General features: G+C 33.1%; 47 protein-coding genes and 1 tRNA gene. 16 read left to right on the forward strand and 32 right to left on the reverse strand.

Annotated features, from left to right (window positions below; genetic code table 11):
* From A9G34_RS09550 to guaA, 4 genes are all read right to left on the reverse strand, one after another.
* On the reverse strand, window positions 1-468 hold a 468-nt coding region (locus tag A9G34_RS09550), incomplete at its 3' end, for a toxin VasX (RefSeq protein ID WP_218055721.1).
* A 29-nt stretch (window positions 469-497) separates the two neighbouring features.
* A complete protein-coding gene (locus A9G34_RS09555; RefSeq protein ID WP_065569568.1) occupies window positions 498-947 on the reverse strand; it encodes a hypothetical protein in 450 nt (149 codons plus the stop codon).
* 13 nt (window positions 948-960) lie between these two features.
* Window positions 961-1,254 carry a contractile injection system protein, VgrG/Pvc8 family gene (locus A9G34_RS10905; protein WP_034946324.1) on the reverse strand — a complete coding sequence of 98 codons (294 nt, stop codon included), beginning with the start codon at window positions 1,252-1,254 and terminating at the stop codon, window positions 961-963.
* Between the two features lie 450 nt (window positions 1,255-1,704).
* Window positions 1,705-3,288 (reverse strand): glutamine-hydrolyzing GMP synthase, encoded by a 1,584-nt coding sequence (gene guaA, locus A9G34_RS09565; RefSeq protein ID WP_065569569.1) that lies wholly within the window; start codon window positions 3,286-3,288, stop codon window positions 1,705-1,707.
* A gap of 295 nt (window positions 3,289-3,583) precedes the next feature.
* On the opposite strand from guaA, the gene A9G34_RS10820 reads away from it, so the two are divergent.
* Together A9G34_RS10820 and A9G34_RS10910 are read left to right on the forward strand one after the other, a co-directional pair.
* Complete coding sequence (locus A9G34_RS10820) at window positions 3,584-3,757, forward strand: hypothetical protein (protein ID WP_176701492.1); 174 nt, start codon at window positions 3,584-3,586, stop codon at window positions 3,755-3,757.
* Between the two features lie 347 nt (window positions 3,758-4,104).
* A complete protein-coding gene (locus A9G34_RS10910) occupies window positions 4,105-4,383 on the forward strand; it encodes a hypothetical protein (RefSeq protein WP_065569570.1) in 279 nt (92 codons plus the stop codon).
* 33 nt (window positions 4,384-4,416) lie between these two features.
* On the opposite strand, the gene A9G34_RS09575 is transcribed toward A9G34_RS10910, so the two are convergent.
* From A9G34_RS09575 to A9G34_RS09590, 4 genes are all read right to left on the reverse strand, one after another.
* Window positions 4,417-7,689 (reverse strand): autotransporter outer membrane beta-barrel domain-containing protein, encoded by a 3,273-nt coding sequence (locus A9G34_RS09575; RefSeq protein ID WP_065569571.1) that lies wholly within the window; start codon window positions 7,687-7,689, stop codon window positions 4,417-4,419.
* Window positions 7,690-7,803: 114 nt separating this feature from the next.
* Window positions 7,804-8,280 carry a toxin-activating lysine-acyltransferase gene (locus A9G34_RS09580; protein ID WP_065569572.1) on the reverse strand — a complete coding sequence of 159 codons (477 nt, stop codon included), beginning with the start codon at window positions 8,278-8,280 and terminating at the stop codon, window positions 7,804-7,806.
* A 403-nt stretch (window positions 8,281-8,683) separates the two neighbouring features.
* Window positions 8,684-10,834: a phosphate acetyltransferase gene (gene pta, locus A9G34_RS09585; RefSeq protein WP_065569573.1), complete on the reverse strand. Its 2,151-nt coding sequence runs from the start codon at window positions 10,832-10,834 to the stop codon at window positions 8,684-8,686.
* 66 nt (window positions 10,835-10,900) lie between these two features.
* Window positions 10,901-12,106 (reverse strand): acetate kinase, encoded by a 1,206-nt coding sequence (locus A9G34_RS09590; RefSeq protein ID WP_034946338.1) that lies wholly within the window; start codon window positions 12,104-12,106, stop codon window positions 10,901-10,903.
* Between the two features lie 194 nt (window positions 12,107-12,300).
* Here A9G34_RS09590 and yfbV point away from each other — a divergent pair, with 194 nt between their 5' ends.
* The 3 genes from yfbV (at window position 12,301) to cysK (ending at window position 14,637) form a co-directional block, all read left to right on the forward strand.
* The gene (gene yfbV, locus A9G34_RS09595) at window positions 12,301-12,756 is read left to right on the forward strand and encodes a terminus macrodomain insulation protein YfbV (protein WP_065569574.1); all 456 of its coding nucleotides are present in this window, start codon (window positions 12,301-12,303) and stop codon (window positions 12,754-12,756) included.
* An 11-nt stretch (window positions 12,757-12,767) separates the two neighbouring features.
* Entirely contained in the window at window positions 12,768-13,274 is a 507-nt protein-coding gene (gene priC / locus A9G34_RS09600) for a primosomal replication protein PriC (RefSeq protein WP_065569575.1), read from the forward strand.
* Between the two features lie 397 nt (window positions 13,275-13,671).
* Complete coding sequence (gene cysK, locus A9G34_RS09605; RefSeq protein ID WP_065569576.1) at window positions 13,672-14,637, forward strand: cysteine synthase A; 966 nt, start codon at window positions 13,672-13,674, stop codon at window positions 14,635-14,637.
* A gap of 72 nt (window positions 14,638-14,709) precedes the next feature.
* Here the strand turns inward: cysK and ruvB are convergent, their stop codons facing one another.
* The 4 genes from ruvB to dnaX form a co-directional block, all read right to left on the reverse strand.
* Window positions 14,710-15,714, reverse strand: a complete 1,005-nt coding sequence (gene ruvB, locus A9G34_RS09610; RefSeq protein WP_034946348.1) for a Holliday junction branch migration DNA helicase RuvB — start codon at window positions 15,712-15,714, stop codon at window positions 14,710-14,712.
* Between the two features lie 14 nt (window positions 15,715-15,728).
* Window positions 15,729-16,337, reverse strand: coding sequence for a Holliday junction branch migration protein RuvA (ruvA, locus tag A9G34_RS09615; protein ID WP_034946350.1), 609 nt, complete (start codon window positions 16,335-16,337; stop codon window positions 15,729-15,731).
* A 419-nt stretch (window positions 16,338-16,756) separates the two neighbouring features.
* A complete protein-coding gene (locus A9G34_RS09620; RefSeq protein WP_034946353.1) occupies window positions 16,757-17,095 on the reverse strand; it encodes a YbaB/EbfC family nucleoid-associated protein in 339 nt (112 codons plus the stop codon).
* Window positions 17,096-17,131: 36 nt separating this feature from the next.
* Window positions 17,132-19,237 (reverse strand): DNA polymerase III subunit gamma/tau, encoded by a 2,106-nt coding sequence (gene dnaX / locus A9G34_RS09625; RefSeq protein WP_065569594.1) that lies wholly within the window; start codon window positions 19,235-19,237, stop codon window positions 17,132-17,134.
* 444 nt (window positions 19,238-19,681) lie between these two features.
* On the opposite strand from dnaX, the gene A9G34_RS09630 reads away from it, so the two are divergent.
* Window positions 19,682-21,721 (forward strand): acyltransferase family protein, encoded by a 2,040-nt coding sequence (locus tag A9G34_RS09630; protein ID WP_065569577.1) that lies wholly within the window; start codon window positions 19,682-19,684, stop codon window positions 21,719-21,721.
* A gap of 306 nt (window positions 21,722-22,027) precedes the next feature.
* Here A9G34_RS09630 and recQ read toward each other — a convergent pair whose 3' ends face one another.
* Complete coding sequence (gene recQ, locus A9G34_RS09635; RefSeq protein WP_065569578.1) at window positions 22,028-23,857, reverse strand: DNA helicase RecQ; 1,830 nt, start codon at window positions 23,855-23,857, stop codon at window positions 22,028-22,030.
* A gap of 232 nt (window positions 23,858-24,089) precedes the next feature.
* Here recQ and A9G34_RS09640 point away from each other — a divergent pair.
* A tRNA-Val gene (locus tag A9G34_RS09640) sits at window positions 24,090-24,166 on the forward strand.
* 380 nt (window positions 24,167-24,546) lie between these two features.
* On the opposite strand, the gene A9G34_RS09645 is transcribed toward A9G34_RS09640, so the two are convergent.
* Window positions 24,547-25,227: a hypothetical protein gene (locus tag A9G34_RS09645; RefSeq protein ID WP_034946358.1), complete on the reverse strand. Its 681-nt coding sequence runs from the start codon at window positions 25,225-25,227 to the stop codon at window positions 24,547-24,549.
* A gap of 548 nt (window positions 25,228-25,775) precedes the next feature.
* Window positions 25,776-27,746, reverse strand: a complete 1,971-nt coding sequence (locus A9G34_RS09650; protein WP_065569579.1) for a TonB-dependent receptor domain-containing protein — start codon at window positions 27,744-27,746, stop codon at window positions 25,776-25,778.
* A 167-nt stretch (window positions 27,747-27,913) separates the two neighbouring features.
* On the opposite strand from A9G34_RS09650, the gene A9G34_RS09655 reads away from it, so the two are divergent.
* From A9G34_RS09655 to A9G34_RS09665, 3 genes are all read left to right on the forward strand, one after another.
* On the forward strand, window positions 27,914-28,840 hold the full coding sequence (locus A9G34_RS09655) for a siderophore ABC transporter substrate-binding protein (RefSeq protein WP_065569580.1): 927 nt from the start codon (window positions 27,914-27,916) through the stop codon (window positions 28,838-28,840).
* 328 nt (window positions 28,841-29,168) lie between these two features.
* The gene (gene rimO, locus A9G34_RS09660; protein WP_034911760.1) at window positions 29,169-30,485 is read left to right on the forward strand and encodes a 30S ribosomal protein S12 methylthiotransferase RimO; all 1,317 of its coding nucleotides are present in this window, start codon (window positions 29,169-29,171) and stop codon (window positions 30,483-30,485) included.
* Between the two features lie 8 nt (window positions 30,486-30,493).
* Window positions 30,494-31,882, forward strand: a complete 1,389-nt coding sequence (locus tag A9G34_RS09665) for an MATE family efflux transporter (protein WP_065569581.1) — start codon at window positions 30,494-30,496, stop codon at window positions 31,880-31,882.
* Window positions 31,883-31,952: 70 nt separating this feature from the next.
* Here the strand turns inward: A9G34_RS09665 and tkt are convergent, their stop codons facing one another.
* From tkt to A9G34_RS09690, 5 genes are all read right to left on the reverse strand, one after another.
* A complete protein-coding gene (gene tkt, locus A9G34_RS09670) occupies window positions 31,953-33,959 on the reverse strand; it encodes a transketolase (RefSeq protein ID WP_065569582.1) in 2,007 nt (668 codons plus the stop codon).
* A 140-nt stretch (window positions 33,960-34,099) separates the two neighbouring features.
* Window positions 34,100-35,050: a transaldolase gene (gene tal / locus A9G34_RS09675; RefSeq protein ID WP_065569583.1), complete on the reverse strand. Its 951-nt coding sequence runs from the start codon at window positions 35,048-35,050 to the stop codon at window positions 34,100-34,102.
* A gap of 365 nt (window positions 35,051-35,415) precedes the next feature.
* Window positions 35,416-35,652, reverse strand: coding sequence for a FeoC-like transcriptional regulator (locus tag A9G34_RS11180; protein ID WP_065569584.1), 237 nt, complete (start codon window positions 35,650-35,652; stop codon window positions 35,416-35,418).
* 71 nt (window positions 35,653-35,723) lie between these two features.
* On the reverse strand, window positions 35,724-38,048 hold the full coding sequence (gene feoB, locus A9G34_RS09685; protein ID WP_065569585.1) for a Fe(2+) transporter permease subunit FeoB: 2,325 nt from the start codon (window positions 38,046-38,048) through the stop codon (window positions 35,724-35,726).
* The gene (locus A9G34_RS09690) at window positions 38,045-38,287 is read right to left on the reverse strand and encodes a FeoA family protein (RefSeq protein WP_065569586.1); all 243 of its coding nucleotides are present in this window, start codon (window positions 38,285-38,287) and stop codon (window positions 38,045-38,047) included. The genes feoB and A9G34_RS09690 overlap by 4 nt, the downstream gene beginning before the upstream one ends.
* 399 nt (window positions 38,288-38,686) lie before the next feature.
* Here A9G34_RS09690 and A9G34_RS09695 point away from each other — a divergent pair, with 399 nt between their 5' ends.
* From A9G34_RS09695 to A9G34_RS09705, 3 genes are all read left to right on the forward strand, one after another.
* A complete protein-coding gene (locus A9G34_RS09695; RefSeq protein WP_065569587.1) occupies window positions 38,687-39,043 on the forward strand; it encodes an ArsC family reductase in 357 nt (118 codons plus the stop codon).
* Between the two features lie 13 nt (window positions 39,044-39,056).
* Window positions 39,057-40,190 (forward strand): succinyl-diaminopimelate desuccinylase, encoded by a 1,134-nt coding sequence (gene dapE / locus A9G34_RS09700; RefSeq protein ID WP_034946389.1) that lies wholly within the window; start codon window positions 39,057-39,059, stop codon window positions 40,188-40,190.
* A gap of 140 nt (window positions 40,191-40,330) precedes the next feature.
* Window positions 40,331-40,516, forward strand: coding sequence for a YpfN family protein (locus tag A9G34_RS09705; RefSeq protein ID WP_065569588.1), 186 nt, complete (start codon window positions 40,331-40,333; stop codon window positions 40,514-40,516).
* Between the two features lie 8 nt (window positions 40,517-40,524).
* Here A9G34_RS09705 and cysZ read toward each other — a convergent pair whose 3' ends face one another.
* From cysZ to A9G34_RS09740, 7 genes are all read right to left on the reverse strand, one after another.
* On the reverse strand, window positions 40,525-41,319 hold the full coding sequence (cysZ, locus tag A9G34_RS09710) for a sulfate transporter CysZ (RefSeq protein WP_034946993.1): 795 nt from the start codon (window positions 41,317-41,319) through the stop codon (window positions 40,525-40,527).
* A gap of 126 nt (window positions 41,320-41,445) precedes the next feature.
* A complete protein-coding gene (locus A9G34_RS09715; protein WP_065569589.1) occupies window positions 41,446-43,371 on the reverse strand; it encodes a tRNA-binding protein in 1,926 nt (641 codons plus the stop codon).
* A gap of 3 nt (window positions 43,372-43,374) precedes the next feature.
* Complete coding sequence (locus tag A9G34_RS09720; RefSeq protein WP_065569590.1) at window positions 43,375-43,830, reverse strand: DUF441 domain-containing protein; 456 nt, start codon at window positions 43,828-43,830, stop codon at window positions 43,375-43,377.
* Window positions 43,830-44,540: a phosphoribosylaminoimidazolesuccinocarboxamide synthase gene (gene purC / locus A9G34_RS09725; protein WP_065569591.1), complete on the reverse strand. Its 711-nt coding sequence runs from the start codon at window positions 44,538-44,540 to the stop codon at window positions 43,830-43,832. Before purC ends, A9G34_RS09720 begins: the two co-directional genes overlap by 1 nt.
* 310 nt (window positions 44,541-44,850) lie before the next feature.
* Entirely contained in the window at window positions 44,851-45,501 is a 651-nt protein-coding gene (gene bamC / locus A9G34_RS09730; protein ID WP_034946403.1) for an outer membrane protein assembly factor BamC, read from the reverse strand.
* Window positions 45,502-45,537: 36 nt separating this feature from the next.
* Window positions 45,538-46,416, reverse strand: coding sequence for a 4-hydroxy-tetrahydrodipicolinate synthase (gene dapA / locus A9G34_RS09735; protein WP_034946407.1), 879 nt, complete (start codon window positions 46,414-46,416; stop codon window positions 45,538-45,540).
* A gap of 95 nt (window positions 46,417-46,511) precedes the next feature.
* A complete protein-coding gene (locus tag A9G34_RS09740) occupies window positions 46,512-47,270 on the reverse strand; it encodes a Nif3-like dinuclear metal center hexameric protein (RefSeq protein ID WP_034946410.1) in 759 nt (252 codons plus the stop codon).
* Window positions 47,271-48,072: 802 nt separating this feature from the next.
* On the opposite strand from A9G34_RS09740, the gene rnt reads away from it, so the two are divergent.
* On the forward strand, window positions 48,073-48,714 hold the full coding sequence (rnt, locus tag A9G34_RS09745; RefSeq protein WP_034946413.1) for a ribonuclease T: 642 nt from the start codon (window positions 48,073-48,075) through the stop codon (window positions 48,712-48,714).
* A 93-nt stretch (window positions 48,715-48,807) separates the two neighbouring features.
* On the opposite strand, the gene A9G34_RS09750 is transcribed toward rnt, so the two are convergent.
* Complete coding sequence (locus tag A9G34_RS09750) at window positions 48,808-49,134, reverse strand: Grx4 family monothiol glutaredoxin (RefSeq protein WP_034946999.1); 327 nt, start codon at window positions 49,132-49,134, stop codon at window positions 48,808-48,810.
* A gap of 439 nt (window positions 49,135-49,573) precedes the next feature.
* Between A9G34_RS09750 and yccS the strand changes: the two genes are divergently transcribed.
* On the forward strand, window positions 49,574-51,733 hold the full coding sequence (yccS, locus tag A9G34_RS09755; RefSeq protein WP_065569592.1) for a YccS family putative transporter: 2,160 nt from the start codon (window positions 49,574-49,576) through the stop codon (window positions 51,731-51,733).
* Window positions 51,734-51,779: 46 nt separating this feature from the next.
* Here yccS and A9G34_RS09760 read toward each other — a convergent pair whose 3' ends face one another.
* From A9G34_RS09760 to yejK, 3 genes are all read right to left on the reverse strand, one after another.
* Window positions 51,780-52,358 (reverse strand): hypothetical protein, encoded by a 579-nt coding sequence (locus A9G34_RS09760; RefSeq protein ID WP_065569593.1) that lies wholly within the window; start codon window positions 52,356-52,358, stop codon window positions 51,780-51,782.
* 852 nt (window positions 52,359-53,210) lie between these two features.
* On the reverse strand, window positions 53,211-54,053 hold the full coding sequence (nfo, locus tag A9G34_RS09765) for a deoxyribonuclease IV (protein ID WP_034946421.1): 843 nt from the start codon (window positions 54,051-54,053) through the stop codon (window positions 53,211-53,213).
* A gap of 42 nt (window positions 54,054-54,095) precedes the next feature.
* Window positions 54,096-55,100, reverse strand: a complete 1,005-nt coding sequence (yejK, locus tag A9G34_RS09770; protein ID WP_034946424.1) for a nucleoid-associated protein YejK — start codon at window positions 55,098-55,100, stop codon at window positions 54,096-54,098.
* A gap of 184 nt (window positions 55,101-55,284) precedes the next feature.
* On the opposite strand from yejK, the gene A9G34_RS09775 reads away from it, so the two are divergent.
* Window positions 55,285-56,664, forward strand: a complete 1,380-nt coding sequence (locus A9G34_RS09775; RefSeq protein ID WP_034946427.1) for an MATE family efflux transporter — start codon at window positions 55,285-55,287, stop codon at window positions 56,662-56,664.
* Between the two features lie 460 nt (window positions 56,665-57,124).
* On the opposite strand, the gene A9G34_RS09780 is transcribed toward A9G34_RS09775, so the two are convergent.
* Window positions 57,125-57,478, reverse strand: a 354-nt coding sequence (locus A9G34_RS09780; protein WP_081295310.1) for an autotransporter outer membrane beta-barrel domain-containing protein, incomplete at its 5' end; no start/stop codon positions are given.

A 57,478-nucleotide genomic window follows, 5' to 3' on the forward strand; every position in this document is an offset into this window, starting at 1 on the left:
CACCCAAGCTTGCGTAAAGTTTTTATCATCAAGATTGATGAACGATGCCGGAATAGAATGGCAAGCTTTGTTACACGCTTTTGATAAAGGTCTTGGCTCGGTATTGGGCAGGTCATGGTAGTTTCTTAAACGTAGTGCCCCATCAATGCATTCATACGCATGGAGTATTCGGCTATGGATGTCGTCGCCTTTTTGTTGCATCACATACACATAACCTTTACGCAAAATACGCAGTACATAGCTATAATATTCTAATGCCTCTTCTGGCATGCGGTTTTTAAAATCTAAGTTTTTAGCGTAATCGGCTAACTCTTGATAAGTGGCGTTGACTTTTTTTGTTAAACTCGACGTTGTTTTTATCACAGCCTGACGCAGTAAAAAAACCGGTAGCCCAGTTCGTTCACAGACAGGGCAAGCGCCCGATGCTTGGATTACATTTTCTAACGCAAGGTTTGCTGCTTTCTTCATCTTACATCCTTTATTGCTTGTCTTATTTGTTATTCGTTAATCGAAAGTGATGAGATTTCAAGGTGAATCTGGGCGTTAATAACGTGTTTTGAGAATGTGCTCGGCTCTTTTTGCGCTTTGGCTATTTGTTCAAGCACGTTAGGATGCTGAGTAAATGCAGTTTGGTACCTTAAGCCATTTAATACCCAAAATTGAATATCGTTAGCGTCAGTTAAGCCTAATTGATAAGCTTGTTCAACCAGTTGTGTTGCTTGCATAATCACCTTGTTATCAAGGGGGAGCCGTTTTTGTTCTGTATAATCTAAATCCGAACGTAAAACTTGCGTGAGTTTTTTTTCGCCAAATGGGGGGTCTTCACCAAATAGATCTATTAACTCTTCTTTTGATAATGGTTCAACTGGGTTAAGGACGACGATGTTATCAACCAATAAGTAACGGTATTTAAATAAGTTGTTGGTATTATTTAATTCAAAAATCATTATTTACCCTTTTCTACACAACCATGAACATCCAGATCGCTAGGCTGATGCCAACATCAGCCAATAGTCGTTGAATAAAGGCTAAATCACTTTCTTGCCATTGTGTGATTAACTCACGGTTAGGGTTGCAACTGGTAAAGGTGATAATATAACGCCAAGGTTGGTTTAACTGTTCATCAATGGCAACAGCATCAACTGAAATTGATTCGGTTATATTCAGTTCATTCAATTTAAGGGAGTAACGATTATGAGGTACTGCTGAAGAAAGAGCATCTAACCCAGTTGAAATTAAACCCGAAAAAGACATTTATATTCCTTACTAATGCAATATCCAAATTCTAAATATTATTTATTTTTGATGCGTAAACAATCAATGTTAGTGAATGTAAATCCATTAACAGTTAATGTTTAAAAAGTCGTTAAAATAACTTTTTTTGAGTAATTAATCAACCATTTTGTTGTAGAAATTCGACTTTATTATTATTGGGTATGATGGATTTCGTAATCGTAAATTAATTGACTTTTTGGTGCGTTTTGCCAAGTTCTGTTTTTATCACTATGAAAAGAAAATCAAATATTGAATGATTTTCAACGGAATTAATAATCAAGCAAATTTATTTGATACACAAACAACAATAAAATTATCATTTGTTAAAGGAGTTATAACGTTAATCATTGCAGGAAGATCTAAAACCAGCGATACTGTGATACCACCGGCTTTAATAAATGTTAATAATTTATTTCGTTGTTAGTGCTTTTATTCCCACTCAATGGTTGCTGGCGGTTTTCCGCTTATATCATACACAACACGGGATATGCCGTTAACTTCATTAATAATGCGATTAGAAACTCGACCAAGAAATTCATATGGTAAGTGAGCCCAATGAGCAGTCATAAAGTCAACCGTTTCAACAGCTCGCAGTGAAACAACCCAATCATATTTTCGACCATCCCCCATGACTCCAACTGAGCGTACAGGCAAGAATACGGTAAAGGCTTGGCTGACTTTGTGATATAGCTCGGCTTTGTAAAGCTCTTCAATGAAGATAGCATCGGCTCTACGTAGTAAGTCGCAATACTCTTTTTTTACTTCACCAAGTATTCGAACACCTAAGCCGGGACCAGGGAATGGATGGCGATAAAGCATGTCGTAAGGTAAGCCAAGTTCTAAACCGACTTTGCGTACTTCGTCTTTAAACAGTTCACGCAGTGGCTCAACCAAGCCCATTTTCATATTTTCGGGTAATCCGCCTACATTATGGTGTGATTTAATCACATGTGCCTTACCTGTGTCAGCTGCTGCCGATTCAATGACATCAGGATAGATAGTACCTTGAGCTAACCATTTTACATCTTTTAATTTTGCCGCCTCTTCATCAAATACAGCAACAAATTCACGCCCAATAATTTTACGTTTTGCTTCAGGATCTGCTTCACCTTTTAGTGCAGCTAAAAAGCGCTCTTCAGCATTTACAGCTATGATATTTAAGCCAAATTTATTACCAAACATATCCATAACTTGTTGAGCTTCGTTCAAGCGTAACAAACCATGATCAACAAATACACAAGTTAATTGATCTCCGATAGCTTGGTGTAATAACAATGCTGTAACAGAAGAATCAACCCCTCCTGATAAGCCAAGTAATACTTTGTCATTGCCAACCTGTTCTTTAATTCGAGCAATAGCATCGGTAATAATTGAAGATGGTGTCCAGAGCTTTTCACAGTGACAAATATCAATCACAAAACGTTGCAATAACTCGAAACCTTTTACAGTATGAGTTACTTCTGGATGAAATTGAACGCCATAAAATTGTTTTTCGTCATTAGCCATAATAGCAAATGGGCAAGTTTCAGTACGCCCAATCAGTGTGAAACTATCAGGCAATGCTGTTACTTTATCACCGTGGCTCATCCAAACATCAAGTTGATTAACGCCTTGTTCACTTGCGCTATCAAAAATACCATCAGTTAATTTTGATGATCCAACAAGATCCACTTTAGCATAACCAAATTCACGTTGGTTAGATCCAGTCACTTGACCGCCCTTACCAACTTGAATTGCCATAGTTTGCATGCCATAACAGATCCCTAATACAGGCACACCTGCGTTGAAGACATATTCGGGTGCTCGTGGGCTGTTTAGTTCAGTCGTGCTTTCAGGACTACCTGATAAAATGATACCTTTAGGATTAAATTGTTTGATTTTTTCTTCTGATACATCCCACGGCCAAAGTTCACAATACACGCCGATTTCGCGAATTCTACGAGCAATTAATTGAGTAACTTGTGAACCAAAATCAAGAATTAAAATACGTTGCTGGTGGATGTCTTTTTTCATCAATTTTATTCCTAAACTATGAACTATTACAAAATTGGGATGCTATTGTATCATTTACCGATTAAATTGAGATCATTAATTAAAAACATTGATAAATATTTATATTATTAATAATTTTGAAATCATCTTATTACAAAATTCAATATCATGGTCATCAAATTAACCTTGTAATAAGTCAATAAATCAAAGAATTGAATTCTCTTTACTTAATTAATAAGTAAACTTATTAAAAGGAGACCCATGAATACCATTTCAATTTGTTTCATATTACCAACAAAGGCTAAACCAATTCAATTTGCAATATTATACTGATCTTAATTTAAGAAAATTATGGGAAACTGATCTTGAAGACTTTCGTATATTTGGTGACTTAAAAACAGGGGCTAAAGGTATTTTCAAATTACAAAATATACCAGAAATGGAAGTGACTTTATCAAAGATTATTGATAAGCAAGAATTTACAGAATAATTTGATATGCCTGAAATAGGTTTACTGTTTTTCTCACATTAAATTATGGAAATATCACATAATCAATATGCATTAAAATTAGAAATTTCTCTAAAACCAGATCTAAAAATGGATACGAAAGCATTCTATGATTTTATAAAACAGATTTCAGATGATATTATTAATAAAGCTTACAAATTAAATAGTTTAGTTGAAGGGTAAATTATGACAAAGGACGATAAGTTTTTAACTCAATTCCAAACTGATTCTGAATCTATTGGTTTTGTTTTTATGAAAACTATTCGTTCTGGAATACGAATATCAAAAATTGCTTAAAAAAACAGTCTATCACTCATCCGCAATTTATAGTGCGTGCAACGCTTGCTTATCTATCACAGCGATCAGGTGAAATAACACAAGTTATTGTATCAAATAAAACAAATATCGATGTGATGACAATTTCCCAAATATTAGAGAATTTAGAAAAAAGTTATATAAAATGCTCTTGCTCAATTAAAGATAGTCGAGCAAAATTCATTCAATTAACCCCAAAAGAATTGAATAAAGCAAATGAAACTATGCTGAATAAAAAACGTACGCAATGCCTAACAAGCCATTACGTACGTATAATATTGATAACAATTTGAAACTAAATCGTGATTTAAATTTTTAATTCAGAATTACCATTTATGTTCTATACCAAGATTTCCTCTATAACCTTGACGTTTAGCACTACCAAAATCGTGTTCATAGCGAGTATCGCCGTATAAGTACATATTTTGACCTAATGGAGCTTTGATTCCAAGCCCTAATTCACCCCATGTGTTAGCATATTTTTCACGTAAACTATCTCGACCAATATCAGCCTCATTGGGTTTGATAAAATCATGCCAAATATTACCTATAGCATAAAGTGTTGTTGTTTGATGATCTTTGCTTTGATTATAAGCGAGCCGAACCCCTATTCGCCCCCTAAGTAGATCTTGACCATTTTGATCCACTTTTCTGTATTTATCTTTAAAGCTATCTAAGTCAACATATTGATACACCATTTGAACTTGAGGCTCAATTAACCAATAATTTTGATTTAAATCCGTTTGGTTTATTGTAAAAGCATGCCCTGCTTCGGCAGAGATAGCAATACCCCAACCATTTTGGGAATGAGGATTATTCCCATTTCTAGCTTCATATTTGTTACGTAAGTAGGAAAATTGCCCCACTAAGTCAAGATAGCTGTTATCGGTAGAAAAATAAGTATTGGTTAATCCTAAGTTTACTGACTCTGATTTACCTTTACCTGTCCGTTTATTATGAGAAAGTCTTCCGTTTTCAGCTCGATATTTGTCAGAAAAATCAGTATAAGCCTTACTATAGGCTAAATACATACCAACATGATTATGACCTCCATTTTCGTAAACTTCGTTAATTAAGTCATGCCCAAATTGGATTCCATATATATCTGTATCATAATTTAAGCGATCTTTCCCATTTTGTTTAAGGTGTTTGCCTAATATTCTTCCCCATGTTTCTCCTGCGTATTCATTGCTATTATAATTGACAGAATCAAATTTTATATCTTGTCCACGGCGTTCATGTAATGTTCCAATGCTTAAAAGTCCTTGTTCTTGATTGACTCTTGGCATAGCAACATAACCAGCAACTGGACTTGATAAAATCGGTTTAGGCTCAGCCAGATCAATTTGTGGTGTTAATGGCACTATCGGCATTGGAAATATTGGTGATGTTGGTGATGTCGGTAGCTCAGGTGGTATTATAGGGATTAATGGTGTTGGATTGCCTGATTCCATTGTCCAGTAATATTCATCTCCATTTGCAGTTGTACGTTTTGCTAATTGTACCTCAGTTGCACCACTAGTGTGTGCAACGCCTTGAAAAGCTTGCTCATTGCTACTTTCCCCAACATAAATTACTGGCACTGAATTAATGATACTTGTGATTTGCTGAATATTTCCGTCAATAATATTTTCTTTTCCAGCCGAATTTACCGGAATAACTTTTGTTACTCCAATTGCCGTACCTGTAATTTTTAACATATCTGATTGCGAATTAGTGCTATACATTACACTTGGGTTATTCCACAGCGTATTTATTTTAATTATTGCATTGCCAGAAGCGCTATAATTACCATCAATAGTTAAAATGTCATTATATTTTCCATGTGAATGGTTATCCAAGTTAATAATACCGCCATTATTTATGACATCCCCTTGTAATATAAATTCATTGCCACCTGCATCATCAAAAGCACCATTAATTGTTGCGCCATTGTTCAGCTCAACCTTATCAAATTTTGCTATGTTGTTTGTATCATTTGGTTTCAAATTCCATGTAAAATTATCATTTAAATTAATATTAAGTACAGTATTTACATTGGTATCTAAAACCTCACCTTCTTCGACTTTTACTAAACCTTTATAGACTAATCCAGTCATGCTACCTTTACCCGAAGCATTAAATGTGACTGATGATCCTTGATATGCATCGTGCCCAAGTTCAGCTCCATTAGAATCATAAGTGTTAGAAAAGAATTGATAATTAGGTGCAGTGTAATTACCACTTACGTTAATAATATAGCCTGCATCATTTGCAGTAAGATTTGTTTTGTCACCAGTAAAGGATAAAACCGTATCAACTTGCCCTTGATCGACAAATATTAAATCTTTACGACCTATAGAACCATTTACTACAGGATCTGCACTGGTACCAGTTGTTGTGAATATTGCATTTTTAAAACTAGCTTTCACACCATGCGATGCGGCCTGTTCAAGCTGTCCGCCTAAAGTGGCATCGTCATGTGTACCAATTTCAAGTGCATAACCTCCTGTTTTGATAATAGTTGAACTATTTTCATAATCCGCTTTTATCAATGAATTGCGGACCATTTTGATACCACTACCCTCTAGAGCATTGGTTGTATCAATCGTCAATTCTCCATACGACTCTAAAATACCCGCACCTTCACCAGTGTTACGTGTTTTTCCTAATTTTATTGCAGAGCTATCCCATTTTAATGTCGATTTTTCGCTGCTTTTATTTATGGTAATTGTATTTTTTTCACCTTTTAATATTACTTTGGGCGTCAATTGACCATCCGCACCAACTTTATCGGCTGTATCATGATTAGTAGGGTTACCTGAGATGTAAATCCCAATAGAACGATTCCCTGTCAATGTCATATCTAAATTATCATTGATTATAACTTGACCGGCTGAACCATTACCTGAGTTATCGTAAGCACCTTGAATAGCTCGAATACCATTATTTAAAATTGGTTGGGTTTTGCCGCCTTTTACTGCTTGATTAATTTTTAATTTATCGACAGTAATTGTACTGTATTTTCCGTTATAAGTGTTTATTTCTCCGGAATTTACAGCCGAACCTGCCAATAGGCTATAAGATGCAATATTACCACTTAAATTACTACCTCGAGTATAATCGTTCGTTACATTTAATTCGACATTTTTGGCCGTTATATCAACATTATGATATGTTGCAAGCCCAATAGAGTTACCATTATTTACAATAGTAAAATTTAAGTCACCTGCGTTAATTGAACTTCCAGAACCACCGCTAGCATATTGATTCGCTAATCCAGTATAATCTCCATTAACATTTGCAGTTAAAACTGTATCCCCGACATTAAGTTTTTCATGTAGTTTACTTCTTGTTAGGATATAAAAACTAGCATTACCAGATTGAGTTACGGTAGCGACTTTAATATTATTACAGCTAGGACTGTTTTGACCTACTAAATATGAACCATCAGCATTTGCTGTACAATCTAAAGCAAATGCAGAAGTTGGAATCATTAAAGCTGAAGTAACGAGGCATGTAAATGTGGTCGTTGATTTACAAGCTCTGCGAACTAATTCAGAACATGCTATTGTAATACCAGTAACAATATTAAATTTTGTTTGGTAGACTTTATTCATAATTATTACCTTTAATGAGTGATAAAACTTAGCGATATCACATATTTATTTTTACACAATGAAAACAATCACATAAAAACTAATTAGTTATAAATCATAATTAATTTGGAAAACTCAACATTGAACTTTTTTAATGACTGTCTTATTTTTAGATTTGTGATAGCCGAAATAACAAAGATTATTTTTTAGTACTTTTTTACAGATTGATTTCGTTAAAAAGACATCACGTAATCCAAACGGACAGTAAAAGGAGAGTATCCATAGTCGTTTGGATTTATTTAATTGATTGCAATGAACAAACTGGGTATAAGGCAGTTCTTTATTGAGGTATTGTTGCTCTTCTTGGCGATTAAAATAAGCCCAATTCATGTAACCTAAAGGCTTATTATTATGAACAATTAACGCAAAGTTTTTAGAGCGAATTATGGGTTGTAAAACGTCTAGAGCTGAATCAAGTGCGGCTTTTTTATAATCTGGATTTTGATTCCATAACCAAATCATGGCGCCTAATACCTCAGCTTCACTCCATAGCGTCTCAGGATATATACTTGGTGCAATGATTCTATCACCTGTTTGATTAAAATCGCCCATACACTTTTACCTTTATTAAAAATAATTAACAATTATATTACTTAATTAACAAAATTTCATCAAATTATGTTTTTTTATTAATAAGATTTTACATTTCTTGATTAACTGGTTATTTTATTGAAATATAAAAGTACATTGCCAATAAAATATTCAAAAGAATATTTTTAAAATGCCCTTTTTTTGATAGGCTCAATAAAATTAAATATAACTATTTGAATAATATATAATTAAATTTAAAGAAGCGTTAATTTATTAACTAATTGATTTGAAAATAGAATGGTTACTTTATTTATTGAGTTTAAAATCGAGAGTTTTTTAGCTATTTCGGATTTGAATAATGTGTTAGGTAAGTCTACATTGAAAAAGGAGGGATTTTACTCCCCCTTATTGATATTAGACAAAATTAATTATTAGCATTTTGCTCTTGTGCAGATTGAATTGCTGTTAAAGCAATCGTGTAGACAATATCATCAACTAATGCACCTCGAGATAAGTCATTAACGGGTTTACGCATACCTTGTAGCATTGGACCAATTGAAACAAGATCCGCTGAGCGTTGTACTGCTTTATAAGTTGTATTACCGGTATTAAGATCAGGGAAGATAAATACAGTCGCTTTACCTGCAACTTGCGAATTTGGTGCTTTCGATTTTGCTACATCAGGCATTACCGCTGCATCATATTGTAATGGACCATCGATCATTAAATCTGGGCGTTTTTCTTGAGCAATACGAGTTGCTTCTTTAACTTTTTCAACATCAGCACCTTGACCTGAACTACCTGTTGAATAAGAGATCATAGCAACACGTGGCTCAATACCAAAAGCAATGGCGGTATCAGCTGATTGAATTGCAATTTCTGCCAGTTCTTGTGCCGTTGGATCTGGGTTGATCGCACAGTCACCATAAATATAAACTTGATCAGGCATTAACATAAAAAATACCGATGAAACAAGTGAACTACCCGGCGCAGTTTTAATTAGTTGCAATGGTGGACGTATAGTATTAGCAGTTGTATGTACAGCACCTGATACTAAGCCATCAACTTCATTAGCTTCAAGCATCATTGTACCAAGTACCACATTATCAGCTAATTGCTCACGAGCAATCACTTCGGTCATACCTTTGTTTTTACGTAATTCAACTAGACGAGGAACATATTTTTCACGGATATTTTCAGGATCGACAATTTCAACACCAGAGCCTAAAGTTACACCTTGTGAAGCAGCTACTTTACGTACTTCATCAGGATTACCAATTAGTACACATTTTGCAATGTTACGTTCAGCACAAATTGCTGCTGCTTTAACTGTTCTTGGTTCGTCACCTTCTGGTAATACCACTACTTTTTTCGCATTACGTGCAAGTTCAGTTAATTGATAACGGAATGCAGGAGGAGACAAGCGACGAGCAGAAGCTACAACTTCATTTAATGATTTCACCCAATTAATATCAATATGATCAGCGACATAATTTTGGGTATTTTCCATACGCTCTTTATCATCAACAGGAATTTCTAAATTGAATTGCTGTAAATTAATAGAAGTTTGGAAAGTATTTGTTTGCACGGTAAATACCGGTAAGCCTGTATCAAAAGCTGGTTGACATAATTTTGCGATTTTTTCATCGATTTCATAGCCACCAGTTAAAAGCACACCACCAATTGCCATACCATTCATGGCTGCTAAACTGATAGTCACTAATACATCAGCACGATCAGCAGACGTCACTAATAATGCATTTGGTTGAAGATGACTAATGATATTTGGCACACTACGAGAACAGAAAGATATATGTTTGATGCGGCGGTTTTTTATGTCACCTTCATTAATAATTTTTGCACCAAAATGTTTTGCAATGTCAATAGAACGGCAAGCACTTAAATCCATATTCCAAGGAATACACCCCAGAACTGGCAATGGACTATGTTTATTTAAATCCTCGATAGTGATTTTTTTATCATCGAATTTAGGGGTATGATAAATTTCGGCAACATCCGGGCGAGCAAGGTTTTGTTCTTCAACTGGGGCGTTAACTTTGTTTACAATCATACCCACAATTTTTTCATTTTTGATACCACCAAAGTTAGAACGTGCAATTTCAATACGATCTTTGAGTTGTTCTGGTGTATCTTTCCCCATGTTAACAACAAAAATAATTTCAGCACCCAGTGTTTTAGCAATGTTATTATTGAGTTCATTTGCAAAAGGGTAATCCGAAGTTGGCACAATACCTTCAACTAAAACAACATCTGCACCTTTGGTGTTTTCAGCATACAGCGCCACGATTTCTTCCATTAATACGTCTTGTTGATTTAGCCCTAATAGGTTTTCAACATGGCTCATTTTTAGTGGTTTAAGCGTTGGAATTGATGTGTTATTGCTCACTAAGGTTGTTGTGTTGTCTGGTGCATCCCCTCCGGCTCTTGGTTGTGCAACTGGCTTAAATACATTTAAGTTTATACCTTGACGCTCCATAGCTCGAATAACACCAAGACTCACACCTGTTAACCCCACATTGGTACCAGTTGGAATGAGCATAATTGTACGAGACATAATTAATTTCCTCTTAATTCTTTATTAAATAAAAACAAACCGCCATTAGGCGGTTTTAATTGTTTTTTAAGCAGTTAAGCGTGCAGCATCTTGAGCAATAACGAGTTCTTCATTGGTAGGAATCACCATTGCAATTGCTGAGCCATCTTTAGTAATTGTTCCACCTTGACCGAAACGTGCAGCAAGGTTACGTTCTTGATCAAGTTCAAAACCAAGAATACTTAATTTTTGTAATGCCATACGACGAACTTCTTCAGAGTTTTCACCAATACCACCGGTAAAGATAATGGCATCTAAACGTCCATCTAATAACATTGCATAACCACCGATATATTTCACTAAACGATGAACAAAAACATCTAACGCATTTTTAGCATTTTCATCTGTTTCATAATTATCAGTGACATAACGGCAATCGCTGCTTACCCCTGTTAAACCTAATAAACCCGATTTTTTATTTAAAAGATTATTAATATCACCAACAGACATTTTTAAATTGTCATGTAAGAAGAACATAATAGCAGGATCGATATCACCACTACGTGTTCCCATCACTAAACCTTCAAGTGGCGTTAATCCCATTGAAGTTTCAACACATTCACCATTTTTAACAGCTGTAATTGATGCACCATTACCTAAATGACAAGTAATAACATTAGTTTCTTCAACTGGTTTATTTAATAATCTTGCAGCTTCACGGCTAACGTAATAATGGCTAGTGCCATGTGCACCATAACGACGAATACCATGTTTTGTGTATAATTCGTTTGGAATAGCATATAAATAAGCTTCTTTTGGCATTGTTGTATGGAATGCAGTATCAAAAACAGCAACATTTTTAGTTTTTAAATGTGGAAATGCAGCAAACGCTTCACGAATACCAATTAAATGCGCTGGGTTATGTAAAGGTGCGAATGCTGCTGCATCTTCAATACCTTTTAATACTGAATCATCAATTACAACTGATTGAGTGTATTTTTCGCCACCATGAACAATTCGGTGTCCAATAGACTTAATACTATCTAATAATTCTGGTTTTTGTGGGAAGATACTATCAACAATAAATTTAATTGCTTCACTATGTGCAGCGCCTGCACCTAAAGATGCTTCACCTTTAACACCGTCAAGTTTCCACTTAATACGTGCATCAGGAAGGTTAAAACATTCGGCTAATCCAGAAAGAAATTCATCACCGTTTTCAGGGTTTATAATGGCAAATTTTAATGATGAGCTTCCGCAATTAAGAACAAGAGCGTTATTACTTGATGACATAGTAATTCCTATAATTTGAATAAAAAAGATATATACCAATCAAAATTGGTAACTCAACACATGATTTAAATCGATGTGATTACACGAAGGTGACTTCTGATATCTTATATTTTAAGATAAAATAAAAAGAGTCTCCAATTTGGATGGCGTTATTTTAAGACAATAACAAGTGAATGTCGAGGAATCCCCTACATATGAATTTAGTTAATACTTTTAAGCTTGGACAACGGTATATGCAGCTTTGCCCTAAAGATAAAGAGCTCATTTATTCGTTTCCGGAATTAAAAATCATTAACTACATAAAAACCGCAAAAAAATATTTACCACCTATTATTATTGGTTTATTAGTATGGCAATACTATTTACCTGCACAATTAGCTGTTACAGTAATTACAATATTATTTTCCATAAGCCTACCCTTGCAAGGTATTTTTTGGCTTGGTAAACGTGCACATTCGCCTTTACCACTTAATTTAGTCGATTGCTATAATCGTATTGAACTAAAACTTATTGAAAGAAAGATATTAGTTAAGAATAAAAATACTGCTGATAAACTAACTTTTGAAGCATTTATGAAACTCATTAATCTATCCAAAATTCATTTGGGAAGTTATTTTGGTGAAGATGACAATACATCACTTAATTCATAAGATTAAAAATAATGCCAAATTTATTAAATCGACTTAAAACACAAATTGATATGCTTGAACAACAAATTACTTTATCAGAACAAAAGCAATATCAAGAACATTATTTTGATGAGCATTTATTTCATACGAGTAAAATAGTTACTGATAATGCGTTCTATCTTGAAAAAATTAAGCAAACTTATCTATCTTTAGTTCATCATGTAATGTCACAAAAAATTGAGCAGATTACTTTTTTATCCGAAACATTAGTTAATCAAATTACTGCTTTAACCCGTGAATTAGCAACTCATCAATTGCGTAAAAAAGAACAAGATTCCTTTATAAAAGAAACACTTTATGAAAAACATTCACGTCATTTAGATTATTTACGACGATTACAAGAAATGAAATTTGAATTGGAACTTTCTCCTGAATTTACCGATCCTGTTAAAATTGCTTCACTTGATAACCGAATTTACCGTTGTGAGCAAGCAATAAGAAAAATTGAATTAGAAATAGAAAGTGATATTAGTATTTAGCTTTTTAAAATATTACGGTCTAAATCTGTTTTTGAATGTGACTAATCAAAAATGCAAATGTTGTATATTTATAATTTTCTTTCACTTTTGATGGTTCCTTTTTAAATATTTAAAACATATTTTATATATTTATCGAAGGCAATGATGTTTTTGAATTAATATAGCATTTTAATCTATTTAAGCCAGTTAATCTCGTAATAAGACATTAATCTGTAAAATTCACGGCTACTTTTTTTCATTTATTTTTTGGTATTTAAAAAATTAATTTTTATCTCTTAAATGAATATTATAAGTATTAGTTAGTATCATCTTTTTGGGTTATATTTATAATGTTAGTATTATTAGCTATCATAACTCTGTGCTACCCTATTTAAAGCCACTTATTAAGGATTCTTTTATGAGTATAATATTTGATGATAACTCACAAACTATCGGCCATACTCCACTTGTTCGCTTAAAACATTTTGGTCGTGGTAATATCTTAGCTAAAATTGAATCGCGTAATCCAAGTTTTAGTGTGAAATGTCGTATTGCATCAAACATGATTTGGGACGCCGAAAAACGTGGTTTGTTAACATCAAATGTCAAATTAATCGAGCCAACAAGCGGCAATACAGGTATTGCGCTTGCGGCCGTTGCCGCAGCTCGAGGTTATAAATTAACTTTAGCTATGCCAGAAAGTATGAGTATAGAACGTAGAAAACTCCTTAAAGCACTTGGCGCTAACCTTGTATTAACCGAAGCAGCAAAGGGCATGAAAGGTGCTATTGAAAAAGCCGAAGAAATTGTTGCAAGCAATCCTAAAAAAAACATCATGCTGCAACAATTTAGTAATCCAGCCAATCCTGAAATACACGAAAAAACAACCGGTCCGGAAATATGGCAAGACACCGATGGTCAAATCGATATTTTTATCGCAGGCGTAGGAACGGGCGGCACATTTACTGGCGTTACACGTTATATTAAAAATGTGCAGGGTAAGGCTATAACTGCAGTTGCTGTTGAGCCAACCAATTCACCAGTAATTACCCAAGCGCTAACAGGCAAGCCGATTAAACCAGGTCCGCATAAGATTCAAGGTATTGGAGCTGGTTTTATTCCTGCAAATCTTGATTTAAGTTTAATTGATCGGGTTGAAAGGATATCGGACGAAGAGGCTATCGAAACAGCTCGTGAATTAATGGAAAAAGAAGGCATATTAGCAGGAATCTCGTCTGGTGCAGCCGTTTTTGCAGCCCATCGCTTAGCAAAATTACCCGAAAATGCTAATAAAATGATTGTAGTTATTTTACCATCTTCTGGTGAACGTTATTTAAGTACTGATTTATTTAGTAGGGTTTTTACAGGAAAGGAATTAGATTAACTCTAATTTGAGAGCAAAAAGCGTAATAACATAATCATTACGCTTTTTATATTTATGTGTTCTTATTTATAATTAATTGTCTTGAATAATCCCAAAATGACGGTAGGCATGTGGCGTTGCAATTCTACCTCGAGGGGTTCTTTGAATATAACCTTGTTGAATTAAAAATGGTTCAAGCACGTCTTCTATTGTTTCACGTTCTTCACCAATAGCTGCAGCAATATTATCTAAACCAACAGGACCACCCATAAATTTTTCAATAATTGCAAGTAATAATTTGCGATCCATGTAGTCAAAACCTTCATTATCAACATCAAGCATATCAAGTGCTAGCATTGCTATTTTCTCATCAATGATTCCCTTTGATTTAACATCCGCATAATCTCTTACTCGACGTAATAAGCGATTGGCAATTCGAGGGGTTCCTCGTGAACGTTTAGCAATTAAATGTGCGCCTTTATCTGATAAATCCATACCTAAAAATTTAGCGCTACGGCTCACAATATATTCCAAATCTTCAACTCGATAAAATTCAAGACGTTGCACAATACCAAAACGATCCCTAAGTGGCGAGGTTAGTGAACCTGCTCTTGTTGTAGCTCCAATTAACGTAAACGGTGGAAGATCTATTTTAATCGAACGTGCAGCTGGCCCCTCGCCAATCATAATATCTAATTGATAATCTTCCATAGCTGGATATAAAATTTCTTCTACAACTGGGGAAAGTCGGTGAATCTCATCAATAAAAAGCACATCATTTGGTTCGAGATTTGTTAACATAGCAGCTAAATCACCGGCTTTTTCAAGTACAGGGCCTGAAGTAGTGCGTAAATTAACGTTCATTTCGTTGGCAACTATATTAGCTAAAGTGGTTTTACCCAATCCTGGAGGTCCAAAAATTAATACATGGTCAAGTGCATCTTTACGTTGTTTTGCTGCTTGAATGAAGATTTTCATTTGCTCTCGCACTTGAGGTTGGCCAATATATTCATCCAAATATTTAGGACGAATCGCACGATCTAGCGATTCTTCTTCTTTTTGAACTTGTGGTGCAATCAAACGATCCGCTTCAATCATACTTAATCCTTATTTTATAACGCCGATTTTAATGCTTCACGAATGAGTGTTTCACAATCCATATCATGACTGATGACTTTACTAATGATACGGCTAGCTTCTTGTGGCTTATAACCTAATGCGATTAATGCCGAAATTGCTTCACTTTCAATTTGGTTGGATGATTTTTTGTGTTCGCCTGTCTCAATGATCATATTAGTGGCAGATAACTCTTCACCTAAACGTTTGACCCGATCTTTCATCTCAACAATTAATCGTTCTGCGGTTTTTGTACCAACCCCAGGTAATTTAACGAGTGTTTTTATTTCACTTTGTTCTACGGCATTAATAAATTGTTGAGCAGACATTCCTGATAAAATAGCTAAAGCTAATTTGGGACCAACACCATTCACTTTTATCAATTCACGAAACAATTCACGTTCTTGTTCATGATTAAAACCATATAATAGCTGTGCATCTTCACGAACAATAAAATGAGTTAATACCATTACTTCTTGACCATTATTAGGTAACTCATAAAAACAAGTCATAGGCATAAAAACATTATAACCTACTCCTCCGACTTCAATCAGTACTTTAGGGGGTTGCTTTTCTATAATTGTTCCGCGTAAACGACCTATCACAATGTATCCTCAGTACAATTTATGTTGCTTTCAAAAATCGCCAATAATAATTTAAATTCAAATGTCATTATGACATAGCAGCATAAAAGTTGAATTTTTGATGATGCTAATTGACAATTTACATTAAAACTAATATTAGTTAGTTTACCTGATAGAATAAAAATAATAAAGAAAAACTGTATAAATAGACAGTCAAAATGTTGAGCTAAAATTGAGATCTATGATTTATGTAATATATTCAAAAAAGTGGAATGTTATTACTTACAATAAGGAAAAGTAGTAAATGATTTTATTTTTATTGGGAAATAACCTTGAATTAATAAGCGAAAATTAAGCTCTTTTGAATTTCCGCTCTTTTTCAATTAATAATAGAGTCGACGCCCTATTTAAAACATTAACATATTTTAAATAATTGATAATTAAAATGGCATTTTAAAACCTGGTGGTAATTGCATTCCACCAGTTACTTGTGCCATTTTTTCTTTTTGTGATTCGTCTAAACGGCGAGTAGCATCATTAAAGGCTGCTGCAATAAGATCTTCTAACATTTCTTTATCATCTTCGGAAACTAAAGAAGGATCAATTTCAACACGTTTACAGTTATGAGCCCCATTTATAGTAACTTTAACTAAACCTGCACCTGATTCGCCAGTAACTTCTAATTTAGCAATTTCTTCTTGAGCTTGTTGCATTTTTGCTTGCATTTGTTGAGCTTGTTTCATTAAATTGCCCAAACCACCTTTACCACCTGAAAACATAATTCTTCCTCATTATTAAATATATTTAGCCCATAATTATACAGGACGAATACTAGCTTCATCAATCTTGGCTTCAAAATATTGACAAATCAGTGCTACTTTTGGATCGCTATTTATTGTGGCTTTTGCTTGGAATACTTTTTGTTGGTATAAGTCTTCACGCATTTCTAAAGGGGTTTTATTCGTTTGGTTATCATCTATAATAATTTTCACATTTAATGTACATTGTCGATACTTGGCTAATGCTTTTTCAACTTTAGCAACATTATTTACTGAATTAATTAGGTGTTTTACAGATGATCGCGTATGTAAAACAATATTATTACTATCTATTTGCTCAATAAATGAGTTAATGACGATCTGCTTAATTAATGGTGGTAAGTCTAACTGCTCAATTTCAGCGCACCATGCATCTTTTTTTGCCATTTCATCAATTAATTTTTTTAACATTTCAGGGGTTTTATCACCATTTAGCGACTCACGAAATGTTTTAGTATTAATAAGTAAATCATCTTTAACTTCAACTAAACCACGAGATTGCCATTGATAGTTCTCAGCTGTAATTTCCTCTTCATTATTATGTTGAATATTATCAAGTTTATTGACATTATCTATAACTTTTGAGATGCCATTTTTCTGGCTTAGTGATTCGCTTACATTAAGATGTTGTGGTTGTGGTTGTGGTTGAGTTTGCTCAACCGATTCAGGCTTTTTTGGATTTTGTTCCTCTTTTATCAATTGCATACGCATTTCTAAAATACTTTTAGTTATAGATGAAACATCATCTGGCGCTTGCAGCTCTTGTTTTTCTTCATTTGAATCAACATTCAGCACATTTTTTTGTTTTGCTTGATGCTGTTGTTTGTCAGTTGTACCGGACTCCATTGGTTGAGGTACTTGATAAAGCAATTCATCCTTTATTGTAGACGAACCAATATTAACTTTAACTGGTTGTTTTATTGGTGTTGCGACATTTGTTTTTGCTGTATGCAATTGTTTTTGTGGTTGTGCATCTTTTGTTACTGAGGAAGAGGTTGGCATCTCAACTAAATCAACCGCCTTTGGTATAAAAGCCAAAGCTCGAAGAAAGCTCATTTCAACACCAATTTTCTTATCTGGTGCAAAAGCTAGTTCTTTTCTTCCCATTAGCAAAATTTGATAAAACAATTGAACATCATTTGGCGCCATATATTGTGCTAGATAACGAATACGTTCTTCGTTATCAGTATAGTCACCTAAAGCAGTTGGTACTACTTGTAATAATGCTATTTGATGTAATAATGTAATAGTCTCTGCTAATAAATTATCCCAATCTGCACCTTGCCTAGCTGCAGCTTCAATTTGCTGCATTAATGCATTACCATCACTTTGATAAAGCGCCTCAACTATCGAAAACGGTATAGATTTATCTAGTGTACCTAACATAACGGTAACTGATATTACATCAACTTTGCCATTTCCTAGGGCGATGGCTTGATCTGTCAAACTTAAAGCATCACGCATACTTCCATTAGCTGCTTTAGCCAATAAATGCACAGATTTTGGGTCATGTTCAATTTGTTCTAACGTTAGAACATGAGTAAGTTGACGTTCAATAAGTGTAGTGTCCAATACATTCAGATGTAAGTGTAAACAACGAGACAAAATAGTAATTGGCAATTTTTGCGGATCTGTCGTTGCTAACAAAAACTTAACATGCTCTGGGGGTTCTTCTAGCGTTTTAAGTAATGCATTGAAGCTGCTACGCGATAGCATATGAACTTCGTCTATTAAATAAACTTTAAAGCGCCCTTTAGTTGGTAAGTATTGAATATTATCAAGAATTTCTCGAGTATCCTCAACTTTTGTACGTGAAGCTGCGTCAATTTCGAGTAAATCAACAAATCGCCCTAATTCGATATCGCGACAATTATCACAAGTACCACATGGTGTTGCCGTTATACCGCTTTCACAATTTAATCCTTTTGCTAATAAACGAGCAATTGAAGTTTTTCCTACACCTCTGGTTCCTGAGAACAGATAAGCATGATGAACTCTTCCAAGCGAAAGCGCATTTGAAAGAATTTTTAAAACATGTTGTTGTCCTACCACTTCAGAGAATGATTTTGGTCGCCATTTGCGAGCTAAAACTTGATAACTCATAATCACCATTGCTTATTGCTAATAAATTGATACAGATCATATCATAACCCAACAAGATAGTCTTTAATGTAGGATAACCAATTCATAAATCTTCTCCCTAATCTGTTTAATAATTAAGAAAATTTATAACTCTTATGTTTAATTATCATCAAGCGGTTAATACCAAATTAATCTGAAAGGTGAAGAGCATTAGCTTCTTAATATTTATAGGAATGCAACTTTAATCGTTTATGCTTCAAATTTTTCAATCTTATATTAGTAACACTAAATTCTCTTCATTGACTTTAAAGACAAACCTATATAAGATCAGCCCTTAAATAAAAAACTTAACCTCATGAAAAAATTATAGAAAATTATTTTTAAATAAAATAGCACTTAAACAAGTGTAGTTTATATTGTTTAATTTCTGATTTTTTCATTTTACTTTCACATGGTTGTATTTTTATGAGCATTAAATACAGAGCTGATATTGATGGACTAAGAGCTTTAGCTGTTTTATCTGTCATCATTTTTCATTTAAATAACGCTTGGTTGCCAGGTGGATTTATTGGTGTTGACATTTTTTTTGTTATTTCAGGATTCTTGATTACAAAAACAATCTACACTGAAATGCAAACTAGCCAATTTACTTTCAAAAATTTTTATCAACGCCGAATTAATCGCATTTTACCCGTATTTTTTGTAGTGATATTTACTTCTTCTTTCTTTGCTTGGTATATACTATCGCCAGACGAATTTGAAATATTTTTGAAAAGTGTTAAATCTACAACTTATTTTGCGGAAAATGTTTTTTTTGCCAAAAATACAGGTGGGTATTTTGACCTTTCCGCTGACAATATGGCAATACTGCATACATGGAGTTTAGCGGTTGAAGAGCAGTTCTATATCATTTTGCCTTTTATCTTACTCTTTTTACTAAAAATAAAATGTAATAAAAATAAAGTATTATTTGTTTTAGGTGTGATCGCTTTTTTATCATTTTGCTTAGCGCAAATTTCACCATATTATTATTATCTTAGCCGCCAAAATTATTATTCGCTCTTTACCGGTCGGGCTGGTGAACTGCTAATTGGCTCTATTGTTGGCATTATCTCTACTGAAAATAATACCAATTCAAGCTGGCTTGGCAATTTAAAGGGAAATTCTTGTTATAAAAATTTCTTTTCATTAATGGGATTTACTATTACCGTATGTTCAATTATCTTTATATCAAATGATTTTCTTTTTCCAAGTTTTATAACGGTTATTCCAGTTGTTGGCTCAGCCTTAATTTTATACTTTTCTGATAAAGACACTCTTTTATTCAAAATGTTATCTTATCGCCCTTTTGTATTTATTGGTCTGATATCTTACTCGCTTTATTTATGGCATTGGCCAATTATCTCTTTGTTGAAACAGTACTTAATTATCGATGATTTAACTACGCCAATTGAAATCTTATCTGTCCTTATTACAACTTTTATATTATCTTTATTGAGTTATTTTTTCATAGAAACACCCTGCCGGAAAAATAAGAAGAGTTTCAAATTTTCATTTTGTTGTTATTACCTTATTCCTGTGTTAATTATTTTCTGTTTTTATGAAACTCAAAAATACACAAAATTTGCAGACAAAATATTTGTCGAAAGATTTAACATTGATAGGGGTAACTCTCTTCGTTGGGTTCAGGGAAAAGATGATTTTCTATTTTTAGGCGATAAAAATGAAAAAATTATTAGAAAATTAACGCTATCAATAAGACCAACAGAAAAGCAACTCAAAGCATCAACTAAAATTTTTGGCAATATTACTAAGGAAGCCACTAAATATGGCACCAAAGTTGTCTTATTGATTGGTGCAGATAAAGCTAGAATTTACCCAGAATATTTACCTGATCAGATTCATTTATCTAAAGTAAGGTATATAGACTTCTTTCTTACTGAATTACGTAAAAATAAAAATTTAATCATTTATGATTCAGAGCCTGATTTATCAGTTGCAGCTAAAGAAAATGAAAATTTTATTTACCATCGCACTGATTCACATTGGAATTCAAAAGGTGCTTATATTGCCTATACTGGCTTTTTAAAAGAGCTTGGCATCCCTCTTATTGATGTCAAATTTACATTAATTGATAGTAAATATGGTGACATTGCTGATATTGCTGGATTAAAAAAGAAAGATTTAACCTTTCATAATGATGATAATTTTAAAGTTTCTTTTAATTTACCTCAAGATGTTAAATGTACTTATATAGGCTTTACACATATATCTTTTGGAAATAATGAAGATTGTATTAACTCTTTAGCACCTATTGATAAAAAAGTATGGGTTATTGGTGATTCTTTTTCTCGAGCATTAAGAGAGTATTTTTCTGCAACTTTTAAAAATGTGCGTTTTATGGGACATTGGCATGAACAATTGCCAATATTGCCTAAAGAGCTAGCAGAAAGCAAAGAAAAACCAGATATTATTGTTATAGTTAAAATTGCACGATCTTTTTAAAAGATTTAGCTAATAAATTAAGCTAAACATCTATTTTACAGTTTATAAAACCTTATAGTTTATTCTTTCAACGAATTTAAATATAAGGTTTTTTTAAGTTTTTAATATAGAACAGATACAAAATTATAATAATTAAATTTGCCTTTTAATATAAGAATTATATCCCATAAATTTACTGATTTTTTCCAACGATGAGCCTATTTACATTCATATAATATGCACTTCCATTTGTTATGTTATTTATTATCTAATACTTCAAAGAAGCGCTCATATTATTAATTTGTCCTAAATTAGACTTGATTAATATTAGCTATTTTTTAATATAAAATCATTAATTTTATCTAAAAATAAATTACCATATTTTTCTAATTTTATTTTACCTACACCAGTAATATTGAGTAATTGTTGTTTGCTTTCTGGCGTAGTTTGAACCATTTCAAGTAATGTGGCATCACTGAAAATAATATAAGGAGGTACATTTTCATCATCAGCAATATTTTTTCGTAATTTTTTAAGGTTACCAAATAAAATACGCTCTTCATAAGATAGAATCGTAGTTAAATTAATCGCCCGAGCATAACGATTTAAGCGGCTTTTCTTAACTACTTCAAGCCTAGGTTTAGCCAAAGATAAGGCAATTTCACCTTTTAATATTTGTCGAGCATCTTCAGTTAATTGAAGTGTATTATGAGCGGCAAAATTTTGAATTAGATACCCATGATAAATTAATTGTCTAATTATGCTTAACCAATAATCTATCGAATGATCTTTTCCAATACCATATACAGATAAACGATCATGGCCATTTTCTTTAATTTTGGCTCTGTTAGAACCTCGTAAAATTTCAGCAACATATTGTGCACCAAAACGCTGTTCAACACGATAAATGCAGGATAATACCTTTTGTGCATCCACCAAACCATCATAATGTTCTGGAGGATAAAGGCAAATATCACAGTTATTACAAGGCTCATGCCTTTGTTCACCAAAATAGTTAAGTAATACTATTCGACGACAAGTTAGGCTTTGTGCAAAAGACTGCATTGCATCAACTTTATGCAATTCAACTTCTTTATGTTGACCATCCATTTTTTCGCTTATTTGTTGTCGATACCAACTCAAATCATTAGCATTAAATAACAATATTACTTCAGCTGGAACACCATCGCGCCCAGCCCGACCTGTTTCTTGATAATAAGCTTCAATGCTTCTTGGACAATCTGCATGAATAACAAAACGAACATTGGGTTTGTTGATACCCATACCAAATGCCACTGTTGCAACTATAATTTGAACATCGTCTTTTAAAAATGCTTCTTGTGCTTGTTGACGTTCCTGATTAGTTAATCCAGCATGATAAGCTGCAACAGAAAAACCACGACTACTTAATCTAGTGGTCATATCTTCAACTCGGGAACGACTTGAACAATAAATAATGCCACTGTTACCTTTTTGCGTTTCAATAAAAGACACAATTTGCTCAGTTAAATTATATTTTTCAACAACCGTATAACGGATATTTGGGCGATCAAAGCTCCGCACAACCACTAATGGATTAACCAACTTAAGCTGATTTATTATATCGCTTTGTGTCATTTTATCGGCAGTTGCCGTTAACGCAACAATTGGGACACTTGGAAATCGTGATGAAAGTTGTCCTAATTGACGATAATCAGGTCTAAAATCATGCCCCCACTGCGAAATACAATGTGCTTCGTCAATTGCAAATAAAGAGGGAGGATTTTGCTCAATTAAACTTTGAAAAGAAGATAGTGCCAATCTTTCAGGAGAAATATACAAAAGCTTTATAGAATGACTGAGATATTGTCCAATAACTTTTTGCTGTTCCTCTGTCGATTGCGTAGCATTAAGGTATGCTGCTGATATACCATTAGCCGCTAGCTGATCAACTTGATCCTTCATTAAGGATATCAGTGGTGAGATTACCAAAGCTGTTTTAGGTAATATTACTGCCGGAATTTGATAACATAATGATTTACCGCCACCTGTTGGAATGATAATTAATGTATCACATCCCTCGATAATTGATTCAATGATCTCTTTTTGTTGATTTCTAAATGATTTATAACCAAAAACATTATGTAGGACCGTTTCAATCTGATCTTTTATCGACATACTAACCTAAAGTTACTTCTTACTGATTTGCCGAGTATAGCTAAAATCATGGCAACAAACCACCTTCAATGAATAATTGTTTACAATTTTAGTTTATATAAACAAGATAAACTGGCAAATAATGTCTTTTTTATAATCAAAAACGTTCAACAGTCGAAAAAACAAGCAAAAAAAAATTTTTTTTACTTGCTAGGAATTAATTTGAGAGCTAATATTTGCGTGTTTTAAATTTACGCCCGTAGCTCAGTTGGTTAGAGCATCACCTTGACATGGTGGGGGTCAGTGGTTCGAGTCCACCCGGGCGTACCAAGTTAAATCTTTTTTGTGAACTTTACTAGCCTTATTTAATTTGTTTGAAGCAAAACAAGCCATTTTCTAACAGCAATTTAAACTTTATATATTCTTTCAAATAAATTACATTTTGGATTGTTCTTCTATGATTTCATCATTGCTAATTCATATTAAAAAATCAAACTACTCATAGATATGATTTGCTACTACGAGTTATATTCATCCCTGATTAGCTACATAATCTTGCATAAAACCACTACCTAGATTCGTATTTGGATTATCTTTTTCACAATTATTCAACCCTAATTATCTCAACCTCCATTTCTCATTGTTGCTAGCTTTATCGTTTATTACCTAAAGCTATTACATAGATAAACCCAATATGATTCTATTGGGCTTTACAAACAAGTTTCAGGTATAGCAATTTGATATGTTTTGATCAAGGGTTCAATTTGCGCTAAGGGGGATTTAGCGGTACTTACAAAATTGCTTTTAGAATCAACATATATTGTTTGATATTTAATATCTTTTAAAGTGATTTCTAATTTTAATGGCATAGTATATTTATCATGACTACAAGCTATATTATCATAATCAGCTTTATCTATGATTTTATTACTATTATCTTTCCAAATATACTCTATTGTACTTGAAATAGGTTCATTAGGATCGAATATAGTTCCATTAATATCATCCTCTAAAATTTTCGGAATAAAATAGCTTTTAATAACAAAATCGCCAAGCTTAGCTGTTTTATCAAAAAATTTTACCTTATCACTTGTAATATTTCCCAACTTTTCATTATAGTCTGTGCCTTTATAATTAAACCCTAACTTATCAATTATCGGCACATTTACAAAAAATTCTGTTTTATACCCTTGAATAGAATTAACGGCTACAGCTGAAAGAGACGCATTAGCAGTAATTAAACCATTAAATATTAAAATGACAGATAAAATACCCAATTTAACTGTCATTTTTCTTTTTATACACGTTCCTAATTTTAAAATTAATAAACTAAATAAAAATTTTTTTGTTTTGTTAGAATTGTATAGATAACGTTTTTTATATTGCTTCATATATTTCTTTATTAATAAAAATAACAAATAAAATTAATTATAATATTGTTAATAAGATTACATAAATTTAGCTAACACCCGAAAATTTAATAAAATTTCAGTCAATGAAAAATCGGCGGTATTATTGATCAAGATAATCGATCTATCAATGTAAAATTAATGGAAATAAACTATCAAATAAATACGAAATTTTTATTAATTTTTAATGTTAATTTTGAACTAATAGGTAGGCTGTAATAATATGGTTAATAAATTAATAATTATTTTTGAATAGTCAGTTATAATAGATATTTATTTATAAATATTAAATTAACAAGTTATTAAGCGATCAATAGAGAAAAGAAACTGTAAATATAGATGAACAAAAATTTCTTTTCTCTCCCACTTAAAGCTTATTAAGTTTTTACTTATCTTTTTTATTTAACCTAAGATTTCAGAATCAAAAGATCATATTGGAATAAAGTAAATCTAGTCATATTGATGAGAATAAAAGCACTTTGTCATCAAGAAAAATAACTAACCACTGTTTCTTGATGACAAAAAAATATTTAAAAATTAATTTCAGTCCCCACAAAGTATCTTCTACCTTCTAAGGTTTTACCAAAATCATCGTTAGTTACATTTTTATCAAATAGATTATAAACACCAGCATAAATCTTGGCTTGTTTGTGTGCTTGATAAGATGCACCGATGTCCCAGAAAGTATAGCCCGGATATTCAACTTTTGTACCATCACGGTTATTAGACGATTCCATACCATAATAGGCCATTTTTATCCATAAATCCCATTGTTGGGCAACATACCAATCTAATTGAGTATTGAATTTTTGTTTAGGTGTTCGATTTAAAGATCGCCCTTTAAATTGACCACTTTTTTGTTCTGTTTTTGTCCAAGAATAGTTAGATGTTAATAGGAAATCAGTAAATAAAGGCGTTTTAAATGAAAATTCAAGGCCTTTAAGATCGGCTTTGCCAACATTTTCACGGCCTTGTATAAAGTCAAACTTTTTACTATAACCATTCAATAAGCACTTACTTCCTTTTTTACGATTACAAATATAATATGATTGAATTTTGTCTTTATATTTTGTGTAAAATGCAGTTGCAGAGACATCAATACCATAATCATTAGTATAACCTATACCAATTTCGAAATTATTTGTTTTTTCTGGTTTTAAAGCTGGATTTCCAATGATTACACCATCAGAATATCCGCCGCCAGTGGCTTGCCCCCAATCCGTCACCACATAACGTAATTGTGGTGTAGCATAACCTGTAGAATAACCGCCTTTTAACGTAAAGTTATCATCAATATTCCACACACTGTAAACTCTTGGATTCCAGTTGCTACCATAATTTTCATCTTTGTTATAACGTAATCCGAATGTTAAATTCCAATTTTCTAAAATACGTAATTCATCTTCTCCAAATAACGCATAATTCCAACGATCAATTTTAGATAATGTCGTTTTTAGTTGATTTCCTTTGTCATGCAACTCTTGATAATTGTATTTTCCACCTAAAGTAAGCATATTAATACTAAAAGGAATAGTAACACGAGTATCTACATCTGTATTTCGGATCTTCATGTTTCTTTTAGGATTATTATTTCCTTCATAAGAAACAAATGAAGTTGTAGAAACATCACCAAACAAACCATTATGTGTTAAAGCAAACGTATTTCGTCTATTATCTCTATTAAAATCACTTCTAGATTTATCTCTTGTTTTGCCTGCAGTTGCATTACTATTTTGTAAAGCTCTTCCAAAATCGAGATCAAATTTTTGTGTATCTGTAGCATTTAAAGATAATTTACCATTTAAACTACGCAATTTTTGCCCAGCATGACCACTAAGAAATTTATCTTCATGACGATTTGAATACTGTCCATAAAGTTGTATACCTAAAACATCATCAATAATCGGTCCCATGGTCGAAAAACTGCCAGTATATGTATCTTTTTCTTTTGAACGATAAGGAATAACTGATTCTAAACGTATACCACTTTGCCATTTATTTGACACTTTTTTGGTAATAATATTAACAACCCCTCCCATCGCATCAGAACCATATAACGATGACATAGGACCGCGAACCACCTCAATACGTTCAATCGCCGTTAATGGAGGTAACCATCCTTGTTCAAATCCTGAATTATCACTATTTGGTCTTGTTTCGCGGGTACTAACCTTTTTTCCATCAACTAATATTAGAGTATATTTGGCATCCATGCCACGAATACTAATATCAGTAGAATCACCACCACCGGTGATATTTAATCCAGGAATATCTTTTAATGCATCTGTGACATCACGATAAGATTTGTTACTCAACTCTTGCGGTGTAATAACCGAAATAGTTGCAGGCGCTTCCTTGATCTGTTGAGAAAACCCTGAAGCTGTTACTACCATGGTATCCATTTCTGTATTAGCCGCTGCTAAAACCGAAGGCGATAATGAAAATAAAAAACCTGTTTGAATGGAAAATATAGCCAATTTTAAATTTTTGATATTACTCATTTTATATAACCCTATTATTTATAATGCTATTTCACCGAAAAATGCTTTTATGAACATTACAATAATTGAGAATAATTATCAATATCTTTTATGTAAATGATTTTTACTAGACAAATGACAATTATTAAATGATAATAATTATCATTTAATAAAATAAGGGAATAATTATGACTAGAAAGAAAAAGCTACTATTAAGTAGTATTGTATCAATTATATTAGGCTTAGCCGGATGCCAATCAACAACAACAATGAGTGTAACTGCCAACAACCAAACGGTACAAGTTCCTAAATCGCCCGAAAAAGTTGTTGTCATGAACTATGGGGCATTAGATACTTTAGATGCGTTAGGTAAAGGTTCGATAGTTGTAGCAACTCCACTATCAGTTATCCCATCTTATTTGCAACAATTTAACAAAACATCAATTACCGATACCGGCAATATGAAAGACCCTAATATTGATGCAATCAGACAAGTTAAGCCAGATTTAATTATTATTGATGGACGCCAAGCTAGTAAAACTGAAGATCTATCTAAAATTGCACCAGTCATTAATTTAAGTGTAAACGCCCAAAATTATGTTGAATCAACCAAAAATCATATCCACCTACTGGCAAATATTACAGGCACAGAGAGTAAAGCTGATAATATTATTCAGTCATTAGATGAAAAAATTCAACATGCCCGAGCAGTAGCCGAAGCTAGTTCTAAAAAAGCTATTGTTGCTATTCATAACGATGGGAAGATGATTCTTATCAATTCAAGTTCCAGCGCGGCATTGATTCACGATGTACTAGATGTTAAACGAGCGGTACCACTCACCGTTATGCCCGCAAATAACTTAATAGGCAAACCAAAACCAATTTTTATTGATGATAATTACATTAAATCAGTCAAACCTGATATTATTTTTGTTGTTGATCGTAGCAAAGCAATCGGCAATCAAGGTATGGCTGAGCACTTTTTTTCACAAAAAGTATTAAACAAAAGCAAAGCACAGGTTGTTTATTTAACCCCTGATCTTTGGTATCTATCAGGTGGTGGTGCTGAAAGCATAAATCGTCAAATAGACGAAGTCACTAATGCATTAAGATAATATAACTTGATTGTTAACTTTCTTTTTTAAATAGCCTTTATTGTCAATAAAGGCTTTATTTTATACTGATAAATATCAGAGAAATACTCAATAAATAATTTTTTTTTATTCAAACGAACTACTTTCCGAGTTATTACTAATACTTAATAGATAAGCCAAAACATTGTTAATGTAAATTTGAAATTAGAAAATCGGTATATCAACTATGATGAAATGTGATAAAATGCCATCTTTATTTTGATTTGTAAACGATAATTAACAAATATAGTTTATTGAATTCTCAAACAATACCTCTTTAATATAACACACTATTATAAATACTATGAATATGTTACCTCCTACAATTGGATTTGTGAGCCTTGGCTGTCCTAAAAATTTAGTTGACTCTGAACGAATTTTAACCGAACTGCGTACGCAAGGTTATCAAGTCGTACCTAGCTATGATAATGCCGATCTTGTCATTGTAAACACTTGTGGATTTATTGACAGTGCTGTACAAGAATCTTTAGAAGCAATCGGCGAAGCTCTTAATGAAAACGGCAAAGTCATTGTAACCGGATGCCTTGGTGCCAAAGAAGATCAAATTAGGACTGTACACCCAAAAGTACTTGAAATATCTGGCCCACACAGCTATGAAGCAGTACTAAATCATGTTAATAAATATGCACCAAAACCTGCTTATAATCCATTTACCAGTCTAATTCCCCAACAAGGTATAAAACTAACACCAAAACATTTTGCTTACCTAAAAATTTCTGAAGGTTGTAACCATAGTTGTACATTTTGCATTATTCCATCATTACGAGGTAAAATGATTAGTCGCCCTATTGGTAACGTACTTGATGAAGCAAAACGACTAGCCGACAGTGGTGTTAAGGAATTATTAGTTATTGCACAAGACACTTCAGCTTACGGCGTTGATATCAAAAACAGGACCAGTTTCTGGAATGGAATGCCATTAAAAACTGATATTCAAACGCTTTGCGAACAATTATCAAGTTTGGGAATTTGGGTCAGATTGCATTATATGTATCCTTATCCAAGTGTCGATAATCTAATTCCATTAATGGCAGATGGTAAAATCTTGCCTTATTTGGATGTACCATTACAACACGCAAGTCCAACAATTTTAAAATCAATGAAACGGCCTGGAACCATTGAAAGAACCTTAGAACGTATCCATAAATGGAGAGAAATCTGTCCTGATATCACGTTACGTTCAACCTTTATTGTTGGTTATCCCGGCGAAACAGAACAAGATTTTGAATTACTGCTCAACTTTTTGTCGCAAGCACAGCTAGATCGTGTTGGCTGTTTTCCATACAGCCCCATAGAAGGCGCTGAAGCCAATAAACTTGCTAATCAAATTCCAGAAACAATTAAACAAGAACGTTTTGATCGCTTTATGCAATTACAGCAAAAAATCTCAACGCAAAAATTACAAGCAAAAATTGGCAAAACATTAGATGTTATTGTTGACGAAATTGATGAAGAAGGTACAATAGGTCGTAGCATGGCTGACGCCCCAGAAATTGATGGCGTTGTTTATCTAAACGAAGAAAACCAAGTTAATGTAGGTGATATTGTTCAGGTTAACATTGAGCATTCCGATGAGTACGATCTATGGGGAACGGTTAAACGTTAATTAACACCATGAAACAACATTATAAACACGAAGTAAAAAATCTGGTTAAATTGGCAGTTCCAGTGCTTATCGCGCAAATATCACAAACTGCGATCACCTTTGTTGATACCATTATGGCAGGCAATTATAGTAAAACGGCACTTTCTGGAGTTGCCATTGCTGTCTCGATATGGTTACCTACCATCTTATTTGGACAAGGTTTACTCACCGTTTTAACACCAATTATTTCAAATCTAAATGGTGCAGCTAAACGAAACCTAGTTGCCGATCATACCCGCCAAGGCGTTGTCATCGCATTGGTATTATCAATGCTTATGATGTTACTTCTATATCATTCCGACCTAATAATAAACTTAAGAAGCTCGAACGATCACCCTATTGATCCAGAAATGATGGACGTGGCAGTCAAATTTTTACGTGCCATAATGTGGGGTGTACCAGCTTTCTTGCTATTTTTAGTTTACCGCAATCAATGTGAGGGATTATCCAATACCAAACCAGCGATGGTCATCATCTTTATTGCACTAATCACCAACATCCCTATCAACTATATATTAATCTATGGCAAATTAGGCTTACCTGCTTTTGGTGGTGTAGGATGTGGAATCACTGCCTCAATAATATTTTGGTTAATGTTTATATTAATACGCTTATATACACTCACTAGCACAAACCAACGCGACATTCGCCTAACACCAATCACCAAACTAATTGATTTTGCTATAATCAAAAAAATTGTTGTGCTTGGTACTCCTCTTGCACTTGCTTACTTTTTTGAAATGAGCTTATTTGCTGTGATTGCATTATTAATTGCCCCATTAGGTCAAATAACCGTTGCTGCACATCAAATTATATTCACCATCAGCAGTTTAACCTTTGCTATTCCATTATCGCTAGGAGTTGCAACCAGTATTCGTGTTGGCTATTTACTAGGCAAAAGAAAAACAGTTTTAGCCAAACAAACTTCTTACATTAGTTTAGCCATATCCTTAGTAATCGCCATTATAGTTGCACTAATTTTAGTTATTTTTAGTTCACAAATCATCACCATATTTACACAAGAAAATGCTGTAATTGCTATTTGTATGCAACTTATTATTTTACTCGCTATTTATCAAACGTCTGACTATTTACAAGTAGTAGCTAGTAATGTGCTTCGAGGTTATAAAGACACTAAAAGTATCTTTTTTATTACTCTACTTTCTTATTGGGTAGTCGGATTGCCTGTTGGTTATGTTCTAGGATTAACCGACCTAATCATTCAGCCAATTGGCGCAGCTGGCTTTTGGATAGGTATTATTTCAGGGCTTGCTGTTGCAGCACTCTTGCTAATTGCAAGAATGATCTTCATACAAAAACAGCCCGCTAAGATCATCTTAAAGCGCGCATCAAGGTAAATAGTTTAATCGTTTATTTTTATACAGCAAAAACGCCATCAAAAGCTCAAATGATGGCGTTTTTCTTTTATTATTTCAATAAGCTATTTGCTTGTATAAGCACATTTTCAACCGTGAAACCAAACTCTTTGAATAATTGATCCGCAGGTCCTGATTCACCAAAGTTGGTCATACCAATTACTTTGCCATTAAAACCCACATATTTATACCAATAATCGCTAATACCCGCCTCAATGGCAAGGCGAGCTGTGACTGACGATGGCAATACTGACTCTTTATAATCCTGATCTTGTTTATCAAACGCATCGGTTGATGGCATTGACACTACACGCACTTTCTTACCTGCTTGAGTCAATTGTTGATAAGCTTCAACGGCAAGCTCAACTTCTGAACCTGTAGCGATAATAATCAGCTCAGGTGTACCAGTACAATCATTTAAGATATACCCCCCACGATAAACATCAGCGAGCTGATGGGTAGTACGCTCTTGTTGTTTAAGGTTTTGTCTTGAGAAGATTAATGCCGTTGGACCATCTTTACGTTCAATAGCATATTGCCATGCAATTGCTGACTCAACTTGGTCGCAAGGACGCCAAGTGCTAACATTTGGTGTCATCCGTAAACTCGCCATTTGCTCGACTGGTTGATGCGTTGGTCCGTCTTCACCCAAACCAATTGAATCATGAGTATAGACAAACAAAGAACGAATTTTCATTAATGCAGCCATACGAACGGCATTGCGCGCGTACTCCATAAACATTAAAAATGTTGCACCATAAGGAATAAATCCACCATGTAAGGCAATACCGTTGATGATTGCTGACATACCAAATTCTCGCACACCATAATGGATATAGTTACCATCAGCATTAGCTAAAATTTCTTTAGAACCTGACCACATGGTTAAGTTACTTGGTGCTAAATCTGCCGAACCTCCTAAAAACTCAGGTAATACAGGAGCAAAAGCTTCGATTGCATTTTGTGATGCTTTACGAGTGGCAATTGTAGCTGGGTTTGCTTGTAGTTTATTGACTACATCATTAGCAATTTTTGACCAATCAGCTGGCAAATCATTATTAACACGACGTTTAAATTCTTTAGCTAAATCAGGATAAGCCTTAGCATAAGCGTCAAAACGAGCATTCCATTCATCTTCGCGTTGTTTGCCTTTTGCTCTAGCATCCCAAGCATCATAATAATCTTTTGGAATATCAAAAGCTGGATGATTCCAACCTAGTGCTTTACGGGTTGCTTCGATTTCGGCATCACCTAGTGGTGCGCCGTGACTTTCATGGCTACCGGCTTTATTTGGTGAACCAAAACCAATCACTGTTTTACACATTAGTAATGATGGTTTATCGGTTACTGCTTGCGCTTGTTCGATCGCTTCTTTTAAAGCTTTAGCATCATGCCCATCAATACCAGGAACAACATGCCAACCATAAGCTTCAAAACGTTTTGCCGTATCATCAGTAAACCAACCATCAACCTCACCATCAATTGAAATACCATTATCGTCATAAAATGCAATTAGTTTACCTAACTTTAGTGTACCTGCTAATGAGCACACCTCGTGCGATATTCCTTCCATCATACAGCCATCACCCATAAACACATAAGTATGGTGATCAACAATAGTATGACCTGCTTTATTAAATTGTGCCGCTAATGTTCTTTCTGCAATTGCCATACCTACAGCATTGGCAATACCTTGCCCGAGTGGGCCTGTGGTTGTTTCAATACCAGGCACATAACCATATTCTGGGTGACCTGCAGTTTTTGAATGCAACTGACGGAAATTTTTAAGATCATCAATCGTCACATCATAACCCGTTAAATGCAATAGGCTATAGATCAACATAGACGCATGACCATTTGATAAAACAAAACGGTCACGATCAGCCCAATTAGGATTCGTTGGATTGTGTTTTAAAAAGCCACGCCAAAGCACTTCAGCCATATCCGCCATTCCCATAGGTGCACCAGGATGCCCAGATTTTGCTTTTTGCACTCCATCCATGCTTAATGCCCTTATCGCATTCGCCAGTTCGCGGTGAGATAGTGTGGTTGCATTCATTTTATATTCTCCAAAAAATATTTGAGTAAATAATCGTTAGTATTTACAAATTAAGTAGGTTTATTAATTCCCTAATGACCTTAACGAAGAAATAAACAGAATAAAAATGGGGAGTTAGCTCCCCATTTTGTAAAAACGCTTTATAAGAAAGCACCTATCATATTTTCTAATTTAACTTGATCAACAGCAAATGCACGAATCCCTTCGGCTAATTTTTCAACTGCCATGGCATCGCTATTGTGTTTCCATCTAAATTCAGCTTCAGTCATTGGTGCAGGACGATCAATCACTGCTTGATTTGGATTGAGTTTTTGCACAACTGGCTCATTTGATTGTTGCATTTCGGCAAGTAAATTAGGTGCAATAGTTAATCTATCACACCCGGCTAACGCCAAAATCTGATCAACTTTACGGAAACTTGCGCCCATCACAATAGTTTTGTAACCATGTTGTTTATAATAATTAAAGATATTGCGAACAGAAATAACGCCTGGATCTTCATCTGCATTGTAAGGATCAATAGGTTTTTTAGTTTGATACCAATCATAAATGCGCCCTACAAAAGGCGAAATTAAAAAGACATTTGCTTCAGCACATGCACGCGCCTGCGCAAACGAAAACAATAATGTCAAATTACAATTAATACCTTCTTTTTCAAGAACCTCAGCCGCTTTAATACCTTCCCATGTTGAAGCAATTTTAATTAAAATACGCGACTTATCAATATTCTTTTCTTTATAAAGCGCAATAATTTTACGTGCTTTTTCAATACATCCTTGTTTATCAAAAGACAAACGAGCATCAACTTCAGTAGAAATTCTACCTGGAACAGTTTTTAAAATCTCAGCACCAATATTAACAGCAACTTGATCACATGCATTAACTAATTGCTGTTCTTTGTTACCACCTAGTTTTTTAGCTGAGTCAACCGCCGAATCAATTAGATAACGATATTGGGGAAGCTGAGCTGCTTTTAATACAAGAGAAGGGTTTGTTGTGGCATCCTCAGGAGAAAACTGCTTAATTGAATCAATATCACCCGTATCGGCGACAACAACGGTTAATTTCTTAAAATTTTCTAATTGACTCATACTTCTTTTATCCTCAACAGCATTAATTTGCAAAAAGACTATAATAACATTTATCCAATAATAAAACGACTTTGTTGATAGCCATTCTAAAGCTATGTATTGAATGTTAATTGAAACAAAATAGCTAAAACTGTTATACCTTGGTTATTTTGAATTCTGTTATTAAGGCTTTATTTTAGGGTATACTATTTTTATAATATAAATCACATTTTTAATGTGATGAAAATCACGAAATTAACTTTATTTGCATAATGAAAGCAATATTTTAAACAACAAATAACAACATAAAAAGCAGATAAAATGTTCATCTATATTTTTTTATTTTATCAACTTATTGTTCCAATTAGCAAAAATATATAAATCTTTTAAATCCAAACATAAACAAATTTAGGCTTTAAATGACAACTTAAGCATGAACTACATTGATTTGTTTTACATAACTGTTCTGACTTTAAAATTATTTGTTGAATCTTTCCTTTTTTAATCCAGAAAACGAGCATCTGTTCGACAGCACTTTCAGGTAATCGAAAGTGATTTGATATATTATGTAATTCAACGCGCCCTTTTAATTGCACATAGTCACGAATTGAAGTTATTAGCATCTTAAATAATTAAAGGGTAGGAAAATTCCTACCTTTTCTCCTTTATAATTTTGTAGTAAAAAATGGACTGATTAGTGGCAGCCAGTTGATTTTTTATTTACTATTGTTTTCGGGATAACATTGAATTTGCATGGAAAATAACGACCAAGTAACCGCATAAAAATAATCATACTAATCATAACCCCACCACAACCAGTCAACCAAAAGATGGCTGAATGAGAATTCTCTAATAAAGTACATTGGTAATAGACCGTAGCTGCTATCCAACCAATTACAAATGTCCATATAGCAACAAATGTCATCCACTTTAAACCTGCTTCACGATAAACAGCACCTAATGCGGCGGCACAAGGTGTATAAAGTAAAATAAAAATTAAATACGCCATCGCAGCAGATGAATTCACAAATGAGGTTTTAATTTGCGAAATTGCCGTTGAATCTATAGATAAATTTAATTTTAAGGAATCGATATTCTCATCAACGGTTGCTAGTCCTAATGGATCTAAAACTGCATCTGATAAGCTAACTAAATTTTCAGGAATTTTCCCCAAAGCATTTAAAATACCTTCCGACAAACTAACATTTTTATTTTTATCAATATTTCCACTCATTGAATAAAGTGAATTTAAAGTAGCAATAACCGATTCTTTGGCAAATATTCCCGTAAATATCCCTACCGTAGCTGGCCAATTTTCTTTAGTGATTCCCATTGGCTCAAAAACAGGTATCATTGTTTGGCTAACAGCAGAAAGAACTGAATTATTTGAATTTTCATGACCAAATGAACCATCTTTTCCCCATGAGTTTAGTATACTTAAAATTGTTATCATAACTACAATAGCTTTACCTGCTCTGAATATGAAACTTTTTAAGCGTTGCCAAGTTAAACTTAATAAGCTTTTCAATGTTGGAATGCGATAAACGGGCATTTCCATAATAAAAGGTGTTATTTTTCCTGTTAATAAGGTAAGTTTTAATACAAAACCAGTAATTATTGCCACCATAATGCCTAGCATATATAAAGCAAATACCACCGTTGAAGCATGATATGGAAAAAATATAACAGCAAATAAGGCATAAACAGGTAACCGAGCACCACATGACATAAAAGGAATCATGCAAATTGCCATAATTCGATCACGTGTACTTTCTAGCGTTCTTGTCCCCATTATAGCTGGCACACCACAACCAAAGCCTAGTAACATAGGTACAAACGCTTTACCTGGTAAACCAATACATCGCATACCGCGATCAACTACCATTGCGGCTCGTGCAAGATAGCCGGAATCTTCTAAAAAAGAAAGAAAAAAGAACATAGTTCCAATAACAGGAATAAACGTCGAAACAGTTTGAATTCCGGTTCCAATTCCTTTAGCTAAAATAATTATTAACCAATTGGGGGCATTTAATGATTGCAATAACTGTGCAGAGCCATTAACAAAAATGGTTTCGCAAAATATATCAAAAAAATCAATAAATACAGAACCAAAATTAATAGCAATGATGAACATGACATACATAACAAACAAAAAGAATGGAATTCCAGTAATTCGACCTAGAGCAAATTTGTCTAGCTTTTCGGTAAAGCTGGTACTTAGCTCTCGTGGTTTATCAATTACTTTTTTACAAACCAAATCAATAGTGTCATAACGGGCACTTGCTAATGCTACATCTATTTCATTATCACACCATGTTGCAAGTAATAACCGACATGCATTGAGTTTTTCATGTTCTTCATCAGTTAAATCATAATTTGAATCATCTAATAATGCATCGATAATTTGCCAACGATTAAAACATCTTAACACACTATCTTTTGGTAATTCATCAATATATCGAGTAATAATAGCTTGTTGATTGTTACCTAATGAATCTATAGATGGCATTGCAATACTTTTATTTTTTCCTATCTTTTCAATCTGCTGGTAAAGTAAATTCAATCCTATTTTTTTAGTTGCTGAAACAGCCACTATTGGACAACCAAGTAATTGTGATAGCTTATCAATATTGATAATTTCTCCCATTGTCTCAACAGCATCGATCATATTAAGTACTAAAATCATCGGCAATTGTAGATCAAGCAATTGAAAAGTTAGGTATAAACTGCGTTGTAAGTTAGTGGCATCAATGATATTGATAATAACACTATCACTTTGGGCTAATACAAATTCACGTGTGATCAATTCATCTTGAGAAACTGACATAGGATCAGTTTCAATTGAATAAGTGCCGGGCAAGTCAATAATGTCATATTGGATATTCTGATAATCAAATATTCCCATTTTTTGCTCGACAGTCACACCAGGCCAATTACCAACACGCTGTTTAGCACCGGTAAGTAAATTAAATAAGGTTGTTTTCCCACAGTTTGGATTACCAATTAATGCTACCTTCATGTTTTTATCTCCAACACTTCTATCGATGAAGCTTCATTACGACGTAGACAAAGTAAAAATCCTCGCATTTTAATTTCAATTGGATCGCCTAAAGGTGCGATTCGCACAACTGAAACTTTGCAACCAGGAATGATTCCCATTGCAAGTAATTTTCGACGAAAAGGCGATGAATTAGGTAATAACCTTGATATAACCGCCTCGCGCCCTAAGGGAAGGTGGTTAAGAGTATAAAATGACATTAAGGTTCCTATGTATTGCTATTCATATGTAATTTGTAGTTCATATTTTAAAAAAAAATAGCCATTATTTTTAGTTTTAAAATGCGAATTATTCGCAATTCCACAATAAAAAATTAGAAAAACACAACAAATAATTTTTTTTAAAGAACATTCATTGTTAATAATGGGTATAACATTGGTTTTAAATTGCATCCTTGTTTAAATGCCATTTTCAATAATCATTAGATTCTTAAACTTTGGAATACTTTAGCTTAATGAAGATAATCAACATGTTCTGTTTGTACATTACTAAATGTTAATACCTATTAGGAATTGATTTAATATTAATCAGACTTAATTGGTGATATAAACAGTTAACTGTTATAATTCATTTTCATTATTTTCTTTAGGTTGTGATTTATGTATATTATTTATGGTATTAAAAATTGTAATACAATGAAAAAAGCTTTTACTTGGCTTGATGAACACCACATTAATTATCAGTTTCATAATTACAAAACAGACGGGCTTTCATCCGAACTATTGCACTCTTTTCTTCAACTAATTGATTGGCAAAATTTACTCAATACCCGTGGGACCACTTGGCGAAAACTTGATGAATCGATTCGTATTCGAATTAATAATGAACAAGTAGCCAAGCAACTCATGTTAGAAAACCCTTCAATTTTAAAACGTCCTTTACTCATTAATGGTAAACGTGCTTTAGTTGGATTTTCAGAAGAAAGTTACACCCAATTTATTAACCTATCTAATTAAAATCGAGATTGCCATGATTGAACCTGTGATTAATTTAACTAAAGAGCTAATTGCCGAAAAATCAATAAGCCCTGATGATAAAAATTGTCAAAAAATACTTATTGAGCGATTAAAACCACTAGGTTTTAATATTGAGACAGTAAATATTGGTAATACAAAAAATTTGTGGGCTTATCACGGCAATCCAACAGACAAAACAATTATGTTTGCAGGACATACCGACGTGGTCCCTGTTGGTGATGAAAGCAAATGGCAATACCCACCTTTTGAACCAACCATTAATGAAAATGGAGTACTTTATGGTCGTGGCGCATCAGACATGAAAAGTGGTATCGCTGCGATGATTTGTGCCGCAGAAGATTTTGTAAAAAACAACCCTAACCATACAGGGCGTGTAGCATTTTTAATTACCTCTGATGAAGAAGCTGATGCAACCGATGGTACAAGAAAAGTTGTCGATTTACTCATGAAACGCCAAGAACGTGTTGATTTCTGTATTGTAGGAGAACCTTCTTGCAATGCAATATTAGGCGATCAAATTAAAAACGGGCGCCGTGGTTCACTAACTGCTAATCTGGTGATTCATGGAATCCAAGGCCATGTTGCTTATCCTCATCTTGCAGATAATCCGGTACATCGATTTGCTCCCGCTTTGAATGAACTTATTTCAACAAGTTGGGATAATGGTAATAAATATTTTCCTAAAACTGTCATGCAAGTGGCAAATATCAATGGTGGAACAGGTGCAGAAAATGTCATACCTGGTGATTTGACGGTACAATTTAACTTTCGTTATAGTAGCGAACTTACCGATGAAATGATTAAATCACGTGTTGAAAATATCTTACAAAAGCATAATTTAAAATATAAACTCAATTGGCGATTATCCGGACATCCATTTTTAACGCCACAAGGCGAGTTGACTAATGCTACTATAAATGCAATAAAAGAATTTACTGGTATTGATGCTCAATTATCAACTACTGGTGGAACTTCAGATGGGCGTTTTATTGCCAAAATGGGATGCCAAATAATCGAATTTGGGGTGCTAAATAAAACGATTCATAAAGTTAATGAAAATGCCAGTTGCCAAGATATTATAACATTAAAAAAAATTTACCAAAGAATCCTTGAAAAGTTATTATAAGATTGAAAGAAAATATATTATTTAGAAGTGAGAACGCTTTTAATTTTAGTGCTTTTGATAAATGTGTTGATGTGTCGGTTAGCGACCAATAAAATAAAAAATCGAGTACATTAGTTAAAATGATTTATTGGAGAAATAGAATGGAGTGGCTTAAAATTTATTGGTGGATAATTCTTATTGTTCTTTTTGGCGTTTTTATCAATACTATAAAAGCACTAAACAAACTTAATTTTAAAAGTTATTTGGATAAAAAGAAAGGGACAAAGCCTATCCCTTATCAAGATGATGACGATGATGATTGGCCACCTACCCCTAAAAAGAATTAATTTCGATTTCAACGAAAATCATTGCTATTGCTTGAAAAAAGAGCCTGATGGCGATAACGATCAACCCACATTGCTGTTGATCCGCAAACCGCAATTGGCATAATAATCAAATTTAACACCGGAGCTACCGTGAACAAACTTACTAATATGCCATATATTATATTATCAATTTTATCTTGTTTTAGTAATTCACGCATACGATGAAAGGTTATTTTATGATTATCAAATGGATAATCTGCATATTGAATATTAATTTGCCAAGCAGTAAATAAAAACCAAATAATAGGAGTTATGCTTTGCCCAATAACAGGAATAAAGTAAGTTAATAAAATAGGAATAGCCCATAACAAGTAATTAATTAACTTTTGTATTTCGCGACTGAATATTCTAGGTAAATCTTTTATTAAATTTATCCAAGAAGTATCTGGAGCAGGTGTTCCCGTTAATTTGGCTTCAACTTGCTCAGCAAGTAACCCATTAAATGGTGCCGCTATAATATTAGCAACTGTGCTAAAGAAATAACAAAATAAGATCACCAATGTTAAAATAACGATAAAGCTAATAATATAGCCAAGCCAATGAAGCCAGCTAGGAACAAAAGATAATCCCCAATCAATCATTCCCGTAATCTCGGAAAAAAACCAATAAAATAGGGCTGACATTATGACAATATTAGCCAATAACGGTAGAAATATGAAACGTCTGATTCCTGGACTAAATGCTAAAGCCCAACCTTGAATAAAGTATTCAAAACCGCTTTTTGGCTTATTACGTGCCGTATTTGAATGTTTAAATTGTCTTATCTTATCTAAGTTATTTTGAATCACAACTATTCCTTTTAACTATTAAATATGATTATTTTAAGTTCCTAATAGGCAAGCCAGCAATGATAATTATTAATATTTTACATTGATATTATATAATAAATTTTAAAAATAATTATCTAACCATTGCTTTACTTCTTGTTTAATTGTCTGTATTAACGCTTTTCGCCCAGTAAAATTAAATTGTTGAATGACTAAAGCTTCACATTTTTTATTTAGCAGTAACATTGCTAATACTGGTAGTTTGCCTAAATTACTTTGTTTGTCGTTGTAAAGATTTAATCGGCACAAAGCAGCATAAGTTGCTTCATAAGATCGATGATAGTGACAGAATCCTTGCAATTCCTCTAGATCTTGAGTAGATAAATGTTGGTCAGAATCGGCTAATAATAGATTATCGAACGGCAAATCAATAATATTTTTTAACCAGTAAATGTTACGTCGTAACCTTTTATTCATGCTGTAGGCCAAATTATAGCCTTCTGTTGTAATCGGTTTTATCGCCATGATTGAATAACTACCGCTACTGGCTTCTTTATGGCTACCAACATGCACAATCATAAAACCTAACATAGACCAAAACCGGGAAGTTTCATGATGGTAGGCAAAGCTAACCGATAAATAATCTTTACCATATTTTATCGCATCTTCTAAAATATTCTGAATCAATTGGTGAGCAATATGTTGTCGGCGATAAGATTCGATTACGGCTATTCGATTAATTCGAACCGACATTAATTTAGCGGCTTGTTTGTTACCTGCATGTGCTACTAGCGATTGAGCAACTAAATTACCTTTTGGTCGGCGTACACCTTTCCAAATATCATCAATTAATTCATCTGACAAATTACCCTCATTAATTGTGATTGCCGCAGCAATAAAGTTATTGCCTATTTTTACCTGCCACACCGCTAAATTTTGGGCATCAAAAATACGCCTTAAATCAACTAAAGTCGTTTGATAATGTGCATCTTTTAATAAGTAAAAAATCTGCTTTAACGAAATGATATCATCACGGTTAACAATAGAATAATTCATTGGTTGTTGAATAGGTAACGGCTGCAATGCTACTGGAAATAAACCATTTAGCAATAAGTGATCAGTAAAAGATTCAAGCTCATCATTATCACACCAACGAATAGGCATATTAAGAGAAAAAAACTCACAGGAGTAATTTTTAAGTAGTTTTAATATGAAACCTTGCCCTGTACCTTCATAGCCTTCTACCGTTGTCGTTAATAATATATGACTATTTTTATAAATAGCTAACTGCAGTAACTTTTCCAATATTGGCAAAGGTATCATTGCTGCTTCATCAATAATAAGGTAATTAGGGAAATTATCAATCGTAGATGCTATTAATTCATCTGGCGCATAAAAGGGGATATCACCTTTTGCAAATTGAAAAAATGTAGTTAACGCATTCTTATTTGGCGCTGTCACTAAGCAATCTTTAAAATGAGTAAATTGCCCAGCTAACGCTGATTTACCGCGCCCTCTTTTCGCAATAAGGACTTTAATAGTTTTATCACTTTTTAACAACTTGTTGAGTATAGTTTGTTGTTCCACTAAATTGCAAGTTGAACCATGAGGTTGTGGGAATTGATAATTAGGAAACGGAATAAATTCATTTAATGTTTGCTCCAAATGAGTAACAAAATTAGGAACTTGTATGGGATAAGGTTTTTCATTCCAACGTAAACTATCTTGATCTTGCCAAGTAGAAAAATTTTCTGGCAAAAATAATATAAGAACACTACCTTTGATCAAAGTTCCAGCTAACATGGCAAAGGCATCAAGATTAAAACCTTGAGTTGCATCAAAGATAGCATGAAGATATTGCTGTCCTAATAATTTTTTTGTTTTATTGGGCAAAATAACATTAATAAGAGAATCAGGTAAATTTGTCTGTTCCGTAACGATAATCCAATCACCTAAATGCTGGCTAATAGTAACACTTACTTGATCAAATAACTTAGCCGCTACACCACGTAGTACCCATAGCTTTCTTGTGCTATTAGGATCATGCATAAACTAACTTTTTCCAATCAACAATGATAATAGCCCAGCTGCAATCAATGGTCCTACAGGAATGCCTTTGAAAAAAGCTACACCAAATAATGTCCCTATAATTAGTCCATTAATTATAGTTGGGTGTGCCCCAATAAGTGCTATACCTCGCGTTCCAAGCCAAGATACAAGGATACCAACCAAAATCGCTAAGAGCGATTGCAATGTAGTAAATGATCTTAAAATATCTATGACTTTCAAAGAACCATCAGCAAGAGGTACCATCATTGCAGCTGTTAAAATCACAATCCCAACAGTTAAGCCATATTTATTTAAGAAAGGAAAATAAGCAGCAAGTGGAGTTAATTTGAACAACAATAATAAAATAACAGCAAACGTAACTGTATTGTTATGCGTTAAATAACACAGTGCTGCTAAACCTAATAGAAGAAAAAAGGATATATCAAATTGAGCAAACATTATAATTGAACACCAATTCGTTTCGCTACTTCTTCATAAGCTTCAATGACACCACCTAAATCCTGGCGAAAACGATCTTTATCCATTTTCTTAAGGGTTTCTTTTTCCCATAGACGGCAACCATCTGGTGAAAACTCATCACCTAATGTAACTTCACCTTTGAACAATCCAAATTCAAGCTTATAATCAACCAATATAAAACCTGATCTATCAAACAGTTCCGTCAGAATATGATTAATCTTAAAGCTAAGCTCCTTCATTTTTACTAACTGTTCATCACTCACCCAATTAAAAGTTTTACAGTACGAATCATTAACCATTGGATCATGTAATGCATCATCTTTTAGAAATAATTCAAAAGTTGGTGGATTAAGAATTTGCCCCTCTTTAACGCCCAAGCGTTTAACCAATGATCCAGCAGCTCGATTGCGAACAACACATTCAACTGGCACCATATCAAGTTTTTTAACGATTACTTCATTGTCTGATAATAAGGCTTCTACTTGAGTCGGGATACCTGCTTCACGTAATGTTGTCATAATAAAATAATTAAATTTATTATTAATCATCCCTTTTCTATCTAACTGCTCAATACGTAAACCATCAAATGCTGAAGTATCGTTACGAAATTCAAGTATCAACAGTTCAGGATTATCCGTTGTATAAACAGTTTTTGCTTTACCGCGATAAAGTTCAGCCAATTTTTTCATGCTTATAACCTTATATCAAATGACAAATAAATAAATAATTAATTAATTAAAGCGCTATTCTCTCCTAAGATTTAAAACATAGTGTTATTATTATTCTCACTAATTTTATTAGTCAGCTTGAATAATAACATTTTTACGTTTTATAGCAGCAAAATAATTACATTTTCCTTTACTAAATAATAAGTTAAATTTTAACACTAACAGTATACTTTTACTTTAAGGAGATTGAGTTTAATATCTTGGTTTCCCTTTGATTCTCAGCAGCAGTCTTATTACTTTTACCTTATTCATTTATGCTTACTGAAATAGTTCAGGAAGATTCAGATACCGCATCATCCATTATCATATTAAATAAACGTACTATGTATCGTTGAATTTCAATCGGATCGGTTGATAGATCTTCTTCTCCTCGTGTCAGTGTTTTCAAACCAAATGTGATATTTTCGAAATCACCATAAGATTTTTGTCGCTGAATGATAAACGAAGCTTGAATAGCCTGATCTTTATCATTTGGGAAAACAAAAGTGCTCGCAGTGATAATGGATTTACTGTCATTATTAACAATACCAATATTTCTTTTCGTTAGCGAATTTGGAATAAATTCCCATACATTACTATTTGCCGGTACATTTAAAGTCACCACATCATGATGATAAGAAACAGAAGAATTTGGAATGGTTGAAATTGGAATAGTAGGAGGGCGAATATCAACTTGTTTACCAATAGCACCTTCAGTATTCGTACGGTAAATATAAAAATCGTTCGTTTCAGTAGGAATTGTTACACCTTGTGGAACAATCAAAGGTTTCAATTCTGGTGAATTTAAATAATCATCATTTCCTTCAACTTCTTTTCTATAACTTTGATCGCTACCGCACCCAGCTAAGAATAGCGAGGCAATAGCTGTCAAAATGACTGTTTTTTTTATGGTGTTGCTTTTAAATCTGGTTTTATTCAACATAGATATCTGCTTATAAATTAAAGGTTATAAAATAAATTACAATAAATTGGCATCATTTAAAGCTTTTTCAACCGCTGGAATAGAAGTATCTGTCAGCGATATTAATGGTAAACGGATTGTAGCTGTATCTATTAAACCTAATTTAGCACAAGCCCATTTTACCGGTGTTGGGTTTGGTTCAATAAATAAGTTATTATGTAACGCTAATAATGAATCGTTTAGCGCACGGGCTTCCTGAATTTGGTTATTGACAACTAGTTGACAAATTTTTGCAACTTGTTTAGCTGCAACATTAGCAGTAACAGAAATAACGCCGTTACCGCCTAAAATCATAAAATCGACAAAAGTTGAATCATCACCACTTAATAATATAAACTCATTGCCCACTAACTTTCGCGTTTTATATACTCTAGACAAATCACCAGTTGCATCTTTTAGTGCTACAATATTTTTAATTTTCGATAATCGCCCAACTGTTTCAGGCTTAAGGTCGCTACTAGTACGACCTGGCACATTGTAAAGAATTTGAGGCAATGCAGTATTTTCAGCAATAGCTTTGAAGTGTTGGTACATCCCTTCTTGAGTAGGTTTATTATAATATGGCGCGACAGTTAAACACCCAATAACACCAATGTTTTCAACGCGACGAGTTAACTCAATAGCTTCTTTGGTTGCATTAGCACCTGTTCCTGCAATGACATTAATTCTCCCATCTGCATAATCAATTGTTCGTTTAATTACATCGATATGTTCTTGATAATCAAGCGTTGCCGATTCGCCTGTTGTTCCGACGGAAATAATAGCTGAGGTTCCATTAGCAATATGATATTCAACCAATTTTTTTAAGCTTACATGGTCTATGTTTCCTTTGTTATCCATTGGAGTGACAAGTGCGACCAGACTTCCTGTAAACATAAAATGACCTCTCATATTATTTATTTTCAAATGACTTAAAGAATAAAAAATCTACGCGTAAGTATGCGATATTTCTTGTATAAATTCAACTTTTGTTATGCTGGATTATCAATATCGATAAAAATAACTTCTAAGTCATAATGTATAGACAACCATTCCCCTAATTTTTTAATACCATAGCGCTCAGTAGCATGATGCCCAGCCGCATAAAAATTAATACCATATTCACGAGCAATATGAATTGTTCTTTCTGACACTTCACCAGTAAAAAATGCATCAACCTCCTGTTCAGCAGCAGATTCAATAAAATCTTGTCCTCCTCCACTACACCAAGCAACACGTTTTATTATTTGCGGTGCATTATCACCACAAAATAATACTGAACGCTGTTTATTGTGCAACAATTGTTCAAGTTTTTCCTTAAATTCAAGTGCAGACAATGGTTTTTTTAGCGTACCTTTAAAAAGAAGATTGGTCATATCTTCACGCTTATCAACCTCTATATTTAATAATTCCGCAAGTTGAATATTATTGCCTAAAACATCATGCGCATCTAAAGGAAGATGGTAACCAAACAAATTTATATCATTCAATAATAACGTTTTAATACGTTGGTATTTAATGCCTGTTATGGTCTGAGGCTCATTTTTCCAAAAATAACCATGATGAACTAACACTGCATCGGCTTGTAGCTCAACTGCTTTATCCAATAATAATTGACAGGCAGTAACACCTGTAACAATTCTTTTTATTTCACAACGACCCTGAACCTGCAAACCATTAGGGGCATAGTCACGAAAACGTGAAACTTGCAATTTATTATCAATAATGTGTTGAAGTTCAATATTTTGCACTTTTTCCCCACTTTTTATTGTGCTGTCTTGATTATGTATTTTCCAATTTTATGATGCATTTATTATTTTTTATAACATAGCTCTTTTTTTATTTTAACTTATTACATAGTAATATCATAATTTATCAATAAGGAATATTTTTAAATTTATTTAATTTTGTTAACTTTTAGTATAATTAGAAAAATTAATCGGCGACCTTTTACTTAATCAAAATTATAATCACTTTTAATTTTTATCTCATTTACATATTTTATATGTGCAATTTGTCATGTAACGTAGTTACCAAACTAGATTATTAAACACATTTAAGCTCTTTGCTTTATTTATTCTATTTGCCTTAAAAATTTAATTAATTAACAAAAAACAAGATAAGATTTATAGCTATAATCAAGCAATTTTTTTAACTTAGTTAGTAGAATGATATAATCATGAGGGAAGATGAGATTGTATCATTCTAAGAGTTAAATTAAGGATAATTATCGCTATTTTTTTCGCTATTCATATGTTAAGAACTTAATAAGATTAATACTAATTTTCTATTCAATTACAAATATTCCCCCCTGATATCGACTCGATTTGGCTAAAGTAATATTACAAAACATGAATTACATTTAAAATGTACAGCTAACATTCTAAACGTATTAATCAAAAGTAGATTAGAAAGCTTAAAAATCCCAAGCAAAAATTACTATAAAATTAAATTAAGTAAAAAATTAATGCTTAAGTTTTAATTGTCAAAGGTAGAACTAGGCGAATCATTTAAAAACTGGCATAATGAGTTTCATTTTAGATAGATAAGAAGATTATTGTGCCAAATGCTAGATTATGCGAACGGTTTCGCGGTTTTTATCCAGTTGTGATTGATATAGAGACATCGGGATTCAACCCTAAGCTCAATGCTGTTCTTGAAATAGCAGCTGTTACCTTGAAGATGGACAAAGACGGCTGGCTTAATCCAGACGAAAAAATACAATTTAATGTAAAACCGTTTGAGAATGCAATTTTAGAGCCTAGTGCACTAGCATTTAATGGCATAGACCCTACAAATCCATTGCGCGGAGCTGTTGATGAAAAAATTGTTTTAGAAAAGATTTTTAAAATGGTAAGAACAGGCATAAAAATTAATGACTGCTCGCGCGCAGTCATTGTGGCACACAATGCTCATTTCGATCACAGCTTTTTGATGGCTGCAGCAGAGCGTACTGACATTAAACGTAACCCCTTCCACCCTTTTGCAACTTTTGATACTGCAGCGTTAAGTGGATTAGTATTTGGTCAAACCGTATTAGCAAAAGCTTGTGAAATTGCCAAAATCCCGTTTGATCATAAACAAGCACATTCAGCACTATATGATACCGAAAAAACAGCAATTTTATTTTGTGAAATTGTGAATCGTTTTAAACGATTAGGTGGCTGGCCACTTACCTTTTTAGATAATAAGTGATTGTCAAAAAAGCATATTAGTAAAAGAGTTTTAATCAACTCTTTTACGTAGTTAGTCAGAATAACGTCATTGTTATTGATAATAATACAATATTTACAAATTGTATTTTTCAACTGTTTCTTTAATCAAAGCTTGCAACTCACCAGTTTGAAACATTTCAAGCATTATATCGCAACCACCAACTAGCTCTTTGTCAACCCACAGTTGTGGAAATGTTGGCCAATTAGCATATTTAGGTAATTCTGCGCGAATATCTGGATTTTGTAAAATATCGACGTAAGCAAAAGGCACACCACATTGAGATAAAGCTTGCACAGCTTGAGCTGAAAACCCACAACTTGGAAATTTAGGAGAACCTTTCATATAAATAATAATTGGATTTTCAGCAATCTGTTTTTTAATTTTTTCAAGTGTTGTCATTTCTGTTCCCATAACGTTTAATCCTTCTTAATTTGTAGCTTTAATTATTTTAACTTAGAATTTAACTCTATAATACTACAATCCATATATTTGTTTTAAAGGTAATTAACTCTCAATATTTGATAACAGAAAAAATAACGCAGCATTAATATAATATTAATTAATTAGTTAATATTATATTAAAATAAAAAAGTAATACTAAAAACCTTTGATAAACAGAATTTTTTGAGCAAAAGAATATACCTATTTTTGTAATAATTATTTTCAAAAATAGAAATTTTTGATTTCTTAACACACCAATGTGTAGTTTTATTGAAATAATTTATTTTCTTTAAAATTATTTAATTTTACGTAATCAATATCACAAATTCTTTTCCAAACAATCACAATATAGTATGCTACTAACCATTATCCCAACTTACAAACATTTCAATACATTGTGCATCCATTTATTCTAGCGTTACGTAAAGTTTTTTACAGTAGTAATTTACTTTTTAGTATTCGTATGTTAATTAGTTTAGCTGGCTCAACTTTGGTACCGTGGTATTTTGGACAAGTGTCCTTTGTTATTCCACTGACGTTAGGCGTAGTAGCTGCTGGATTAACTGAAATTGACACGCGATTGTTATCACGGTGTATTAATTTAGTTATCACCCTGATTTGTTTTGCTATAGCCACATTTTCGGTAGAATTATTATTTGACTATCCATTCATGTTCATAATGGGGTTGGTGTCTTCCACATTTATTTTCATTATGCTCGGTTCATTAGGGCAACGTTATGGTGTAATAGCATTTGGTTCATTATTGATTGCAGCTTATACCATGCTTGGTCATAATCTATATACCGATAATTATATGTTTTCTTATTTTTTATTATTTGGAGCTCTATGGTATAATGTTGTTTCGTTGATTGAATCAATTATTCAGCCTACCCGAACAACCCAACAAACTTTATCCAATTGTTTTATGACATTAGCGCAGTATCTTGATGCAAAAGCAGCAATGTTCGATCCAGATGAAACAAATGCTTTTAAAAAGCAAACAGTAAAGTTAACCAAAAGTAATAATCAATTAATTAATGCCTTTAATCAAACTAAACGCTCATTATTCGATCGTTTAAAAAGCTATCGAGGACAATCTTACATTAGAAAAATGTTGAGTTATTACTTTGTAGCACAAGATATTCATGAACGAGCAAATTCTGCACATGGTGATTACCAAGCTTTAAGCCTACAGTTTAAACACAGTGATATTTTATTTCGTTTTGCGCGAATTTTAAATCTACAAGCTAAAGCCTGTACCAAATTAGCATTAGCAATTAAACTAAATCAAACTTATCAACACGATCCACTGTTTAATCGATATTTTTTATATCTAGAAGAAGCTATTTTAGTATTTCAAAATAATAATAAAGCTGATACATTACTTATTAAATCATTGCAAAATTTACATCAAAATCTGCAATCTATTGATCTGCTTCTTGCCAATATTGATAAAGAACAACATCTTTCAAAAGAACAAGAAAATAATCGATTAATCGATGAAGAATTAACTAGTTTTTCTGATATTTTTATTAAAATTAAACGAAACTTGACGGTTCAATCAGCACTTTTTAGGCATGCAATTAGAATGAGTATTGTTTTATTTGTTGGGTATATGCTCATTCATTTTTCAGAACTTTCACATGGGTATTGGATTATTCTAACAAGTCTTTTTGTTTGCCAACCAAACTATTCAACCACAAAATATCGATTAAAATTACGCATTTTAGGTACAATATTAGGCATCATCATTGGTATTCCATTGACTTATTTATTCCCGAGCATTGAAGAACAATTAGTTTTAATCATCATTACAGGATGGCTATTTTTTCTATTTAAAAATTCGCAATATGCTTATGCTACTGCATTTATTACCTTATTAGTCTTTTTTAGCTTTAGCTTAATTGGAGAAAGCAGTATTGAAGTAGCTATCTTACGCATTATCGCTACGCTGATAGGTTGTTTTATAGCTTGGTTCGCAGTAAGTTTTATTTGGCCAGATTGGAAATTTAGAAATCTTCCTAAATTAGTTGATCGTGTTTGCCATGATGATAGCCACTATTTGGCGTTAATTGGTCGACAGTACTTAACCGGTAAAACCAATGATCTAATGTATCGTTTAGCAAGACGAGCAGCACATGATAGTAACGCTGATTTATCGTCATTAATTAGTTTGATGACCAAAGAACCCCATGTTGACCAAAGTGTTATTGAGCAAGGCTTTCGTTTATTAACCCTTAATCACACTTTAATTAGTTATCTTTCAACTCTAGGGGCAAATCGAGGCATAACCATCACTAATTTTGCTCTTGAGCTATTTGATGATGTATCAGTTTATATCATTAATCTTTTAAACGATAAAAAGATTAATGATAATTACAAAAAAATCCAGCAATCAGTGATAAATTATATTGAAAAAATACCCGATAGCGATAATCATAAAAGTAATGATCTATTAATTATACAGCAACTTGCTTTAATTTTAGATATTTTACCTGAATTAGTTAATCTAATAACTACACTTGAAATTAAAAAAATTAATCATTTTTCGCCATAGCAAAGTTTCAAATCTATAATAATTTGTTCTTTATTGTTGTACTAATCTATTTTGTAAAAGGATTTTTTTTACCTATATAAACTAAAGGCTCCGTAAAATTTTTTAATTTGTCCGCATTTATTTCAAACCCCAAAAGATAGTCTGATTCATAAAAAGGTCCTTCTTCAGTGCTATTATTAGGGTTAATAATTGCTAAAACTTGTAAATCTTGAATGTCAAAAGATAATATTTGTTTAAATACATTATCATAAATGAAAACAGTATCTGAGTCAGATAAGCCTGCTTTAGCGATCAAAATCTCACGATACTGACTCTCAATAAGATAAATCTTTTTTTTGTATTCAGTATTAATAGGATCAACATGGTTGTTTTCGTGAGGAATAAGAAACGCCATAACAGAATTGCCACCATGTGCAAGTATCTGATTTGTTATAGGAATGAATGCAAATTTACTTTTATTTTTAATATAATCAATATATTGTATTTCATATAAATTAACGTTACTAATCGATGATAATTGGCTATCGTTTTTTGCATGCAATGAGTGAGAATCTCCAGCATAACTGTAAAAATTCAATAGCGTTAAAACAAGAAACTGACAGATTTTTCTAAATTGCTTATTCATATTATCAACCTATTACCTTATTTTGTATGCATTTAAAATCAAAACGTTAAAATTTATCCGAGCATTTAAATACAGTTAATACACCTAAAATTGATCATTGAAGATCAATAAATTTATTAATACCTATTATATTCAATTTTATAAAAATTATCCTTTTATTAACCTTATTAATTTTCTTTTTATCACATTGCTAATTGTTAATATTTAGAATGCTTTTGTTCGATACTGTGATATAAAATAGGTAAGCTATGCCAAATAAGTAACGTTCAAACACAATCAATACTAATGGTAACTCTTTAAATAACCTTCCTATCTATTGAAATTTTTAATCATTATTGCTATAAATTTGTTCAATGCATACAAATATATTATCTAAGTTAACTTCATATGATAAATTTTGTGTCAATTCAATTTGACAATACAAATAGGTAATATTCATAAATTTTGAATATTTATAAAGCATATGAATTTAATGCTGCAATTGAAGTTAGACATTGTGACTGATATAGCTTATTAACTTAATAAGCCCAAATCTCGTAATAGGCTTGTTCTGAAATGCAGCTATTTTCAAAACAAGATCACGAGTTTTACCTATATTATATATTTTTATTTAGTTAAAATTTCTATTCTGCATGTTTATTTTAGATTCAAAACTTTCGAAGACTGGTGTAAAGCAGAATAGTTTTTCAGAATCTACATAATTGACAGATAAAATCTGTTTAGATATTTAATATCTTTTAACATAGTATTTGTTGATTATCACTCATCTATTTTATTAATTTACACGTAGTTGATATTGCAAAGCAATAAAAAGTCATAGAGATAATAAGCATTAGGTTATGTTTTTTCATATTATTTGCCCTGTTCCCTTAGCCAACTTATTTCTTGTGCCCAGATATCGGGATCAATAGTTTCTAAAATAAGAGGAATTTCGTCAATTCTTGGGTCTTGCATGATATATTTAAATGCAGTTTCACCAATATTGCCTTTGCCTAAACTGTGATGGCGATCGACATGGCTAGCAAATTCGCTTTTAGCATCGTTTAAGTGCATACCTCGTAAATATTGAAAACCGACTATTTTTTCGAACTCAGCAAAAGTTTCTTGGCAAGCTTGTTCGGTACGTAAATCGTAACCAGCGGCAAAGGCGTGGCAAGTGTCAATGCAAACACCAACTCTGCTTTTGTCTTCGACTTGGTCAATGATTTGCGCAAGATGTTCAAATTTATAGCCCAAGTTAGAGCCTTGCCCTGCCGTATTTTCGATAACAGCAACCACATTTTGTGTTTTGTCGAGCGTAATATTAATCGATTCGGCAATGCGTGCTAGACATTCATCAACCGATATTTGTTTTAGATCGCTTCCGGGGTGAAAATTGAGTAATGTTAATCCTAATTGTTCACAACGTTGCATTTCGTCTAAAAACGCAGTGCGTGATTTTTCAAGCTGCTCGCTATCGGGGTGACCTAAGTTAATTAAGTAACTATCGTGTGGCAAAATTTGTTTGTTGGTAAAGCCATATTTTTCGCAGCGTTTTTTAAAGCTGTCGATGGTGGCGGTTTCGAGCGGTTTGGCGTGCCATTGTCGTTGATTTTTGGTAAATAGCGCAAATGCGGTTGCGCCAATTTGATAGGCATTTATCGGGGCGTTATCTACCCCTCCTGCTGCACTTACATGTGCACCAATGTATTTCATTTTTTGTCCTAATAACGTTGTTAGTTTATGATTAACGGATAATTAATTCGAGCCGCTATTGCGTTGTAACTGATCACGCAAATTAGGCGGTACACCTTTAATAACCAGTGAATCAGTCTGTGGATCCCATTTTATACGTTCACCTAACAAATTTGAATCGAAGCTTAAGGTTAATCCGCCACCGCTGCCCGAGAATTTTTTAAGTTGGCGCAATGCACTACGATCAACGGGGAAAGTTTCTTCTAAGTCATATTCGCTATTTTTAATAAATTCGATAAAGTTGTTATCGTCACTTGTTGGTAGTTCGTTGGCTAGATTTTTTAGTTCAATTTCTTCACCAGCTTGTAATTGTGCTTGACAGTAATTGTAGACGCTTTCACGTGCGTTGGTTTTGTCTTGTTTGTCAAATTGCATTTCTTGGCAGTAATCATCGACCGCTTTAACCAGTGTTTTGTTTTGCGCTTTCGCATCTAATCCCTCGCTTGCACCTAAATAGTCCATAAAAAAGTCAGATACTTTTCGCCCTACTCGTCCTTTTAAAAAGGTTAAATATCGTTTTGAGTCGGCTTGGGTTTCCCATTCGGTCATATCTATACGGGCAATAATATCGGCATGGTCAATATCTAGGTATTGGGTTTCGCTAATATCTAAGTCTTCATTAACTAGCATACTTAAACAACTATTTAATACCGCAATAATTAAGTATTCAACCGCTAAATAACGGTACTGACAAAATACTACAGTTCCCCCTTCTGCAAAAGGGTATTTGGCAAGTTCGTTTCGTAGTTGTTTGGTTGATTCTTGACTGAAATGTAAAAAATCTTGATTACCTAGTCGCAATTCTTTTAATGATTGTTCAAATAAGCTTTCACTATTAAATAACCCATAGGCCTTGCTTTTATTATTATAGATGCGGTTGATATCTTCAATGAGATTAACCACTGCTTGTTCATTGCCGAGCATTGAATCACGAAGTTGTAGTTCGATTTCAGTGTCATTTTTTCTAATTAATTTATGTAGTATGATCTTTTCTATTTGTACGCTCATTTGGGGGATTCCTATTTAGATCACAAAAATTATGAACTATTTTATCAAAGAGTTGAAAAAGTGCTATCAACAATTAATAAGTCTGTTAGACTAATAGCCAATGAATTTCAAATTGATACTTAGGCATCTATCTTATCTGAAACTTCTTAAGAATTTAATAACTTCTACAGTGGGAATAAAAAATATGGTGAAATCTCACGATATTTATCATGATTTTAAACATAAAAAAGTTAGCGCTTTATTTTGGCAATATGCATTACCAGCTATCATCGGCACGATTGTTAATACACTTTATAATATTATTGATGGCATTTTTATTGGTCATTGGATCGGGCGTGAAGCGTTAAGTGCTGCAGGTCTTATTCTACCAGTAATGAATTTAGCAGCGGCAATTGGTATGTTAGTTGGAATTGGTTCGGCCAGTCGAATTTCAATTTTTTTAGGTCGTGGTGAAAACGACAAGGCCGAAAAAGTTGCTGGAACATCGTTTATGTTAACGGCTGTGTTAAGCGGAATCACACTTTCTACATTACTCTATTTTATTGATCCAGTATTACACTTTGTAGGTTCAAGCCCCGTTAACCATGTTTATGCTAGAGAGTTTTTAGAGATTTTTCTACCTGGTAGTATCTTTTTGACCCTCACTTTTAACTACAACAATATGATGCGTGCAAGTGGTTATCCCTTTAAAGCCATGCTGACAATGTTTGTTAGTGTGATTGCCAATATTATTTTAGCACCAATTTTCATTATTGGTTTAGGTTGGGGAATGCGTGGGGCAGCACTGGCAACGACGTTTTCAATGATGATTAGCTTTGCTTTTGTTATGCAACATTTTTTAAATAAAAACAGTAATATCAAGCTGTATCGCCGTAATTTTAAGCTTGATTTTTCAATTGCGAAATCAGTAATATCAATTGGTTTATCGCCTTTTTCAATGCAAATGGCAGCATCAATCGTTGTAGTGTTTATTAACTGGCAACTTAATCGTTATGCTCCACTTGCTAATGTGTCGGGCGATGATTCAATTGCTGCTTTTTCTAATGCTAACCGGCTTATTACTTTAGTGATTATGATTGTCATTGGTATCAACCAAGGTATGCAACCTATTATTGGTTATAATTATGGTGCTAAAAATTATGATCGCGTTAAAAAGACTTTCTTTTATGCTGTTAAAGTGGCTACAGTGGTGACTTCGCTCGGTTTTGTGTTAGGATTTTTTATTCCAGATATGTTGGTGCGAGCTTTTAGTTCCGAGGAAGATTTAGTGCAACTTTCGGCTATTGCATTACGATTTACTACACTCTCGTTTATTTTTGTTGGCTTTCAAATGGTAACAACAAGCTTTTTTCAATGCATTGGTATGGCAAAAGTATCTATTTTATTAAGTTTATCAAGACAAATATTAATTTTATTACCCGCATTATATATTTTGCCGCTATTTTTTGGCTTCGATGGTGTTTGGGTTGCTGCACCAACAGCAGATCTATTATCTACAGGTACTGCTTATCTTGTTTTATACTGGTACTTTAAATCAATCAAAAAAAGACAAAATCACAATTAAAAATAATTATTAATAATAATATGGAAAGCGCCTTTATTTACTTATTAAAATTTAATATTTATTGACATATCTCAATCAAGCCTGTAATTATAGGCTTGATTGTATCAAAATTCAGCGTTAATACTTTTTTCATATCACTATTTTGATTTTATATAATCTGAACCACTTTGACAAAGCGCCGCTAAATTAAATTGAGTGCTAGTATAATCTTGAAGAACTGATTTCTTATTCCATTCCTTAACTTTAAGATAATCTAGGTTAACTATTTGATTAAATTAACATCAAACAGAAGGAACACTTAATTACTTATATGCTTCATTTGCTCAGTAACAAAGCTTCATTAATCATGATAATGTCAGAGATAATATTAATTATTATTTTAATTAGATAAGTTATTTAATATAGATAAAAAAACAGCACCAATTAAGTGCTGCTTTTTTTATTGAGTTTTTTTAAATTATTAGAATGAATAGTTCAAACCTATTTGCGCACCAAGTTGACGGTAGTTGTTGCTACCAAATCGGCTGTCTAATTGAGCATAGCTACTGAGGGATTTGGTTAAATTACCATTCACACCCACTTTTAATTCAATATAATTTTTACTCATGTCTGATTCAACATGTTTACCATTAATTTTTGCTTCCGGTGAAGAAGAATCATACAACCAGTTGGCTTCTATAAATGGTAATACTCCATAGCCTTCTTTAGTGCTTTGACCATAGAATCTTGCACCTAAACGCATTTGTACTCCATCACCATTAACATTACTTACTTCGCCTTGTGTGCCTAACTTAAAGTTGTGGCTGTCTGACCA

The sequence above is a fragment of the Gilliamella sp. Choc4-2 genome, assembly GCF_001690355.1.
GTDB classification, from domain to species: Bacteria; Pseudomonadota; Gammaproteobacteria; order Enterobacterales; family Orbaceae; genus Gilliamella; species Gilliamella apicola_A.

Excerpts from the sequence above, each read along its gene's own strand:
- A9G34_RS09775 (WP_034946427.1), top strand. The coding sequence starts at position 55,285 with ATGGTGAAATCTCACGATATTTATCATGATTTTAAACATAAAAAAGTT.
- tkt (WP_065569582.1), bottom strand. The coding sequence starts at position 33,959 with ATGAATGCAACCACACTATCTCACCGCGAACTGGCGAATGCGATAAGG.
- guaA (WP_065569569.1), bottom strand. The coding sequence starts at position 3,288 with ATGAAAAAAGACATCCACCAGCAACGTATTTTAATTCTTGATTTTGGT.
- dnaX (WP_065569594.1), bottom strand. The coding sequence starts at position 19,237 with ATGAGTTATCAAGTTTTAGCTCGCAAATGGCGACCAAAATCATTCTCT.
- A9G34_RS09555 (WP_065569568.1), bottom strand. The coding sequence starts at position 947 with ATGATTTTTGAATTAAATAATACCAACAACTTATTTAAATACCGTTAC.
- A9G34_RS09705 (WP_065569588.1), top strand. The coding sequence starts at position 40,331 with ATGGAGTGGCTTAAAATTTATTGGTGGATAATTCTTATTGTTCTTTTT.
- A9G34_RS09590 (WP_034946338.1), bottom strand. The coding sequence starts at position 12,106 with ATGTCATCAAGTAATAACGCTCTTGTTCTTAATTGCGGAAGCTCATCA.
- pta (WP_065569573.1), bottom strand. The coding sequence starts at position 10,834 with ATGTCTCGTACAATTATGCTCATTCCAACTGGTACCAATGTGGGGTTA.
- recQ (WP_065569578.1), bottom strand. The coding sequence starts at position 23,857 with ATGTCGATAAAAGATCAGATTGAAACGGTCCTACATAATGTTTTTGGT.
- A9G34_RS09695 (WP_065569587.1), top strand. The coding sequence starts at position 38,687 with ATGTATATTATTTATGGTATTAAAAATTGTAATACAATGAAAAAAGCT.
- A9G34_RS09715 (WP_065569589.1), bottom strand. The coding sequence starts at position 43,371 with ATGCATGATCCTAATAGCACAAGAAAGCTATGGGTACTACGTGGTGTA.
- dapE (WP_034946389.1), top strand. The coding sequence starts at position 39,057 with ATGATTGAACCTGTGATTAATTTAACTAAAGAGCTAATTGCCGAAAAA.
- A9G34_RS09580 (WP_065569572.1), bottom strand. The coding sequence starts at position 8,280 with ATGGGCGATTTTAATCAAACAGGTGATAGAATCATTGCACCAAGTATA.
- nfo (WP_034946421.1), bottom strand. The coding sequence starts at position 54,053 with ATGAAATACATTGGTGCACATGTAAGTGCAGCAGGAGGGGTAGATAAC.
- A9G34_RS09690 (WP_065569586.1), bottom strand. The coding sequence starts at position 38,287 with ATGTCATTTTATACTCTTAACCACCTTCCCTTAGGGCGCGAGGCGGTT.
- A9G34_RS09655 (WP_065569580.1), top strand. The coding sequence starts at position 27,914 with ATGACTAGAAAGAAAAAGCTACTATTAAGTAGTATTGTATCAATTATA.
- tal (WP_065569583.1), bottom strand. The coding sequence starts at position 35,050 with ATGAGTCAATTAGAAAATTTTAAGAAATTAACCGTTGTTGTCGCCGAT.
- A9G34_RS09750 (WP_034946999.1), bottom strand. The coding sequence starts at position 49,134 with ATGACAACACTTGAAAAAATTAAAAAACAGATTGCTGAAAATCCAATT.
- priC (WP_065569575.1), top strand. The coding sequence starts at position 12,768 with ATGCCAAATTTATTAAATCGACTTAAAACACAAATTGATATGCTTGAA.
- bamC (WP_034946403.1), bottom strand. The coding sequence starts at position 45,501 with ATGTTGAATAAAACCAGATTTAAAAGCAACACCATAAAAAAAACAGTC.
- A9G34_RS09630 (WP_065569577.1), top strand. The coding sequence starts at position 19,682 with ATGAGCATTAAATACAGAGCTGATATTGATGGACTAAGAGCTTTAGCT.
- A9G34_RS09760 (WP_065569593.1), bottom strand. The coding sequence starts at position 52,358 with ATGAATAAGCAATTTAGAAAAATCTGTCAGTTTCTTGTTTTAACGCTA.
- dapA (WP_034946407.1), bottom strand. The coding sequence starts at position 46,416 with ATGTTTACAGGAAGTCTGGTCGCACTTGTCACTCCAATGGATAACAAA.
- cysK (WP_065569576.1), top strand. The coding sequence starts at position 13,672 with ATGAGTATAATATTTGATGATAACTCACAAACTATCGGCCATACTCCA.
- yfbV (WP_065569574.1), top strand. The coding sequence starts at position 12,301 with ATGAATTTAGTTAATACTTTTAAGCTTGGACAACGGTATATGCAGCTT.
- A9G34_RS10905 (WP_034946324.1), bottom strand. The coding sequence starts at position 1,254 with ATGTCTTTTTCGGGTTTAATTTCAACTGGGTTAGATGCTCTTTCTTCA.
- A9G34_RS09650 (WP_065569579.1), bottom strand. The coding sequence starts at position 27,746 with ATGAGTAATATCAAAAATTTAAAATTGGCTATATTTTCCATTCAAACA.
- yejK (WP_034946424.1), bottom strand. The coding sequence starts at position 55,100 with ATGAGCGTACAAATAGAAAAGATCATACTACATAAATTAATTAGAAAA.
- A9G34_RS11180 (WP_065569584.1), bottom strand. The coding sequence starts at position 35,652 with ATGCTAATAACTTCAATTCGTGACTATGTGCAATTAAAAGGGCGCGTT.
- purC (WP_065569591.1), bottom strand. The coding sequence starts at position 44,540 with ATGAAAAAATTGGCTGAACTTTATCGCGGTAAAGCAAAAACTGTTTAT.
- A9G34_RS09720 (WP_065569590.1), bottom strand. The coding sequence starts at position 43,830 with ATGTTTGCTCAATTTGATATATCCTTTTTTCTTCTATTAGGTTTAGCA.
- rimO (WP_034911760.1), top strand. The coding sequence starts at position 29,169 with ATGTTACCTCCTACAATTGGATTTGTGAGCCTTGGCTGTCCTAAAAAT.
- ruvB (WP_034946348.1), bottom strand. The coding sequence starts at position 15,714 with ATGATTGAAGCGGATCGTTTGATTGCACCACAAGTTCAAAAAGAAGAA.
- A9G34_RS09645 (WP_034946358.1), bottom strand. The coding sequence starts at position 25,227 with ATGAAGCAATATAAAAAACGTTATCTATACAATTCTAACAAAACAAAA.
- A9G34_RS09665 (WP_065569581.1), top strand. The coding sequence starts at position 30,494 with ATGAAACAACATTATAAACACGAAGTAAAAAATCTGGTTAAATTGGCA.
- A9G34_RS09620 (WP_034946353.1), bottom strand. The coding sequence starts at position 17,095 with ATGTTTTCAGGTGGTAAAGGTGGTTTGGGCAATTTAATGAAACAAGCT.
- feoB (WP_065569585.1), bottom strand. The coding sequence starts at position 38,048 with ATGAAGGTAGCATTAATTGGTAATCCAAACTGTGGGAAAACAACCTTA.
- A9G34_RS09575 (WP_065569571.1), bottom strand. The coding sequence starts at position 7,689 with ATGAATAAAGTCTACCAAACAAAATTTAATATTGTTACTGGTATTACA.